Source organism: Mycobacterium sp. 1164985.4 (genome assembly GCF_001668575.1).
GTDB lineage: Bacteria > Actinomycetota > Actinomycetes > Mycobacteriales > Mycobacteriaceae > Mycobacterium.
The window spans coordinates 1-56,430 of sequence record NZ_LZMD01000086.1; the positions used below are offsets into that span (position 1 = coordinate 1).

At 66.1% G+C, this 56,430-nt stretch carries 56 protein-coding genes, 1 tRNA gene and 1 pseudogene (1 of these 58 only partly in view); 27 read left to right on the forward strand and 31 right to left on the reverse strand.

Annotated elements, in window-relative coordinates:
* Positions 1 to 185 (forward strand): annotated as a pseudogene (locus tag A5650_RS19920) (ABC transporter permease); the annotation flags it as partial.
* Here A5650_RS19920 and A5650_RS19925 read toward each other — a convergent pair.
* Together A5650_RS19925 and A5650_RS19930 are read right to left on the reverse strand one after the other, a co-directional pair.
* On the reverse strand, positions 182 to 1,231 hold the full coding sequence (locus A5650_RS19925; RefSeq protein WP_067295527.1) for a phosphotransferase family protein: 1,050 nt from the start codon (positions 1,229 to 1,231) through the stop codon (positions 182 to 184). The pseudogene A5650_RS19920 and the gene A5650_RS19925 sit on opposite strands and share 4 nt — an antisense overlap.
* A gap of 90 nt (positions 1,232 to 1,321) precedes the next feature.
* Positions 1,322 to 1,864, reverse strand: a complete 543-nt coding sequence (locus A5650_RS19930; protein ID WP_067295703.1) for a TetR/AcrR family transcriptional regulator — start codon at positions 1,862 to 1,864, stop codon at positions 1,322 to 1,324.
* 111 nt (positions 1,865 to 1,975) lie between these two features.
* Here A5650_RS19930 and A5650_RS19935 point away from each other — a divergent pair, with 111 nt between their 5' ends.
* The 4 genes from A5650_RS19935 to A5650_RS19950 all read left to right on the forward strand — a co-directional run bounded on the left by A5650_RS19935 (position 1,976) and on the right by A5650_RS19950 (position 5,923).
* Entirely contained in the window at positions 1,976 to 2,890 is a 915-nt protein-coding gene (locus A5650_RS19935; RefSeq protein WP_067295531.1) for a metal-dependent hydrolase, read from the forward strand.
* A 3-nt stretch (positions 2,891 to 2,893) separates the two neighbouring features.
* The gene (locus tag A5650_RS19940) at positions 2,894 to 4,057 is read left to right on the forward strand and encodes an Rv3169 family protein (protein WP_067295535.1); all 1,164 of its coding nucleotides are present in this window, start codon (positions 2,894 to 2,896) and stop codon (positions 4,055 to 4,057) included.
* 63 nt (positions 4,058 to 4,120) lie between these two features.
* Entirely contained in the window at positions 4,121 to 5,149 is a 1,029-nt protein-coding gene (locus tag A5650_RS19945; RefSeq protein WP_067295539.1) for an epoxyqueuosine reductase, read from the forward strand.
* A gap of 57 nt (positions 5,150 to 5,206) precedes the next feature.
* Entirely contained in the window at positions 5,207 to 5,923 is a 717-nt protein-coding gene (locus A5650_RS19950; RefSeq protein ID WP_067295544.1) for a cutinase family protein, read from the forward strand.
* Positions 5,924 to 5,926: 3 nt separating this feature from the next.
* Here A5650_RS19950 and pth read toward each other — a convergent pair whose 3' ends face one another.
* The 8 genes from pth to A5650_RS19990 form a co-directional block, all read right to left on the reverse strand.
* Positions 5,927 to 6,505, reverse strand: coding sequence for an aminoacyl-tRNA hydrolase (pth, locus tag A5650_RS19955; protein WP_067295548.1), 579 nt, complete (start codon positions 6,503 to 6,505; stop codon positions 5,927 to 5,929).
* 6 nt (positions 6,506 to 6,511) lie between these two features.
* Positions 6,512 to 7,183, reverse strand: coding sequence for a 50S ribosomal protein L25/general stress protein Ctc (locus A5650_RS19960; protein WP_067295553.1), 672 nt, complete (start codon positions 7,181 to 7,183; stop codon positions 6,512 to 6,514).
* Between the two features lie 143 nt (positions 7,184 to 7,326).
* Positions 7,327 to 8,199: an oxidoreductase gene (locus A5650_RS19965; RefSeq protein WP_067295707.1), complete on the reverse strand. Its 873-nt coding sequence runs from the start codon at positions 8,197 to 8,199 to the stop codon at positions 7,327 to 7,329.
* A 17-nt stretch (positions 8,200 to 8,216) separates the two neighbouring features.
* Entirely contained in the window at positions 8,217 to 8,897 is a 681-nt protein-coding gene (locus A5650_RS19970) for an LpqN/LpqT family lipoprotein (RefSeq protein WP_067295555.1), read from the reverse strand.
* Positions 8,894 to 9,250 (reverse strand): arsenate reductase (glutaredoxin), encoded by a 357-nt coding sequence (gene arsC, locus A5650_RS19975; RefSeq protein WP_067295559.1) that lies wholly within the window; start codon positions 9,248 to 9,250, stop codon positions 8,894 to 8,896. The genes A5650_RS19970 and arsC overlap by 4 nt, the downstream gene beginning before the upstream one ends.
* A complete protein-coding gene (locus tag A5650_RS19980) occupies positions 9,251 to 10,231 on the reverse strand; it encodes a ribose-phosphate diphosphokinase (protein ID WP_067089459.1) in 981 nt (326 codons plus the stop codon). It abuts the gene before it with no gap.
* Positions 10,232 to 10,331: 100 nt separating this feature from the next.
* Complete coding sequence (glmU, locus tag A5650_RS19985) at positions 10,332 to 11,816, reverse strand: bifunctional UDP-N-acetylglucosamine diphosphorylase/glucosamine-1-phosphate N-acetyltransferase GlmU (RefSeq protein WP_067295562.1); 1,485 nt, start codon at positions 11,814 to 11,816, stop codon at positions 10,332 to 10,334.
* Between the two features lie 67 nt (positions 11,817 to 11,883).
* Positions 11,884 to 11,955, reverse strand: a tRNA-Gln gene (locus A5650_RS19990).
* Between the two features lie 98 nt (positions 11,956 to 12,053).
* On the opposite strand from A5650_RS19990, the gene A5650_RS19995 reads away from it, so the two are divergent.
* The 12 genes from A5650_RS19995 to A5650_RS20050 all read left to right on the forward strand — a co-directional run bounded on the left by A5650_RS19995 (position 12,054) and on the right by A5650_RS20050 (position 25,440).
* Positions 12,054 to 12,659, forward strand: coding sequence for a TetR/AcrR family transcriptional regulator (locus tag A5650_RS19995; protein WP_064401528.1), 606 nt, complete (start codon positions 12,054 to 12,056; stop codon positions 12,657 to 12,659).
* Between the two features lie 76 nt (positions 12,660 to 12,735).
* Positions 12,736 to 16,371 (forward strand): transcription-repair coupling factor, encoded by a 3,636-nt coding sequence (gene mfd / locus A5650_RS20000; protein WP_067295712.1) that lies wholly within the window; start codon positions 12,736 to 12,738, stop codon positions 16,369 to 16,371.
* A 256-nt stretch (positions 16,372 to 16,627) separates the two neighbouring features.
* Positions 16,628 to 17,233: a hypothetical protein gene (locus tag A5650_RS20005; protein WP_067295565.1), complete on the forward strand. Its 606-nt coding sequence runs from the start codon at positions 16,628 to 16,630 to the stop codon at positions 17,231 to 17,233.
* Positions 17,234 to 17,401: 168 nt separating this feature from the next.
* A complete protein-coding gene (locus tag A5650_RS20010; RefSeq protein ID WP_067295568.1) occupies positions 17,402 to 18,472 on the forward strand; it encodes a nucleoside triphosphate pyrophosphohydrolase in 1,071 nt (356 codons plus the stop codon).
* A 103-nt stretch (positions 18,473 to 18,575) separates the two neighbouring features.
* Complete coding sequence (locus tag A5650_RS20015; RefSeq protein ID WP_067295573.1) at positions 18,576 to 19,307, forward strand: lytic transglycosylase domain-containing protein; 732 nt, start codon at positions 18,576 to 18,578, stop codon at positions 19,305 to 19,307.
* An 85-nt stretch (positions 19,308 to 19,392) separates the two neighbouring features.
* Positions 19,393 to 20,682: a phosphopyruvate hydratase gene (gene eno, locus A5650_RS20020; RefSeq protein WP_067295716.1), complete on the forward strand. Its 1,290-nt coding sequence runs from the start codon at positions 19,393 to 19,395 to the stop codon at positions 20,680 to 20,682.
* A gap of 14 nt (positions 20,683 to 20,696) precedes the next feature.
* The gene (locus A5650_RS20025) at positions 20,697 to 21,401 is read left to right on the forward strand and encodes an FtsB family cell division protein (RefSeq protein ID WP_067295577.1); all 705 of its coding nucleotides are present in this window, start codon (positions 20,697 to 20,699) and stop codon (positions 21,399 to 21,401) included.
* Positions 21,394 to 21,891 (forward strand): DUF501 domain-containing protein, encoded by a 498-nt coding sequence (locus tag A5650_RS20030; protein WP_067295580.1) that lies wholly within the window; start codon positions 21,394 to 21,396, stop codon positions 21,889 to 21,891. The genes A5650_RS20025 and A5650_RS20030 overlap by 8 nt, the downstream gene beginning before the upstream one ends.
* Positions 21,884 to 22,825: a Ppx/GppA phosphatase family protein gene (locus tag A5650_RS20035; protein WP_067295584.1), complete on the forward strand. Its 942-nt coding sequence runs from the start codon at positions 21,884 to 21,886 to the stop codon at positions 22,823 to 22,825. The genes A5650_RS20030 and A5650_RS20035 overlap by 8 nt, the downstream gene beginning before the upstream one ends.
* 103 nt (positions 22,826 to 22,928) lie before the next feature.
* Complete coding sequence (locus A5650_RS20040; RefSeq protein WP_067295587.1) at positions 22,929 to 23,954, forward strand: Acg family FMN-binding oxidoreductase; 1,026 nt, start codon at positions 22,929 to 22,931, stop codon at positions 23,952 to 23,954.
* A gap of 32 nt (positions 23,955 to 23,986) precedes the next feature.
* On the forward strand, positions 23,987 to 24,451 hold the full coding sequence (locus tag A5650_RS20045) for a hypothetical protein (protein WP_082950852.1): 465 nt from the start codon (positions 23,987 to 23,989) through the stop codon (positions 24,449 to 24,451).
* A 2-nt stretch (positions 24,452 to 24,453) separates the two neighbouring features.
* Positions 24,454 to 25,440, forward strand: coding sequence for an Acg family FMN-binding oxidoreductase (locus A5650_RS20050; RefSeq protein ID WP_067089435.1), 987 nt, complete (start codon positions 24,454 to 24,456; stop codon positions 25,438 to 25,440).
* 10 nt (positions 25,441 to 25,450) lie between these two features.
* On the opposite strand, the gene A5650_RS20055 is transcribed toward A5650_RS20050, so the two are convergent.
* Positions 25,451 to 26,005: a GNAT family N-acetyltransferase gene (locus A5650_RS20055; RefSeq protein WP_231992680.1), complete on the reverse strand. Its 555-nt coding sequence runs from the start codon at positions 26,003 to 26,005 to the stop codon at positions 25,451 to 25,453.
* 166 nt (positions 26,006 to 26,171) lie between these two features.
* Here A5650_RS20055 and A5650_RS20060 point away from each other — a divergent pair, with 166 nt between their 5' ends.
* Positions 26,172 to 27,062, forward strand: coding sequence for a universal stress protein (locus tag A5650_RS20060; RefSeq protein ID WP_067295593.1), 891 nt, complete (start codon positions 26,172 to 26,174; stop codon positions 27,060 to 27,062).
* A gap of 7 nt (positions 27,063 to 27,069) precedes the next feature.
* On the opposite strand, the gene dosR is transcribed toward A5650_RS20060, so the two are convergent.
* Together dosR and A5650_RS20070 are read right to left on the reverse strand one after the other, a co-directional pair.
* A complete protein-coding gene (gene dosR, locus A5650_RS20065; RefSeq protein WP_067089427.1) occupies positions 27,070 to 27,720 on the reverse strand; it encodes a hypoxia response regulator transcription factor DosR/DevR in 651 nt (216 codons plus the stop codon).
* 60 nt (positions 27,721 to 27,780) lie between these two features.
* Positions 27,781 to 28,794 carry an Acg family FMN-binding oxidoreductase gene (locus A5650_RS20070; RefSeq protein ID WP_067295595.1) on the reverse strand — a complete coding sequence of 338 codons (1,014 nt, stop codon included), beginning with the start codon at positions 28,792 to 28,794 and terminating at the stop codon, positions 27,781 to 27,783.
* A 107-nt stretch (positions 28,795 to 28,901) separates the two neighbouring features.
* Between A5650_RS20070 and A5650_RS20075 the strand changes: the two genes are divergently transcribed.
* From A5650_RS20075 to A5650_RS20095, 5 genes are read left to right on the forward strand one after another with little or no spacing between them, the layout of a single operon-like run.
* A complete protein-coding gene (locus tag A5650_RS20075; RefSeq protein WP_067295598.1) occupies positions 28,902 to 30,404 on the forward strand; it encodes a bifunctional aminoglycoside phosphotransferase/ATP-binding protein in 1,503 nt (500 codons plus the stop codon).
* Positions 30,405 to 30,452: 48 nt separating this feature from the next.
* Complete coding sequence (locus A5650_RS20080; protein WP_067295724.1) at positions 30,453 to 31,811, forward strand: WS/DGAT/MGAT family O-acyltransferase; 1,359 nt, start codon at positions 30,453 to 30,455, stop codon at positions 31,809 to 31,811.
* A gap of 24 nt (positions 31,812 to 31,835) precedes the next feature.
* A complete protein-coding gene (locus A5650_RS20085) occupies positions 31,836 to 32,849 on the forward strand; it encodes an alpha/beta hydrolase (RefSeq protein WP_067295601.1) in 1,014 nt (337 codons plus the stop codon).
* Positions 32,850 to 32,851: 2 nt separating this feature from the next.
* Positions 32,852 to 33,655: a sigma 54 modulation/S30EA ribosomal C-terminal domain-containing protein gene (locus tag A5650_RS20090; protein ID WP_067295604.1), complete on the forward strand. Its 804-nt coding sequence runs from the start codon at positions 32,852 to 32,854 to the stop codon at positions 33,653 to 33,655.
* 47 nt (positions 33,656 to 33,702) lie between these two features.
* A complete protein-coding gene (locus A5650_RS20095) occupies positions 33,703 to 34,593 on the forward strand; it encodes a universal stress protein (RefSeq protein WP_067295607.1) in 891 nt (296 codons plus the stop codon).
* On the opposite strand, the gene A5650_RS20100 is transcribed toward A5650_RS20095, so the two are convergent.
* From A5650_RS20100 to A5650_RS26945, 3 genes are read right to left on the reverse strand one after another with little or no spacing between them, the layout of a single operon-like run.
* Positions 34,522 to 35,493 (reverse strand): universal stress protein, encoded by a 972-nt coding sequence (locus A5650_RS20100; protein WP_067295611.1) that lies wholly within the window; start codon positions 35,491 to 35,493, stop codon positions 34,522 to 34,524. The two genes, A5650_RS20095 and A5650_RS20100, sit on opposite strands and share 72 nt — an antisense overlap.
* Positions 35,490 to 36,368, reverse strand: a complete 879-nt coding sequence (locus tag A5650_RS20105) for a universal stress protein (RefSeq protein ID WP_067295614.1) — start codon at positions 36,366 to 36,368, stop codon at positions 35,490 to 35,492. The genes A5650_RS20100 and A5650_RS20105 overlap by 4 nt, the downstream gene beginning before the upstream one ends.
* A gap of 14 nt (positions 36,369 to 36,382) precedes the next feature.
* On the reverse strand, positions 36,383 to 36,550 hold the full coding sequence (locus A5650_RS26945; RefSeq protein WP_156744208.1) for a hypothetical protein: 168 nt from the start codon (positions 36,548 to 36,550) through the stop codon (positions 36,383 to 36,385).
* A gap of 197 nt (positions 36,551 to 36,747) precedes the next feature.
* Between A5650_RS26945 and A5650_RS20110 the strand changes: the two genes are divergently transcribed.
* Positions 36,748 to 37,257, forward strand: a complete 510-nt coding sequence (locus A5650_RS20110; protein WP_156744210.1) for an Rv1733c family protein — start codon at positions 36,748 to 36,750, stop codon at positions 37,255 to 37,257.
* Positions 37,258 to 37,319: 62 nt separating this feature from the next.
* Here A5650_RS20110 and A5650_RS20115 read toward each other — a convergent pair whose 3' ends face one another.
* From A5650_RS20115 to A5650_RS20140, 6 genes are read right to left on the reverse strand one after another with little or no spacing between them, the layout of a single operon-like run.
* Complete coding sequence (locus tag A5650_RS20115; RefSeq protein WP_067295728.1) at positions 37,320 to 37,568, reverse strand: acyl carrier protein; 249 nt, start codon at positions 37,566 to 37,568, stop codon at positions 37,320 to 37,322.
* 5 nt (positions 37,569 to 37,573) lie between these two features.
* Positions 37,574 to 38,848, reverse strand: a complete 1,275-nt coding sequence (locus tag A5650_RS20120; RefSeq protein ID WP_067295620.1) for a dihydrolipoamide acetyltransferase family protein — start codon at positions 38,846 to 38,848, stop codon at positions 37,574 to 37,576.
* Positions 38,845 to 39,822 (reverse strand): alpha-ketoacid dehydrogenase subunit beta, encoded by a 978-nt coding sequence (locus A5650_RS20125; protein WP_067295623.1) that lies wholly within the window; start codon positions 39,820 to 39,822, stop codon positions 38,845 to 38,847. The genes A5650_RS20120 and A5650_RS20125 overlap by 4 nt, the downstream gene beginning before the upstream one ends.
* Positions 39,819 to 40,793 (reverse strand): pyruvate dehydrogenase (acetyl-transferring) E1 component subunit alpha, encoded by a 975-nt coding sequence (gene pdhA / locus A5650_RS20130; protein WP_067295625.1) that lies wholly within the window; start codon positions 40,791 to 40,793, stop codon positions 39,819 to 39,821. Before pdhA ends, A5650_RS20125 begins: the two co-directional genes overlap by 4 nt.
* Positions 40,790 to 42,577 carry an acetate--CoA ligase gene (gene acsA / locus A5650_RS20135; protein ID WP_067295628.1) on the reverse strand — a complete coding sequence of 596 codons (1,788 nt, stop codon included), beginning with the start codon at positions 42,575 to 42,577 and terminating at the stop codon, positions 40,790 to 40,792. The genes pdhA and acsA overlap by 4 nt, the downstream gene beginning before the upstream one ends.
* Before the next feature lie 6 nt (positions 42,578 to 42,583).
* Positions 42,584 to 42,838, reverse strand: a complete 255-nt coding sequence (locus tag A5650_RS20140; protein WP_353615192.1) for a hypothetical protein — start codon at positions 42,836 to 42,838, stop codon at positions 42,584 to 42,586.
* 185 nt (positions 42,839 to 43,023) lie between these two features.
* On the opposite strand from A5650_RS20140, the gene A5650_RS20145 reads away from it, so the two are divergent.
* On the forward strand, positions 43,024 to 43,428 hold the full coding sequence (locus A5650_RS20145; protein ID WP_067295633.1) for a PNPOx family protein: 405 nt from the start codon (positions 43,024 to 43,026) through the stop codon (positions 43,426 to 43,428).
* Positions 43,429 to 43,744: 316 nt separating this feature from the next.
* Complete coding sequence (locus A5650_RS26950) at positions 43,745 to 44,068, forward strand: hypothetical protein (RefSeq protein ID WP_156744212.1); 324 nt, start codon at positions 43,745 to 43,747, stop codon at positions 44,066 to 44,068.
* Positions 44,069 to 44,089: 21 nt separating this feature from the next.
* On the opposite strand, the gene A5650_RS20155 is transcribed toward A5650_RS26950, so the two are convergent.
* Genes A5650_RS20155 through ppsA form a run of 4 tightly spaced genes read right to left on the reverse strand, consistent with a single transcriptional unit; the run spans position 44,090 to position 48,893 of the window.
* The gene (locus A5650_RS20155; protein ID WP_067295636.1) at positions 44,090 to 45,328 is read right to left on the reverse strand and encodes an NRAMP family divalent metal transporter; all 1,239 of its coding nucleotides are present in this window, start codon (positions 45,326 to 45,328) and stop codon (positions 44,090 to 44,092) included.
* A complete protein-coding gene (locus tag A5650_RS20160; RefSeq protein ID WP_067295639.1) occupies positions 45,325 to 46,158 on the reverse strand; it encodes a magnesium transporter MgtE N-terminal domain-containing protein in 834 nt (277 codons plus the stop codon). The genes A5650_RS20155 and A5650_RS20160 overlap by 4 nt, the downstream gene beginning before the upstream one ends.
* A gap of 36 nt (positions 46,159 to 46,194) precedes the next feature.
* Positions 46,195 to 46,563 carry a SpoIIAA family protein gene (locus A5650_RS20165; RefSeq protein ID WP_067295642.1) on the reverse strand — a complete coding sequence of 123 codons (369 nt, stop codon included), beginning with the start codon at positions 46,561 to 46,563 and terminating at the stop codon, positions 46,195 to 46,197.
* Positions 46,560 to 48,893: a phosphoenolpyruvate synthase gene (gene ppsA / locus A5650_RS20170; protein ID WP_067295645.1), complete on the reverse strand. Its 2,334-nt coding sequence runs from the start codon at positions 48,891 to 48,893 to the stop codon at positions 46,560 to 46,562. Before ppsA ends, A5650_RS20165 begins: the two co-directional genes overlap by 4 nt.
* 159 nt (positions 48,894 to 49,052) lie before the next feature.
* Between ppsA and otsB the strand changes: the two genes are divergently transcribed.
* The gene (gene otsB / locus A5650_RS20175) at positions 49,053 to 52,760 is read left to right on the forward strand and encodes a trehalose-phosphatase (RefSeq protein ID WP_067295649.1); all 3,708 of its coding nucleotides are present in this window, start codon (positions 49,053 to 49,055) and stop codon (positions 52,758 to 52,760) included.
* A 17-nt stretch (positions 52,761 to 52,777) separates the two neighbouring features.
* On the opposite strand, the gene A5650_RS20180 is transcribed toward otsB, so the two are convergent.
* The 5 genes in view from A5650_RS20180 to A5650_RS20200 are tightly spaced (each overlapping or abutting the next) and all read right to left on the reverse strand, a layout consistent with a single transcriptional unit that may run on beyond the window.
* Positions 52,778 to 53,230: a hydrogenase maturation protease gene (locus A5650_RS20180; RefSeq protein WP_067295652.1), complete on the reverse strand. Its 453-nt coding sequence runs from the start codon at positions 53,228 to 53,230 to the stop codon at positions 52,778 to 52,780.
* Positions 53,227 to 54,519, reverse strand: a complete 1,293-nt coding sequence (locus A5650_RS20185; RefSeq protein ID WP_067295655.1) for a Ni/Fe hydrogenase subunit alpha — start codon at positions 54,517 to 54,519, stop codon at positions 53,227 to 53,229. Before A5650_RS20185 ends, A5650_RS20180 begins: the two co-directional genes overlap by 4 nt.
* Positions 54,516 to 55,274 carry an NADH-quinone oxidoreductase subunit B family protein gene (locus A5650_RS20190; protein ID WP_067295658.1) on the reverse strand — a complete coding sequence of 253 codons (759 nt, stop codon included), beginning with the start codon at positions 55,272 to 55,274 and terminating at the stop codon, positions 54,516 to 54,518. Before A5650_RS20190 ends, A5650_RS20185 begins: the two co-directional genes overlap by 4 nt.
* Complete coding sequence (locus A5650_RS20195; RefSeq protein ID WP_067295662.1) at positions 55,275 to 56,129, reverse strand: FAD/NAD(P)-binding protein; 855 nt, start codon at positions 56,127 to 56,129, stop codon at positions 55,275 to 55,277. It lies immediately after the preceding gene.
* A protein-coding gene (locus A5650_RS20200; protein ID WP_067295736.1) for a 4Fe-4S dicluster domain-containing protein crosses the window boundary here: on the reverse strand, positions 56,122 to 56,430 show its 3' end. Its footprint extends 792 nt past the window's final position; only the last 309 of its 1,101 coding nucleotides appear in the window; its start codon lies beyond the right edge, outside the window; its stop codon occupies positions 56,122 to 56,124. Before A5650_RS20200 ends, A5650_RS20195 begins: the two co-directional genes overlap by 8 nt.

Genomic DNA, 56,430 nt, shown 5'->3' on the forward strand with positions numbered 1-56,430 from the left:
GGAATCCGGTGTCGTCGCTCGCTCAGGCGATGCGTCAACTGTGGGGCAACGGCGGGCCCGCGCCGGAAAGCGCGCAGCTTCCGCTGCACCATCCGGTGTTGGCGACCGTCATCTGGTCACTGCTGCTGACCGCCCTGTTTGCACCGTTCGCCCTGCGCGCTTACGCCCGCCGCACGGGAAGCTAGGCGCGGATCGCGGCAGTCGTCCATGCGGGCAGTATCGGTGCCCGGGTGAGGAAGTGGTCCGATTGCCCGGTCGCGCGTAACAACGCCTGCATCCGCAATATGCAGCAGCCCATGCGGGCCATCGCGAAGATCTCGTACCAGTCGAGATCCTGCAGTGGCCGACCCAGCATCTCCTCATAGCGGCCGACCACCGAGGCGCGGCTGTCGAACCCCGCAAGTTCGGGGTCGACGTCCAGCCCATTGACCTCGAGCATCTGCTTGCGGGTCGCCAGCCACCATGCGATGTCGGCTTCAGCGGGGCAGATGCAGGCCTGTTCCCAGTCCAGGGCCCCGACGAGTTCACCGTCGTCGTCGAAAATGGCATTCGACAGTCGTGCATCGCCCCAACAGATACTCAAATCCGTTGTCGGAGAGGGTAGACGGTTCGTCAGCCAGTCGAACGCCTCGATCATCATGTCGGGAAGCTGGTCTTCGGTGCCCCAGCGGGCGTATTCGCGCCACCAGTCCAGCTCGGCGGCAACGCCCACCCCGCCGGGACGCGCCAGCCACGGCGCCGATTCGACCGGAACGCTGTGCAGCCGCACGAGCGTCTCGACGAACGAGTCGTGGGCGCGGCGCTGTACCGCAGGGCCCGCGTCGTGGAGCCAACCACGGGTGGCGTAGGACATGTCTGACGGAGTGTGGCCGACAATGCGTGGCATCACAAGGAACTTCGAGCCGATCCAGGACGGATCAGGTTCGTAGAGCAGCGGTGACGGGGTCGCGACACCGTGGGTGTGCAGCAATTCCTGCGTGCGCGCCTGCGCCTGGAGGTCGTACTCCGGAAAGATCCCGCCACCGGCCGGCGGAATGCGGATCACGTACTCGTTCCACGCGCCGTCGGCGGTGACCGCGAACACCAGCGACTCGCTGGACCATCCCGCGGCCTGGTTGGCCGCGCGCAGCTCCGACACCTCGACGTCACCGGACGACCGCTGCGCGAACCATTCGCGCAATCGAACGCGGGCGGCGGACAGATCGCGCTTGACGAGAGCGATTCCGACCATGCGAACAGGGTTACACGAGCGCGGTGCAATGTAAAGGAACGACGTTTGACATACCGCAGCGCGCGGACAAGGTCGTCGACTGGCTGGACGCTAGCTGACCGCCCGACGCGTGTGGCCGACGTCCAGACCCGCGGCGTGGCGCAGCTCGGCGAGGAAGTCCGCGGGAGTGCCGCCGCCGATCATGTAGTGGCACACCGCGATCCGCACCACCGCTGCGGCCGCGACGTCACTGGCCTCGCCGGGGATGATCCGCGCGATGCGCTCGTGCATGATCGGCAGCACTCGTTTCATTTGAGACAGCACATGTTCAGGTTCCACATCTGCGAGCGAGCCCAGCGAGTAGGTGCTCTGGAACTGCACGATGAACCGCAGCGCCGCATCGAGCCGCTCCGGACCGACCAGTCCGGCCATGGCCGCGGCGATGCCCGCGTCGAAGTTGTCTTGTTCGTAGAGCCCGAACGCCTCGAGCAGGCCCTCCTTCGATCCGAAATGCCGGTAGACGGTCGGACGCGAGACCCTGGCCTCGGCGGCGACGTCGGAGAGTTGAAGCCGGCGTCGGCCGTCACGCGCCAGCACAACGAACGTCGCCGCGAGAATGCGCCGCCGCGTCGACTGCTCGTCCGGATCCGGCATCGCCACCCTTTACACCTAGGCCATCAAATGTCACACTGACGCTACAGCACACGCGTCCACGAACGAGACATCCGTGGGCTCCATGTTAATCCGGTGCGGAGGGCAGCAGCGGTGACCGACCTGGTGATCCGCAAGATCGGCTGGGAGTTCGACGCAGGCGTCCCGTTCAAATGGCAGCCGGCCAATCCCAACTTCGGGTTGTTCTGCAACGCATTCACGTTCATTGCCGTGCCCTTCGAGCGCTACATCGTCAGCGCGGTACGGACGGCGGCCGACCGGTTCGCCGACAACCCCGTGGTCGTCGACGAGGCCGACGCGTTCCTCAAGCAGGAGGCGCAGCACGCCGCCGCCCACCGCAAGCACATGCTCGCGCTCATCGCGCGCTACCCCGAACTCGAGCAGTGTTACACCGACGCATGCGCGGCCTACGACGCGCTCATCGAGAGCCGAACGGTCGAGTTCCACTTGGCGTACATCGCGAACCTCGAGGCGACGTTCACCCCGCTCTTCAAAGTGCTTCTGGACAATCGGGATTCGTTGTTCGGTGGGGGAGACGCACGCGTCGCATCGCTGATGATGTGGCATTTCGTCGAGGAGATCGAACATCGCAGCTCCGGGCTCATCCTGTGTCAGCACGTCGCACCCAATCCTTGGTATCGCGTTCGCCACATCAGGGGCACGTTCCGCCACGTGGGGGGCATCGCCGACGCGATCGCCGGGGAGTTCGACCGCATCGTCCCGTTCGAGGATCGTGGGGCGTCGACACGCGAACTGCTGTCCGGGGCGTTTCTGACCGGCGAACTCAAACAGCGTCTCGGCCGCAGGCACGGTAACGGCGCACCCACGATCTTCCATTCGGTGCCCACGCGCCACTTGCTGACCATGGTATGGCGCCTGGCGCTGTCGCAGACCCCGTATCACGACCCCGCCGATCAGCCCCTGCCCGACTGGGCGGAGGAGTGGATGCGGGCCTATGACCGCGGTGACGACATGACGACATTCTTCGGATCGCCCGCAGAGAGGTGACTCTTGCTGACCACCAACTACGGCGGCCTGGTGCCGGAGGACGAACTGCTGACGCACCAGATCGTCGACACGTTCGCGACCGTGAGTCAGTCCGATCCGTCGTGGACCGAGAAGATCTGGACCATCGCCCATGCCCGGGACAACTCGCTGCAGGTGGTGCTGGGCGTCGGAAAGTACACCAACAGAGGGGTATTCGACGGTGCTGCCGGCGTCTGTCGCGGTACCGAACAGTGGACGGTGCGCGCTGGACGACGACTGTCGTCCGACCCGTCGGCTCTCGAGGTGGGACCGATCCGCTACCGCGTCGAGAAACCGCTGCGCGCTGTGCGGATCAGCCTCGACCCGTCCGAGCACGCCCCGATCGCCTTCGATGTCCAGCTCGAGGGCGCCTTCGACGCGGCGTTGGAAGACCCGTGGCCCGACCGCAGCCCCGATGGCTATCGGGTCACCCACAATGTGCTGCGCTACCACCAGATCGGCGTGGCGTCGGGGTGGGTGGAGGTCGAGGGTGACCGCACCGAGATCGCGCCCACCGACTGGATCTCGATTCGCGACCACTCGTGGGGGCTACGCCCAGGCGTCGGCAAGCCCATCCCGGGCCTACCGCGCGGGGGGCGCAAGATCCGCCAGATGTTCATGACCTGGCTTCCGATGACGATGACACGCCCGGACGGCTCGAGGTACTCGCTGTTCGTCATGTACCAGGAGGAGCGCGGTGACGGCTTCCTCGAAATCCGTTGTCAGGCTGAACAACAGAACGATGACGGCACCGCCCATCGGTTCGTCTCCGTCGAACAGGACATGCACTTCACCGACGACAACCGGCGGTTCACTCACGGCATCGTCACCCTGATCGACGCCGACGGCACGCGCCGACCCCTGACGGTCACCGCCGCCGGGCCCACGGGATTCCACCTTGGCACCGCGGGCTACTACGGCTGGAACGATTGGGTCTACGGCGAGTGGGTAGGCGACCTGAAGGTCGAGGGCAGCCACGTCACCGACTGTGACTCTCCGGAGAACGCACGCAAACTGCACCAACTGCGTGACCTGCTGGTCCGCATCGACGATCCGGTGGGGGGCGGCTCTGGATTCGGCAACGCCGAGACGTTCGCGCTAGGGGAGTTCCCCGAGCGGGGGCTCACCGCGCAGAACTCATTCCTCTGATCGCCGGGCGTCGGCGCTCATCGGCCGCGCGCGTCCATCTGGGTATTGTGTACTATACCTAGCATGGTGCAGAGACCAGGACGCCTGGAAGACCACCCCACGGTGCGCAAGGTGCGCGCTAGGCCGAGGCGGGCGCCCGGCGTCGTCGACGCGGACTGGCTGCGCCGGGTGTGCCTCGAGGCCGGAGCCGACGACGTCGCGTTCGCCAGCGTCGACAACCCGGAGTTGGCGTCGGAGCGTGAGCACGCCGAAGGCGCCCTGCCCGGCGCACGGAGTTACATCTCGCTGGTGGTGCGGATGAACCGTGACAACGTCCGTTCGACGGCCCGCAGCGTGGCCAACCAGGAGTTCCATCGCAGCGGCGAGATCATGAACGAGACGGCCCATCGCATCACCCGCACGCTCCAAGATGCGCGCCATCGGGCGATCAATCCGTCGATGTCGTTTCCGATGGAGATGGACCGCTATCCCGGGCGCATCTGGGTGATCGCGCACAAGCCCGTCGCCGTGGCGGCCGGACTGGGTGTGATGGGCATTCACCGCAACGTCATTCATCCGAAGTTCGGCAACTTCATCCTGCTCGGTACCATTCTGCTTGCCGCACCCATCTCCAGTTACGGTGAGCCGCTGGACTATTCACCGTGCCTGGAATGCAAGCTGTGCGTCGCGGCCTGTCCCGTCGGCGCCATCAAGAAAGATGGCGACTTCGACTTCCTGGCCTGCTCGGTGCACAACTACCGCGAGTTCATGGGTGGTTTCACCGACTGGGTGCAGACCGTCGCCGACAGCGAGGACGGTGCCGACTTCCGCTCCCGGGTGACCGATTCCGAGAACGCCTCGATGTGGCAGAGCCTGTCGTTCAAGGCGAACTACAAGGCCGCCTACTGCCTGGCGGTGTGCCCGGCCGGGGAAGACGTGATCGAGCCGTATCTCGATGACCGCAAGGCCTTCATGGACCTCGTGCTGCGCCCGCTGCAGGACAAGAAGGAGACGCTTTACGTACTACCCAACTCGGCGGCCAAAGAGCACGCCGAACGCCGGTTCCCGCACAAACAGGTGAAGGTCGTCGGCAGCGGGATTCGCGGCGTGTGACCGGGGCCGCGGCCCACCCGCGGAATACATCGTCGTCGAGTCGGCGTTTGGCCATGCATGGAGACGAGACTGCCGCTGCGTCGGCTGATGATCATGGTTGCGGCAGTGCTCATCTCGGGAGCATCGTTGAGCGCCCCCGTCGTCATGGCGACCGCCGCGGCGGCGCCCACAGGCGAGTGTCCCGATGTACAAGTGGTGTTCGCGCGCGGCACCGGGGAACCGGTTGGCATCGGACGCGTCGGGCAGGGTTTCGTCGATGCGTTGCGCCCGCTCGTGGGCGACAAGTCGATCGCCGTCTATGCGGTGAACTATCCCGCGACGCGGGACTTCCTGCGCGCGGCGGAGGGTGCCAACGACGCCAGCCTGTTCGTGCAGAACCTGGCGACCACCTGCCCGGACACCCGAATCGTGCTCGGCGGGTATTCGCAGGGCGCGGCCGTCATCGACGCGATCGCTCTGGCGAACACGCCGACACTCGGGTTCACCCAGCCCATGCCCGCCGCCGTCGCCGACCACGTCGCCGCGATCGCGGTTTTCGGCAACCCGTCCATTCGGCTGCTCGGCGGTCCGCTGACCGCGTTGAGTCCCGGATACGGAGCCAAGACCATCGACCTGTGCAACGGCGCGGATCCGGTGTGCTCCAACGGAAACGACGTGGCGGCGCACAGCCTCTATGTCGAGTCGGGGCTCGCCACGCAGGCGGCGCAGTTCACTGCCGCGCGCCTCGGCGGCGGGGCGCCGATCACCACGCTGTCCGGTCACACCGGAGGCTGACGCTCAGCCCCAGGCGTGCACGATGTTCTGCGCTGGTTCCACGCCCTGGGCGATGAGGATCTCGGTGGCGTCGGCGGCCTGCTCGCAGATCGTCGGGACGTCCTTCCACTCCGCGGAGGTGAAGGTGCTCAGCACGAACTTCGCACCGTCCATGCGCCCGGGCGGTCGCCCGATGCCGATGCGGACGCGCTGAAAATCGTTGCTGCTCAACGCCGAAGCGACCGACCGTAGACCGTTGTGCCCGGCCACGCCCCCGCCGAACTTCAGCCGAATCCGGCCGAAGTCGATGTCGAGCTCGTCATGGATGACCACGACGTCGGCGGGCGGCACCGAGTAGAACTTGGCCAGCGGCCCCACCTGCCGCCCCGACTCGTTCATGTAAGTGCGCGGTTTGGCCAGCACCAGGGCCCGTCCGGCGAGGCGGCCGGTGACCACCTCGGCGCCGGACTTCTTGTGCACCTTGAACCCCGAGCCGATCCGGTCGGCGAGGATGTCGGCGACGAGGAACCCGAGGTTGTGCCGCGTGGTGGCGTACTGCGGTCCCGGGTTGCCCAGGCCGACCACGAGAAGTGGTTCGGCCATGCCGGACTACTCGGAGTCTTCGGCGGGCGCCGCTTCGGCGGAGTCGCCCTCTTCGGCGGCCTCCGCGGTCTCGGCGGCTTCCTCCTCGGCCGTCTCGCCACCGGCCTCGGCCTCGAGCTCCTCAGCCGACGGCGCCTCGACGACGTTGACCACCAGCATCTCCGGATCCGAGATCAGCGTGACGCCTGACGGCAGCTCGATCGAGCCCGCGGTGAACTGCGTGCCGGCCTCGACTCCCTCGACCGAGATCGTCAGCTGCTGAGGAATCGAAAGCGCGTCGGCCTCGACCTCGACCGTGGTGGCGTCCTGGGTGACCAGCGTGCCGGGCACGGCCTCGCCCTCGATGACCACGTTGACCTCGACGACGACCTTCTCGCCGCGGCGCACGACGAGCAGGTCGGCGTGCGTGATGGTGCGGCGGATCGGGTGGATGTCGAGGGCTTTTGTCAGCGCGAGCTGCTCCTTGCCGTCGATGTCGAGCGTCAGCACCGCGTTGGTGCCGGCGCGACGGAGGACGGCCGCGAAGTCATGGCCGTCGAGCTCGAGGTGCTGCGGATCGCTGCCGTGGCCGTAGAGGACGGCGGGCACTTTGCCGTTGCGGCGGGCGCGGCGCGATGCGCCCTTGCCGGTCTCGGTGCGGACCGCAGCGGTCAGGTTGTTGGGGGCGTTCTTCGCCATGAGGTGGGTGCTCCTGTCGTGTGCTCAGCACGGCCAGGGCTCAACCACAAGAGTTTCGCGTCGATAACGGTGACCTCCGCTTGCGCGGCCACCCTCGCCGTGATCACCGGCCAGGGTAGCCGGAAATACCGCTGCCGCCCAAATCAGAGCGGGAACGTGGTGTCTGTGAGCTGCTCGGAGAGCTCCCAGAGCGCGGTCGCCGTCTTGCCGTCGCGGGCCAGCGGGCTGCGTAACTGCGTCGGGCCCGTGGGACCGCGGCTGCCGAACCGCGGGCCGACGAAGGTGTCGCCCGGCAGGTCCTGGGCCACTGCGTAGAGCGTCTGGCGGGCCCCGAACTCGGCGTCGGTGGCGAACACTCGGTTGGCAGCAAGCCAGAAGCGGGTCCCTACCGGGTTGCCGGTCTGGCCCTGCAGATTGGTCGCGGAGTAGCCCGGATGGGCGGCGATCGCCCTGATCGGCGAGTCGGCCTCGGTGAGCCGGCGCTGCAGCTCCTTGGTGAACAGCAGGTTCGCCAGCTTCGACTGGCCGTACGCGGGCCACGCGAGATACGGTCGGGCCTTCCAGTTGAGGTCCTTGAGGTTGATGCGGCCGATCAGATGCATGATCGACGAGACCGTCACGACGCGGTCGCTGATCTTGGGCAGCAGCAGGTTGGTCAGCGCGAAGTGGCCGAGGTGGTTGGTGCCGATCTGGCTCTCGAACCCGTCGACGGTCAGCGCGTACGGCACAGCCATGACGCCGGCGTTGTTCACCAGAATGTCGACCGCGTCGACACCGTCGGCGAACGTGCGCACGGACGCGAGGTCCTGCAGATCGAGCTTGCGGACCTCGACATCGCCGGTGATCGCCGCCGCGGCCTCGTCGCCCTTCGCGGTGTTACGGACGGCCAATACGACCTTGGCGCCGGCGCCGGCCAGTTCGCGCGCCGTGATGAGGCCGAGGCCGCTGTTGGCCCCGGTGACGATGACGGTGCGTCCGGTGAAGGAGGGCAGATCCGCGGCGGTCCAATCGCTCATGGCGACCACCTTATGCGTTACTTCGGCGGGGGCTTGGGGACGGCGACGTTGAAGCCGCCGATGATCTTCTCGATGTCGGGGGCCTCTTCGACCGCCTTGTCCGCATACCCCGTCACCGTGAACTGGATGAGATACCGCTGCTTGGCGGGCGGTGCGCCGGTCGCGATCACGATGCGGTTGTAGCTGTGCATCCGGGCGCCGTTCAGGTCGTAGCTGCCCTCGATCATCGCCGAGGGGAATCCCTTGAAGTCGTCCATGGCGGCGTTGAGGCGCTTGAAGTTTTGTGACATCTCGGCGTCGACGTACCCGTGCTTGATCGCCTCCCGCGGATCGAAGTCACCGGTCAGCTTCATCACCACCAGCATGGCGATCGGGTAGGTCTCGCCCTTGGCGATGACCCTGGTCCCGGGTGCGAAGTTCGTGTTGAAGTAGGGCTGCCATCCGGCGGGTGTGGGATACGAGACCGTCAGATCGGTCAGCTTCTCGGGGAAGACGGGCTGGCCCTTCACGCCGGCCCGTTCCAGGAAAGTCGCTATGGGAACCGGCTTTTGGTCATCGGACGGTTCGGTGGAGGTCGGCGACGATGACGTCGACCACACTGACTGGTAGTTGGGCGGTTCGGTGCCACAGGCGGACACGACGGTCGCGCCGATGACCGCCACCGCACCGGCCAGAAGCACAAAGCCCCGGCGTCTCACAGAATTTCGCGCACCGTGTCGATCGGGCGGGCCAAGCGGGTGCCCTTCGAGGTGACGACGAACGGACGCTCGATCAGGATCGGATTCGCGACCATCGCGTCGAGCAGTTCGTCGTCGGATGCATCCGCCAGCCCGAGCTCGCGGTACAGCGATTCCTTCTTGCGAACGGCGGCCCGCACCTCGATGCCGGCGTCGGCGATCATCTTCTCCAGCTCGGCGCGTGTCGGCGGCGTCTTCAGGTACTGGACGATCTCGGGTTCGATCCCGTTCTCCCGCAACAGATCCAGTGTCTTACGCGAGGTCGAGCACTTGGGGTTGTGGTAGATGACGCCGTCGGTACTTGATTTTCCCATCTACGCTGACCCGTCGAAAAGGCTGGTGACGGAACCGTTGTCGAACACCGCGCGGATCGTGTTCGCCAACAGCGGCGCGATCGACAGCACGGTCAACTGCGGGAAGCGCTTGTCCTCGCCGATCGGCAGCGTGTTGGTGACGATCACCTCGCAGGCCCCCGAATCGGCGAGCCGTTCCCGAGCGGGATCGGAGAGCACGCCGTGCGTCGCCGCGATGATGACATCGCCCGCACCGTCCTGCTTGAGCAATTTGACTGCGCCGGCGATGGTGCCGCCGGTGTCGATCATGTCGTCGGTCAGCACGCAGGTCTTGCCCCGCACGTCGCCGACGACACGGTTGGACACCACCTCGTTGGGCTTGAGCGGGTCGCGGGTCTTATGGATAAAGGCGAGGGGGACGCCTCCTAATGAGTCGGCCCACTTCTCGGCGACGCGGACCCGGCCGGAGTCCGGCGACACGACGACCATGTCGTGATCGGCGTAGTGCTCGGCGATGTACCCCGTGAGCAGCTTCTGCGCGCGCATGTGGTCAACCGGGCCATCGAAGAAGCCCTGGATCTGATCGGTGTGCAGGTCGACGGTGACGATCCGGTCCGCACCCGCCGTCTTGAGAAGGTCGGCGACCAGACGCGCCGAGATCGGTTCACGCCCGCGGTGCTTCTTGTCCTGCCGTGCGTACGGATAGAACGGCAGGATCGCGGTGATCCGCTTGGCGCTGCCGCGCTTGAGCGCGTCGAGCATGATCAGCTGTTCCATCAGGTGCTCGTTCAGCGGCGCCGGATGGCTCTGGAGCACGAACGCGTCGCAGCCGCGAACCGACTCGTCGAACCGGACGAAGATCTCGCCGTTGGCGAAGTCCCGCGCGGTCTGCGCCGTCACGGGTACGTCGAGTTCCTTGGCGACCTGCTCCGCGAGTTCGGGGTGCGCCCGACCCGAGAACAACATCAAGTTTTTGCGATTGTCGGTCCACTCGGTGCCCACAGTGCGCCCTCAAGGTCGGGGATCGATACCGGCTAATCCTACGTAGGGTGACGCGCCGCCCGTGCCCGGGTGGCCAGATTGTGAACGGCCGGGGCCGCCGCTAATCCCCGTCCGCGTCCGCCTCGGGGCGTTCGCCCTCGTCGCGGCCGGTCGCCTGCTCCGCGGCGCGGGCCGATGCCGACCCCGGTCGTTTGCGTGCCACCCAACCTTCGATGTTGCGCTGCGGACCAGCCGAGATCGCGAGCGCGCCGGGCGGCACGTCGTCGCGCACGACCGTCCCCGCGCCGGTGTAGGCCCCGTCGCCGATGGTGACCGGGGCGACGAACATCGTGTCCGACCCGGTGCGGACATGCGAGCCGATCTTGGTGCGGCTCTTGGTCTCGCCGTCGTAGTTGACGAAAACGCTCGATGCCCCGATGTTGCTGTGATCGCCGATGTCGGCGTCTCCGACGTAGGTCAGGTGCGGCACCTTGGTGCCGGTGCCGATCGTCGCGTTCTTCGTCTCGACGAAGGCGCCCAGCTTGCCGTCGGCGCCCAGCACGGTGCCCGGCCGCAAGTAGGTGAACGGTCCGACCGTCGCGCCGTCACCGACCACTGAAGAACTGCCGTGCGTACGGCACACCGTCGCGCCGTCACCGACGGTCACGTCGGCCAGCGTGGTGTCGGGCCCGATCTCACAGCGGCCGCCGATGCGGGTGCCGTCGAGTAGCTGGGTGCCCGGTTTGACGACGGTGTCGCGGCCGATGGTCACGTCGACGTCGATCCAGGTGGTCGCGGGGTCGATGACCGTGACTCCGGCCCGCTGGTGGGCGTTGACGATGCGCCGGTTCAGCTCGGCGCCCAGCTCGGCCAGCTGCACGCGATCGTTGACGCCGGCGACCAGCATCGAATCGTCCACGTGCTGGGACAGCACGACGTGCCCATCGGACCGCACGATCGAAATCACGTCGGTCAGGTACTGCTCCTGCTGGGCGTTGTCGGAGCTCAAACGGCTCAGGGCGGACCGCAGTACGGGTCCATCGAACGCGTACACGCCGGCATTGACCTCGGTGATGGCCCGCTGTTCGGGGGTGGCGTCGGCCTGCTCGACGATGCCGAGCAGCTCGCCGCCGTCGGAGCTCCGCAGTACGCGTCCGTACCCGGTCGGGTCGGGCAGCGCGGTCGTGAGCACGGTCGCCGCGGCAGGCCGGGCGGTGTGCGTGCTGACCAGCTCGGCCAGTGTGTCGGCGTCCAGCAGGGGCACGTCCCCCGAGGTCACCACCACGGTCCCGGCGAAGTCGGCGGGAAGTGCCGTCAGGCCGCACTGAACGGCGTGCCCGGTGCCCAGCTGCTGTTCCTGCGTCGCCGTGTCGATGGGGCGGCCCAGCTCGGCGGCCAGTCGCTCCACCTCGGGGGTCACCTGGTCGCGGTCCTTGCCGACGACCACGACGACGTGCTGGGGCGCGGCCTTGGCGACGGCTCGCAGCGCGTGCGCGAGCATGGTGCGGCCCGCCAGCGTGTGCAGCACTTTCGGGGTGTCGGAGCGCATCCGGGTCCCCGCGCCGGCCGCCAGTACGACCACCGCGGTTTGGGTGGCTGCCGTCATCCGGTCTCCTGCCTATCGGATGTGCAATCTCCTACGCGACTCGCTGGTGGCGCGGTCTCGCACGCTGCTCCGTCGCCAGGACTCGAACCTGAACTATCTGAACCAAAATCAGAGGTGCTGCCGATTACACCACGACGGATTGATCAACTCGTGATGCTAGTCCACCGGTGCTCTTCGCCATCTAACCTGATAACCGTGGCAGCACTCGACAAGGAGGTCAAAGCACCGCGGGCGCGCATGACCGGCGCCGAGCGGCGCCACCAACTGATCGAGGTCGCGCGCAAGCTCTTCGCCGAGCGCGGCTACGAAGGCACCTCGATCGAGGAGATCGCGCAGCGCGCAAACGTCTCCAAACCCGTCGTCTACGAACACTTCGGCGGCAAAGAGGGCCTGTACGCGGTGGTCGTCGACCGCGAGATGTCGGCATTGCTCGACGGCATCACCTCGTCGCTGACCCGGATGACCAACAACCGCTCGAGGCTGCGCATCGAACGCGTCGCGCTCGCCCTGCTGACCTACGTCGACGAGCGCACCGACGGTTTCCGCATCCTGATCCGCGACTCCCCGGCGTCGATCACCTCCGGCAGCACCTATTCGACGCTGCTGAACGAGGCCGTCAACCAGGTGTCCTCGATCCTGGCCGGGGATTTCTCCCGCAGGGGACTGGACCCGGAGATGGCGCCGCTGTACGCGCAGGCGTTGGTCGGCTCGGTGTCGATGACCGCGCAGTGGTGGCTCGACGTGCGTGAGCCGAAAAAGGAGGTCGTCGCCGCGCATCTGGTCAACCTGTGCTGGAACGGGCTGATGCATCTGGAGAACGATCCGCTGTTGCTCGACGAGTGACGCAGATCTCGTCATCGGATCCGGCAAACCCTCGTCGCGGCAAGCTTTTCGGCGCTTGCCTACGATGGAAGGCATCATGACCGCATCGGGGACCCTGTCTGTCCCAACCCCGATCGCTGGGCTTGTCGAACTCGCGCTACGAGATCCCTCCCTGAACGAGATCTCGCGCCGTGCCGCCGACAAGCCCGCCGATCTCGCCATCATCGGCCCGGCCGCCGCCCGGGTCTTCGTCGCGTCTGCGATCGCGCAGGCTTCACCATTGGTCGTCGTCACCGCGACCGGGCGGGAAGCCGACGATCTGACCGCCGAACTGCGCGGCGTGTTCGGCGACGCCGTTGCGATGTTCCCCTCGTGGGAGACGCTGCCGCACGAACGGCTCTCTCCGGGTGTCGACACCGTTGGTGCGCGGCTCATGTTGTTGCGCAGGCTGACCCACCCCGACGACACCCAGCTCGGGCCGCCGCTGCGGGTGGTGGTCACCACCGCGCGGTCGTTGCTGCAACCCATGGCGCCCGACGTGGCCGACGTCTTACCGGTGAGGCTGACAGCCGGTGCGGAGGCTGAGTTCGACTCGCTGATCGAACGGCTCGTCGAGCTCGCCTACACCCGCGTCGACATGGTCGGCAAGCGCGGCGAGTTCGCGGTGCGCGGCGGCATCCTCGACCTGTTCCCGCCGACCTACGAGCATCCGGTCCGCATCGAGTTCTGGGGCGACGAGGTCTCCGAGATGCGGATGTTCTCCGTCGCCGACCAGCGGTCGATCCCGGAGATCGGCGTCGACGCCGTGATCGCCGTGCCCTGCCGCGAGGTGCTGCTGACCGAGGACGTCCGTGCACGGGCCGTCGAACTCGCCCGCGAGCATCCCACGCAGGAGAACACGCTTCCCGGCAGCGTGCCCGACATGCTGGCCAAACTCTCCGAGGGGATCCCCGTCGACGGGATGGAGGCGTTGCTTCCGCTGCTGCGCCCCACCGAGCTGGCGACGCTGTCGGAGTTGCTGCCCGCGGACATGCCGCTGCTGATCTGCGATCCGGAGAAGGTCCGCACCCGCGCCGCCGACCTGATCAAGACGGGCCGCGAGTTCCTGGAGGCGTCCTGGTCGGCTGCAGCGGTCGGTGGTGACGCCCCGATCGACCTCGAGGCGCTGGGTGCATCGGGTTTCGTCGAACTCGACGACGCCCGCGCCGCGGCCCGCGAGGGCGGGCATCCCTGGTGGACACTGAGCCAGCTGTCCGACGAAGCCGGTTTCGAGGTGGACATCCGGCCCGCCCCGTCGGCGCGCGGTTCACAAGCCAACATCGGTGAGATCTTCGCGATGCTGCGCGCCCACGTCGCGACCGGCGGTTGCGCCGCCGTCGTGACGCCCGGCGCCGGTACGGCGCAGCGCGTGGTCGAGCAGCTCGCCGAATCCGACGTTCCCGCAGGACTTTTGGAGTCCGGCGGCTCACTCAAGGATGGCGTCGTCGGCGTGCTCAAGGGCCCACTGCACGACGGTGTCGTGATTCCGGGCGCGAAGCTGGTGGTGATCACCGAGACCGACCTCACCGGCAACCGCGCGACCGCCACCGAAGGGAAACGCCTTGCGGCCAAGCGGCGCAACGTCGTTGACCCGCTGGCGCTCACCGCCGGTGATCTAGTAGTGCACGACCAACACGGCATCGGCCGGTTCGTCGAGATGACCGAACGCGTCGTCGGCGGCGCCCGCCGCGAGTACCTGGTGCTGGAATACGCGTCATCGAAACGCGGCGGCGGCACCGACAAGCTCTACGTGCCGATGGACTCGCTGGACCAGCTCTCCCGCTACGTCGGTGGGGAGTCGCCGACGCTGTCGCGGCTGGGCGGCAGCGACTGGACCAACACAAAGACCAAGGCGCGCCGTGCAGTTCGCGAGATCGCGGCCGAACTGGTGTCGCTGTACGCCAAGCGGCAGGCCTCACCAGGTCATGCGTTCTCACCCGACAGCCCGTGGCAGGCCGAGATGGAGGACGCGTTCGGCTTCACCGAGACCGTCGACCAGCTGACCGCGATCACCGAGGTCAAGGCCGACATGGAAAAGCCCATTCCGATGGACCGGGTGATCTGCGGCGACGTGGGCTACGGCAAGACCGAGATCGCGGTGCGGGCGGCGTTCAAGGCGGTGCAGGACGGAAAGCAGGTCGCGGTCCTGGTGCCGACGACCCTGCTGGCCGACCAGCATCTTCAGACCTTCTCCGAGCGGATGGCGGGGTTCCCCGTCACCGTCAAGGGCCTGTCACGATTCACCGACCCGGCCGAGTCGCGCGCGGTGCTCGAGGGCATGAAGGACGGCAGCGTCGACATCGTGATAGGCACGCACCGCCTGCTGCAGACCGGTGTGACCTGGAAGGACCTCGGCCTGATCGTGGTCGACGAGGAACAGCGTTTCGGTGTCGAGCACAAGGAGCACATCAAGTCCTTGCGCACCCACGTCGACGTGCTGACCATGAGCGCCACCCCGATTCCCCGCACGTTGGAGATGAGCCTCGCAGGCATCCGCGAGATGTCGACCATCCTCACGCCGCCCGAGGAGCGCTATCCGGTGCTGACCTACGTCGGGCCCCACGACGACAAACAGATCGCCGCCGCGCTGCGCCGCGAACTGCTGCGCGACGGGCAGGCGTTCTACATCCACAACCGGGTGCGGTCCATCGACCAAGCGGCCGCACGTGTTTCGGCGTTGGTGCCCGAGGCGCGCGTCGTTGTCGCGCACGGCCAGATGCCCGAGGAACAACTCGAGCGCACGGTCGAGGGGTTCTGGAATCGCGAATACGACATCCTGGTCTGCACGACGATCGTCGAGACCGGCTTGGACATCTCCAACGCCAACACGCTGATCGTCGAGCGCGCCGATACTTTCGGGCTGTCCCAGCTGCATCAGCTCAGGGGCCGGGTCGGCCGCAGCCGCGAACGCGGCTACGCGTATTTCCTGTATCCGCCTGAGGTTCCGCTCACCGAGACCGCCTACGACCGGCTGGCCACCATCGCGCAGAACAACGAACTCGGCGCGGGCATGGCAGTGGCCATGAAGGACTTGGAGATTCGCGGTGCAGGCAACGTGCTCGGTGCCGAACAATCCGGACACGTCGCGGGTGTCGGGTTCGACCTCTATGTGCGTCTGGTGGGTGAAGCCGTCGAGGCCTACCGCGCCGCCGCGGACGGGGAGACCGTTGCCGCACCGGAGGAACCGAAGGACGTCCGGATCGATCTGCCCGTCGACGCGCACCTGCCGCCCGACTACATCGGCAGCGACCGGCTCCGCCTGGAGGGTTATCGAAGGTTGGCGGCGGCCCCGGATCAGGAGGCGGTGAACGCCGTCGTCGAGGAACTCGTCGACCGGTACGGTCCGCTACCCGAACCCGCTCGGCGCCTTGTCGCCGTCGCGCGTCTGCGGTTGCTGTTGAAGGCCTACGGCGTCACCGAGGTCAGCTCGGTGTCGGAGTCGACCGTGCGGCTCTCCCCGCTGCAGCTGATGGATTCGCAGCAGTTGCGGCTCAAGAGGATGTATCCGAGCGCCGGCTACCGGGCGACTACGTCGACGGTGCAGGTGCCGATTCCGCGCGCAGGTAACGGCATCGGCGCCCCGCGCGTCCGCGACCTCGAATTGGTGCAGATGGTCGCCGACCTGGTCCTGGCGTTGGACGGTAAACCGCAGGGCAGCGTCGACTTGATTTCGAGCCCGAATTCCGTCGGCTGATCGCCAGCTCAGGCGTGTTTTCGGACTGTCACACCCGGCCCGGAACCCAGAAGCGCTGTTAACGCCCTGTCACGCCGATCCGACAACACATCGGGGGGTCAAGGTGTTGCTTGCCCATGAACCGAGGGAGTCGTCCAAACCGAGGGCGTCGATCACCTACGACAGGTGGTTTGAGCAATTTCCTAAACCGAACATCACACGATGCCATCGAGGAATCGGTGCGTGTCGCGATGACGCAAGGCGAAGGAGTTTTCGAATGGACTTCAAGAAACTGGCAGTAACCACCACGATGACCGGTGCACTCGGGCTCGGCGCGCTTGGCCTGGGCGCAGGGCTGGTACAGGCGCAACCGCACATCAACATCCCGCAGCCGCCTCCGGTTCCCGTTCCGAGCGTGAACGTTCCTGATGTGAACGTTCCTGCTGTGAATGCTCCCGATGTGAACATTCCTGCTGTCAATGCTCCGAATGTGGACGTGCCGGCTGTGAATGTCCCTGATGTGGATGTCCCGAAGGTGAACGTTCCTGATGTGGATGTCCCGAAGGTGAACGTTCCTGATGTGGATGTTCCGAAGGTGAATGTCCCTGATGTGGATGTTCCGAAGGTGAATGTCCCCGATGTGGACCTGGCCGACGTGCAGTTCCCTGAGGTGGACAACTACTTCAGGCTCCCGAACGGGCACATCCCGCCGGGGCAGCTGAAGAACTCGCCGTTCATCAACGGTGTCGCGAACCCGTTCTACGGAATTCCGCCCGGGCAGCTGAAGAAGCTTCCGGACGTGAAGGGGGTCGTCAACCCGTTCTTCGATGAGAAGCCGGGTCACTGGGTCCTCCCGGACGATCCGTTCGAGCCGGTGTCCTGAGTACCAAGCCACGGACACGATGGCCGTCCTGCCGCCAGGCAGGGCGGCCATCGCCGGTCCGGGGGCGCGTGCAGCGCCTGGCAGGGTTCGCCGACTTCGGCGTCCGACGAGGTGTTGGTATAACCGAGTTCAGCGGATCCATCAAAACGCGTGAGGGGGTGTGACCCGATGACCGTCGTTTTGGTCGACCCCCGGCGCCCGGCCCTGATCCCGATCGACGCGATCGATCTGCTTACCGGCGACGTTCAGTACACCGAGGAAATGCCGATCAAAGTGCCGTGGTCGCTGCCGTCGGCACGGCCGGCATACGACGGTGAGGACGCGCCGGTGCTGCTGTCTTCGGACCCGGAACACCCCGCGGTCAAGGCCCGGCTGGCCGCGGGCGATCGGGTGATCGCCGCACCCGAGGCCGCACCCGGAGAGCGGCTCGTCGATGCCGTCGCGATGATGGACAAACTGCGCACCTCCGGGCCGTGGGAGAGCGAGCAGACGCACGATTCGCTTCGCCGCTACCTGCTCGAGGAAACCTACGAGGTCTTCGACGCCGTGCACAGCGGCGACGCCGACGCGCTGCGCGACGAACTCGGAGACGTGTTGTTGCAGGTGCTCTTTCATGCCCGCATCGCCGAAGATGCGCCCCAGAACTCGTTCGGCATCGACGACGTCGCCGATGCGCTGGTACGCAAGCTGGGCAATCGGGTCCCCGCCGTGCTCGCGGGTGAGCCGATCTCACTGGACGACCAACTCGCCCAGTGGGAGGAGCGCAAGGCGCTCGAGAAGAAGGCGAAGCGGGCCAACTCCGCGATGGACGACGTGCCGACCGCTCAACCCGCTTTGGCGTTGGCGCAGAAGGTGATCGAGCGGGTCAGTGCTGCAGGCCTGCCCGCCGACCTGATACCCGATGCGATCACGTCGGTGACGGTCGCCGCGGGCAGCGACGCCGAAAACGTTTTGCGCTCGGCGGTTCTCGAGTTCATGGACACCGTGCGGCGGGCGGAGCGGGCGATCGCGGTCGACCGCCGCGGCGACGACGTGCCCGAGGAACTCGACGCGACCTCGTTGGGCACCGTGACCGAGGACGAGTGGCGTTCGCACTGGCCCTCCGGCGACACGGCCGAAACGTATGACGACGGCGCCGCGATTGAAACAGAAGAGACCGATGACGACGCAGCTGAGACCAACGAGGCGGAGGTGGCCGATGAGGCTGCCGAGGCCGAAGTCGCCGATTCCGCGTCCTGAGCCGCTGAACATTTTGTCCACCCGAATCGCTCCCAACGCTGAGCCGCGACGTCCCGAACCCGTGGGACCATGGGCAGCGACCGAGGTTGGTTGAGGGAGTTTGGTGTCGCCGGTGCGTTGGCTACGTGCTGTCGCTGTAGTGGGTGCGACGGCGCTGCTTTTGGCTTCTAGCTGCTCGTGGCAGCTGGGGACGCCCATCCCTGAGGGCGTGCCGCCGCCGCTTGGTGACCCGGTTCCCAAGATCGACACCTACGCCAAGGGACGCCCGGCCGATCAACTCCACGAATGGGCCGCCGAGCGCGCCCCCAAGCTGGGTATTCCGGTCGCTGCGCTCGAGGCGTACGCCTATGCCGCCCGGGTCGCGGAGGTCGAGAACCCCGACTGCAAGCTGGCGTGGACGACGCTGGCGGGCATCGGCCAGGTGGAAAGCCACCACGGCACCTACCGCGGCGCCGCAATCGGAGCGAACGGCGACGTGGAACCGCCCATCCGGGGTGTCTGGCTCGACGGCACCAACGGCAACCTCGAGATCTTCGACGACTCCGCGGTCAGCAACGACGGTGATTCCAAACACGCTCGCGCCATGGGCCCGATGCAGTTCATTCCCGAGACTTGGGGGCACTACGGCGTCGACGCCAACAATGACGGCGAGGTGAGCGCCGACAACATGGACGACGCCGCGCTGTCCGCCGCGGGCTATCTGTGCTGGACCGGCAAGGACCTGGCCACGCCGCGCGGCTGGATGAACGCGCTGCGTGCCTACAACCAGTCCGATCAGTACGCGCGGACCGTGCGGGACTGGGCGACCGCTTACGCGAACGGGCACCCCCTCTAGACACGCCGACCCAACTGGGAGGCTCTAGGCTCGTCGGTTGACGCGAATACTCGCCCCCACCACCGAGGACACCAAGGAGACGCCAGTGCCCACAATCGATCAGGTCGGAGCCCGAGAGATCCTCGACTCCCGGGGAAACCCGACGGTCGAGGTTGAGGTCCTGTTGGGAGACGGTTCCTTCGCCCGGGCCGCTGTGCCGTCGGGCGCCTCGACCGGTGAACACGAGGCCGTGGAACTGCGCGACGGCGGCTCGCGCTACGGCGGCAAGGGCGTCGAGAAGGCGGTCGAGGCTGTGCTCGACGAGATCGGTCCCGCCATCATCGGCCTGCAGGCCGATGACCAGCGGCTCGTCGACCAGGCATTGCTCGACCTGGACGGCACGCCCGACAAGTCGCGCCTCGGCGCCAACGCGATCCTGGGCGCCTCGCTGGCCGTGGCCAAGGCCGCCGCCCAGGCGGCCGATCTCGACCTGTTCCGCTACATCGGCGGGCCGAATGCCCACATCCTGCCGGTGCCGATGATGAACATCCTCAACGGTGGCGCGCACGCCGACACCGGCGTCGACGTGCAGGAATTCATGGTCGCGCCGATCGGCGCCGCGTCGTTCAAGGAAGCGCTCCGCTGGGGCGCCGAGGTCTACCACTCCCTCAAATCGGTGCTCAAGGCCCAGGGGCTGGCGACCGGCCTCGGTGACGAAGGAGGATTCGCGCCCGACGTCGCGGGCACCAAGGCGGCGCTCGATCTGATCCTGTCGGCCATCGAGGCCACCGGGTTCAAGGCCGGTTCGGATGTCGCGCTCGCGCTCGACGTGGCCGCGACCGAGTTCTACGCCGACGGGCAGGGCTACAAGTTCGAAAACGAGGTGCGCACCGCCGAGCAGATGGGCCAGTTCTACGCGGGCCTGCTCGATACGTATCCGTTGGTGTCGATCGAGGATCCGCTCTCCGAGGACGACTGGGACGGCTGGGTCGCGCTGACGTCGGCGATCGGGGACCGCGTTCAGCTCGTGGGCGACGACCTCTTCGTCACCAATCCGGAGCGGCTCGAGGACGGCATCCAAAGAGGCGCCGCGAATGCGCTTTTGGTGAAGGTGAACCAGATCGGCACGTTGACCGAGACGCTCGACGCCGTAGCGCTCGCCCACAACAGCGGCTACCGCACGATGATGAGCCATCGCAGCGGCGAAACCGAGGACACCACGATCGCGGACCTCTCGGTTGCGGTGGGCAGCGGCCAGATCAAGACCGGCGCGCCGGCCCGCAGTGAACGCGTCGCCAAGTACAACCAGCTGCTGCGCATCGAGGAGAACCTCGGTGACGCCGCGCGTTACGCCGGCGACCTCGCCTTCCCGAGGTTCGCGATGGAAGCCAAATAGACCGGTAACGGACCGTGCCCGAAGCGAAACGGCCCGACCCGAAGCGTCGGTCACCGACTTCCCGACCGGGGAAGTCGGGTAAGGCCGGTGGCGCAGGGAAGGGCCGTCCGCGCATCGCGGCACGTCGCGAGCCCCGCGCCACCGAATCGCGTCCGGCAACCGAGGCGCCGGCCGACGCGTCCGCCAAATCCGGTGAAGCCGGCGTCGTCATCCGGCGAGCCATCGCCGAATCGGCCGAGCAGCAGTCCGAGCAACGATTCGGATCCGCGGCGCGGCGCGCGGCGATCCTCGCCGCCGTGGTGTGCGTGCTGACTTTGACGATCGCCGGGCCGGTACGCACCTACTTCGCCCAACGCACGGAGATGAAGCAACTCAAGGCCACCGAACAGCAGTTGCGGGCCCAGATCGCCGACCTCGAACAGCAGAAGGTGAAACTGGCCGACCCAGTGTTCATCGCCGCGCAGGCCCGCGAGCGGCTCGGGTTCGTCATGCCGGGCGAGATCCCGTATCAGGTGCAGCTGCCTCCCGGCGCCGCTGTGCCGGGCACACCGGACGACGAGCCCGCGACCGTCTACCGTGACCAACCGTGGTACACCGCGCTGTGGCACACGATCGCCGATGAGCCGCATGGGATCACACCCGGTCCGCTGCCCGGCGTCCCGCCGACCGCTCCCGATGTGCCCCAGCCGCCACCACTCCCGCCCCCGCCCGGTGGTTGATCCCGCAGATCTCGACGCCGTCGAGCGGCAGCTCGGTCGCAGGCCGCGCGGCGTCCTCGAGATCGCTTACCGATGCCCCAACGGCGAACCCGGTGTGGTCAAGACTACACCGAAACTGCCTGACGGAACGCCGTTTCCGACGCTGTACTACCTCACCCATCCCGCGCTGACCGCCGCCGCCAGCAGGCTCGAATCATCGGGCATGATGCGGGAGATGACCGAGCGACTGCGCAACGACCCCGACGTGGCGCGGGCGTACCGCGAGGCGCACGAGTCGTATCTCGCCGAGCGTGACGCGATCGAATCGCTGGATACGACATTCTCCGGCGGAGGCATGCCTGACCGGGTCAAGTGTCTGCACGTGCTGATCGCCCACTCGTTGGCAAAAGGGCCGGGCACCAACCCCTTCGGCGACGAGGCGCTCGCGGCGCTGGCCGACGATCCCGCGATGGACGGCATTCTCGAACCCGAGAGGTGGAGGCATGAGTAGAGTCGGCGCCATCGACTGCGGAACCAACTCGATCCGCCTGCTGATCGCCGATCTCGTCGAGGGCAAGCTGGCCGACGTACATCGCGAGATGCGCATCGTTCGCCTGGGCCAAGGCGTCGACGCCACAGGACAATTCGCGCCCGAGGCCCTGGCGCGCACGGAGGCTGCGCTGATCGACTACGCCGAGCTGATGCGCCACCACGGGGTCGAACACGTGCGGATGGTGGCGACCTCGGCGACCAGGGACGCCGCCAACCGCGACGTCTTCTTTGCGATGACGGCGGAGGTGCTGGGGACCGTGGTGCCCGGCGCCGTCGCCGAGGTGATCACGGGTACCGAGGAGGCGGCGTTGTCGTTCAACGGCGCGGTCGGCGAACTCGACTCGGCCGCAGCGCCTTTTGTGGTCGTCGACTTGGGTGGCGGTTCCACCGAAGTGGTGCTCGGCACCGATGAGCTGACCGCGGGTTATTCGGCCGACATCGGCTGTGTCCGGCTCACCGAACGCTGTCTGCACTCCGATCCGCCGACGGCCGAGGAGATCGCCGCCGCGCGAAATGTGGTGCGGGAAGGACTGCAGGAGGCGTTTCGGGCGGTGCCGGTCGAACAGACACGCACCTGGGTCGGCGTGGCGGGAACCATGACGACGCTTTCGGCGCTGGCGCACAAGATGCCGGTCTACGACTCCGACGCTATTCACCTTTCGCGGGTCCCGTTCGCCGAACTGCTCGGCGTGTGTGAGGGACTGATCGCGATGCCGCGCGCGGAGCGGGCCAAGCTCGGCCCGATGCACGAGGGCCGCGTCGACGTCATCGGCGGCGGCGCGATCATCGTCGAGGAACTGGCCGACGCGTTGCGTGAACGCGCCGGCATCGAGGAGTTGATCGTCAGCGAGCACGACATCCTCGACGGCATCGCGCTGTCGATCGCCGACTAGGCGGCGACCACCTGAAACCGCACCCTTTAGCGGGCCAGGAGTACCTCGATAAGGGGACTTCTTGCCCTGTTTCTCTCCTGGCCGCCGGAGCATCCTTCGTCATGTGACTGTTTCCTCCGGATCCACCGAACCGCCGACACCCGAATTTCCCGATGCAGAGACGCTACGGACGGTGTTGTCGCTGGCGACGCGAGCTCCTTCCGTGCACAACTCGCAGCCCTGGTACTGGAAGGTAGGGAACGAAAGTCTGCATCTCTACGCTGACCGGTCGCGCCACCTGGCGAAGACAGACGCCGACGAACGTGACTTGATGGTCAGCTGCGGGATGGCGCTGCATCACGCCATCGTGGCGCTGGCGGCCGTGGGTTGGCGGGCCAGGGTCCACCGGTTCCCCAACCCCGCCGATCCCGATCACCTGGCCTCGTTTGAACTGAGCCCCGTCGAACCCACCACCGCCGACATCGCCCTGGCTGCCGCCATTCCGCGGCGCCGGACCGACCGCCGCCACTTCGGCCCGTGGCCGGTGTCGATGGCCGACATCGCGAAGATCGGGGCGAGGCTCGCCAGGACGGGGATTCTGATGCGCCGGGTCGAGATGTCTCTGGACATCAGGGCAATCGTGGCGCGGGCGGTGTGGCAGCACACCCATGACGATGCGTATTTGGCCGAACTCGCGGCATGGAGCGGACGGCACGCCGCGACGTCGGGTGTACCGGCGCGCAGCATTCCGGAATCCGACCCCACGGCCCCCCTCCCGGGCCGTCTCTTTCCCGGCGGGACGTTGGCGCAACCGCAGGGCGCGTCTGCCCCCGACGATCACGCGATGCTGTTGGCGCTGGGATCTGTGGCCGACGACGACCTTTCCCGGTTGCGGGCGGGTGAGGCGTCGAGCCTGCTGTTGTTGACCGCCACGTCCATGGGCTTGGCCAGCTGCCCGGTATCGGAGCCTCTCGAGGTTCCTGAGACGCGGCAAGCGCTCAGGTACGAGGTTTTCGACGGCCGTGAGTATCCGCAGATGATGTTCCGGATCGGTTGGGCGCCCGTCGGTGCCGACCCGCTGCCGTCGACGCCGCGGCGTCCTCTCACCGAAGTCGTCGGCACCCTGGACGGTGCCGCTGCGAGCCTGTGATCCTGCGTATTCCGATCAAGTTGGAGGACATGATGAGCATCTCGACCGTCGACCACCGCACGAGAACCGTTGCACGTATCCTGGGCCCGTACCTGACGATCGTCGCGGTGGTCGTCCTGTTTCGCACGCCGGACATGCGGATCCTGCTGACCGAGTTCACCCAGACCGCCGTATGGCCTTGGGTGATGGGAGCTTTCATACTCCTCGGGGGGATCGCGATCGTCGCCACGCACCAGACGTGGCGTGGCCCCGCCGCGGTCATCGTCTCTGTCCTGGGCTGGCTGCTGGTCGCCCGGGGCGTCTTGCTGCTCGCGTTCCCGGAGACCTTCGCCGAGTTGGCGAACCGGACGATCGACGCCGGTGGAGTGTGGCGGAGCGTGGTCGTCGTGCTGGGGCTCATGGGCCTGTATCTGACATACGTAAGTTGGCGCCCGCCGTCGAGGGCGCACGACGTCGCTCATGAGCACCGCAGCACCGACACACCCCGGGCCGCATAGGCATGAACGCACACCATCCCAACGCCGAAACCATCCGTGCCGCACTGATGCTGGCGGCGAAGGCGCCATCGGTGCACAACACCCAACCGTGGCGGTGGCGGGCCGGGGAACGCAGCGTCCACCTGTACGCCGACCGCCGACTGCACCTGCCACACACCGACCCCGATGCTCGGGACCTCATGCTCAGCTGCGGTGCCTCGCTGAACCACTGTCAGATCGGCTTCGCCGCCCTGGGCTGGCGCGCCGAGGTGCACCGGTTCCCGAACCCGGACGACCCGAATCACCTAGCGGCTGTGGAACTTCATCGGCACGACCCGACCGAAGCCGACATCGCGCTCGCCGCGGCCATTCCGCGACGCCGGACCGACCGCCGCCGGTACGGCTCATCGAAGGTCGCACCGGCAGACCTCGCATTGATCGCGACCCGAGCGGCCGCGGCCGGGGCGACGGTGCGCCAGGTCGACGACGTTTCCGCGCTGAGGAGTCTCGTGAGCGAGGCGGCTCGACGACATGCGGCCGACCATGGCTATGCCGCCGAACTCGCCACGTGGAGCGGCAAATACGCGGCGACCGCGGGAGTGCCGGCGCGCAGCACACCGAAAGCCGACGGCAGCGTCTCGGCACGGACGTTTGCGGGCGCGAGTCTGTCGCAACCGGAGGGCTCCGAGGCGGAGACCGACAATGCCGTGGTCCTCGCCCTCGGCACAGACGACGACAGCGACCTGTCGCGACTGCGCGCCGGTGAGGCGTCCAGTGTGGTCCTCCTAACGGCCACCGTGCTCGGACTGTCGAGTTGTCCGATGACGGAGCCCTTGGAGGTGTTAGAGACTCGCGCTGCTGTCCGAGCGGAGGTCTTCGATGGTGACCTGTACCCGCAGATGTTGGTGCGGATCGGTTGGGGACTTCTCGGTGCCGATCCGCTGCCGCCCACCCCGCGACGAGCCGTATCCGACGTCGCCGCGCGACTCGACGGGTCGCCACTGGCGTAAGCGCTCGAACTCAACGGATTTCGGACAGATCGACTCTGAAGGTGCCGACCGTACCGTCTCGCTTCCGCTCAAAGGGCCAGCCGGATTCAGACAGGACTTCCAGCATCGGACTGTTCACGGTCAGCACCTGGGCGACGAGAAACTGCAGACCGTTGGCCTTGGCGATGGCGCCCAACCGGTGGAGAAGTAGCGTCCCCACGCCGCGCATGTGGTGGCCGTGCGCCACGGTGACCGCCATCTCGGCTTCGTTCGATGCCTTCGACACGACGTAGTTCGCGACGCCGAGCAGGCGATCGGATTCGAAACAACCGATGGCGCGCTGCGTATCGGAACAATCGGTCACCGCGCGCGCCCAGGCGGGCAGATCCCTCGGATTCATGGTGAAGAACCGAAGGTAGCGTTCATCGGCGTCCAAGCTCTTGTACAGGCCCATGACCTGTTCGGCGTCCGAAGGCGTCAAATCACGGATCACCACGGCGCTGCCATCGAGCAACTCTGCCTGCCGACACGCACCAGGCATCCGCAACGCAAAGTCCTCGGAGCGCTGTCCCATCTGGACATCCAATCGGGTTGACCTCAGCGTGGATCAGTCGATGGTCCCCGTAGTGGCAGGGCTCGGTCCAGGGACTTTCGACCATTTCACCGGTGACGAACGCCTCCGGAGCAAGCACCGTCTACGGCGATACGTTCATGGAAGTGGATTGACGTCAAGCGGTGAGAGGGAGCGCGAAATGGCCACAACGACATCCGATCACGGCATTCTGGTCGCGGTTGACGGTTCGCCCGCCGCGAGGGTTGCCACCGACTGGGCCGCGCGGGAGGCCGCGTTACACCGGGTGCCGCTGAAGGTCGTGCATGTCGTCGAATCACCTGCCGTGCGGATGTGGCCGGAGGTGGCCATGCCACCCCAAGTCACCGAGAGTCTCAAGCGAAGGGGTCACGAATACCTCTCGGCAGCGGTGGAAACCGCTCAACGGGCCACCCCCGACGAGGACCTGTCGATCACCACCGAGTTGGTGACTGCCGCCGTCCTGCCCACACTCATCGACCTGTCGAAAGAGGGCCGCATGATCGTGGTCGGCTGCCGTGGTCTTGGCGCCTTCGGACGCCGTCTTCTCGGCTCGGTCAGCTGGGGTCTCCTGCACCACGCCAAGTGCCCTGTCGCAGTCATCCATGACGAGGATCCACTGATGTCCGAACCGGTTTCGAAGGCGCCGGTGGTCGTCGGGATCGACGGTTCGCCGGCCTCGGAAGCCGCCACGGCGATCGCTTTCGACGAGGCATCCCGCCGCGGAGTGGATCTCGTCGCTGTCCACGCATGGAGCGACATGAGCTTCTACGAGCTGCCCGGGTGCGAGGTCGACGCCCTACGCCGGGAAGCCGAGGAAACGCTCGGCGAGCGCCTCGCCGGATGGCAGGAGCAGTATCCCGATGTTCAGATCAGACGCGTCCTGGTGATGGATCGGCCCGCACACCAGCTGCTCGAGCAATCGGATCGCGCGCAGCTGACGGTCCTGGGCAGCCATGGGCGCGGTGGCTTCGCCGGAATGCTGCTCGGATCCGTCAGCTCGACGGTCGCCGAGTCGGCGCGTATGCCGGTCCTGGTGGTACGACCGTCGTGACAGGCCCTCACATCTCGGGGTCGCGGTGAGACCTTTCCAATTTGGAGATGTAGACCGCAGCCTGCGTGCGTCGTTCCATCCCGAGCTTGGCCAACAGGCGTGAAACGTAGTTCTTGACCGTCTTCTCGGCGAGGAACATCCTGGCGGCGATCTGTTTGTTGGTCAGGCCTTCCCCGAGCAGATCCAGCAGCACCCGCTCCTGGTCGCTGAGTTTCGCCAAGGGGTCGGAATGTTCAGCTGCACCACGCAATTTGGCCATCAAGGCAGCCGCGGCGCGGTTGTCCAGCAGTGACCGCCCCGCGCCGACATCCTTGATCGCCTGGGCGAGCTCCATCCCCTTGATGTCTTTGACCACATAGCCGCTGGCGCCGGCCAGAATCGCGTCCAGCATCGCCTCGTCGGAGGTGAAGGACGTCAACATCAGGCATCGCAGATCCGGCATGCGGGACAGAAGGTCCCGACACAGTTCGATGCCGTTGCCGTCCGGAAGTCGCACGTCGAGGACCGCGACATCGGGTTGCAGGGCGGGAATGCGCGCCATTGCCTGCGACACGGAGCCCGCCTCGCCGATCACATCCAAATCCGGGTCGGCGCTGAGGAGGTCGATGAGACCGCGCCGCACCACTTCGTGGTCGTCGACCAGAAAGACCTTCACCATCGGTGTCTCACTCCTGAGTTTGAGCCACGGTGTCTCACAATACGGTCTGCGGTGTGCAGATCAAGGCTGAACAGCACCCTTCGCCGGCGGCTGGTGCACTTCGAGCACTTCGGCGATAGGGCGCCGCGGAGTCGCCGCGGGCCGGGCCTCGAGCTCCGGCGCCGTGCCGATGCGGATCAGCACTTGCGGCGTCGTCTCGGCACCGATCAGCGAGGCCACGATGTCGCGGCTCGCCCTCAGTTCGGTGATATGGGTCAGCGTGCACGTGGCCAGGCCGTCCATGGTGGCATCGAGCAGCACCGCCGACAGCATCTCCCCACATCGGAGCACGCTTTCGCGCTCGTTGTCGTAGGTGGACAGCACGACGATCTTCGCTCTGTCCTGGCCGTAGTTGGGGCGCCTGTCTCGTTCGTCGTGAGAAACGGGGAAACTACGTCCGACGCCCACGTGATCGCTCTCCGCCGCCGTGGGGAGAGAACTCGGGTCGATGCCCTCGCTGACCGGGAAAGGAGCTGTCCACCACTGCAACTCCTCGTGGTAGTAGGGGTCGTAGAAGCGCAGGGACTCGGTCAGTCTGGAGGCCTGAACCAGTTCGGCGCGCAGCTCGTCGGCGATCACGTCCAGTCTGACGGCATCCGAGGTGACGGTCCTGCGCAGTTGCGCTTCGACGGTGTCCCACTCCGGCGGGGCTGCGAAAGGAAGCCGGTCGGTGCGCCGCATCAGTATCGCGTCGGCGCGACGACGGTGTCCTTCGGTGACGAATTCCATCGGGGTGAAGTCGACATTCGCCAGGTGCACCGGGCTGTTCGGATTCGGATAGCGCTCGATGTCGGCGTGCCAGCCGGCTGCCGCCATCGCCACCGTGAGGTGGTCGAGTACCGCGCCACAGCTCATCAGGGCTTCCCGCCCGGAACGGTCGGTCGAATACAGGACACGCGTCTTGTCGAGGTACAGCTCCAGCGAGGAACCGTCGGTCGTCCAGCGCCACGGCTGGCTGTTGTGCAACGACGGGGCCCGACACGCCAGGCCTACGGCGTTGGTGATGACGTCGGTGCCGACAAGGGTGTCTCGCATCACTCGATCGTGGGCTCGAAGCACCGCCGGAAACCAGGGCCAATGGTCCCATTCATCGGGGCTTCTGACCCTGTTGGACGGTGCCGGCCAAAGCAGACGATCAAGTCATGAGCGCATCGGTGGTGAAGGCGGACCGCGGCGCCATCGCGCTCCGCAATGCCGGCAATCTGCACGCACAGGCCCATGAGACGCACACCGGTGTCGTGGTGCTGCTCGGCGACAGGGCATACAAGGTGAAAAAGCCCATTCGCACCGATTTCCTGGATTTCCGTACGCCCGAGAACCGGGCGGCGGCCTGCGAACGCGAGGTGGCGCTGAATCGCAGGCTTTCTCCCGAAAGCTATCTCGGTGTCGGCCACTTCGCCGGTCCGGACGGCGGATCAGACGAGCCCGTGGTCGTGATGCGACGTTACGCCGACCCGCTGCGTCTGGCATCGATGATCCGTGACGGCCGGCCGGTGTACGACCAACTGGACGCCATCGCCCGAAGGGTCGCCGAGTTCCACCGGAACGCGATGAGAAGCGAGGTCATCGACGCATGCGGGCGACCCGGCGCCATCGCGGCGCGCTGGCGACAGAACCTCGACCAGCTCGCGCACTACACCGGACGCGGGGTGCTCGGGGAGCGCGTCCGGGAAATCCGGCGGCTCGCTGAACGATTCATGGCAGGCCGTGCGGAGCTGTTCGATCGACGGATAGCCGACCGTCGTGTGGTTGACGGGCACGGAGACCTGCTGGCCGACGACATTTTTTGTCCCGGTGACCATCTCGCCATACTCGACTGTCTAGAGTTCGACGACAGTCTCCGTTTCGTCGACGTGATCGACGATGCGGCGTTCCTCGCGATGGATCTGGAATTCCTCGGCCGCCGGGACCTCGCCGAGCTGTTCCTCGACTCATATCGCAGGCACTCCGGTGACAGTGCGCCGAGCGCCCTGGCGCACTTCTACATCGCCTATCGTGCGGTGGTCCGGGCGAAGGTCGATTGCGTGCGCGTCGGCCAAGGCCATGACGAGGCGCGCGCCGACGCGCGGCGACACCTCGATATCGCTTCGGCGCATCTTCGATTATCGACCGTGCGGCTGATCATCGTCGGCGGCGGTCCGGGCACGGGTAAGAGCACGCTTTCGCGGGGTCTGGCAGAACAACTCGACGCCGAGGTTATCTCCACCGACGACATCAGGAAGCAGATGCAGGGCGCCGGCACGATCACCGGTCTGGTGGGCGAGGTGGACACCGGTCTCTACGCGCCGCGAAATGTCAGCGCTGTTTACCAGGAGGTGCTGCGGCGAGCCGCCGCCACGCTTTCTGCGGGCAGGTCGGTGATCCTCGATGGGACCTGGCGTGATGCCGAGCAGCGCGAGCGAGCACGCCGCATCGCCGATCGCGCGTGTGTGCCGTTGGTGATACTCACGTGCTCGGCTCCGCTGGACGAGGCCGCGCTGAGGATCGAAACTCGAACCGATACAACCTCTGATGCAACCCCCGACATCGCAGCCGCCATTGCGGAAGAACATGGCCTCGACTACGGCGGTCATCTGATCGACACCACGCGTCCATTGGCCGAATCAGTTGCCGAAGCGCAGCAGATATGTTGCACCGCAATCTGATCAGCGATGGCAACCACCCCGATCGCACCGGCGCATAAGGAGGCAACCGTGCAACGCTTGACGACCCTTGACGCGGGGTTCTTGGAGGCAGAGGATTCCGATCGGCACATCAGCCTGGCGGTCGGCGGACTGTCGATCCTCGAAGGACCGATGCCGCAGTCCGACACGATTGCTGCCGGCCTTGCCGCGAGACTGACTGAGCTGCCGCGGTTTCGGGAGGTGTTGCACACGCATCTGTTGGATTTTGCGCCGCCGGAATGGGTCGAGGTCGAAGATCTCGACATCACCCACCACCTTCATCGGGCGGCGCTCCCGCAGCCGGGAGACGATGATGCGCTGCACAGGTTCGTCGCCGACGTCATGGAGCGGCGTCTCGACCGGGATCGGCCGTTGTGGGAGTGCTGGATCGTCGAAGGCCTCGCCGACGGCAGGTGGGCGATCCTGTTGAAGATCCACCACTGCATCGCCGACGGCATCGCCACGATGCACATGTTCTCCTCGCTCGCCGACGGGGGAGAAGGCGAGACGTTCGCCACGGAGATCCGCGCCGCGAAAGCAGACCCGCACCAACCGGTCACATCGCCGAAATCAGTTCTGAACCCGTTGACCTGGCCGGGCGGACTGATCCGGATGGCCGCGAACGCGACCAATGCCGCGGCGCTGGTCGTCGAGGGCGCTGCCGAGCTCGTCGGTGGAATAGTCAGCCCTGCCGCCGAGTCGTCATTGAATGGTCCCGTCACGGCGATGCGCCGCTACAGCGGTGCGCGCGTCAGCCTCGCCGACGTCACCAAAGTGACGGAAGCCTACGGCGTCACGGTCAACGACGTCGCACTGGCCGCTTTGACCGACAGCTACCGCGCCGCACTCGTTCGACGGGGCGAGAAGCCGACACGCACCTCGCTGCGCACGCTGGTTCCGGTGTCGGTTCGGGCGAACGATGCGGTCGGTATCACGGACAACCGGGTCTCGGTCATGCTGCCGTTTTTGCCCGTGGAGAAAGAGGACCCGGTCGAGCAACTGCTGGCGGTGCACCGTCGGCTGACGAAGGTGAAGGCGAGTGGTCAGCGCGAGGCGGGCAGTATCGTGATGTCGGCGATAAACGCTGTGCCGTTCCCGTTGACCGCCTGGTTCATCCGAACGGCGACCCGCCTGCCCCAGCGCGGCGTCGTCGCACTGGCGACCAACGTCCCCGGACCGCGGAAGCGGATGACGATCCTGGGTCGGGAAGTCCTCCACGTGCTGCCGATTCCGCCGATCGCCCTTCAACTGCGAACGGGCGTCGCGATTCTGAGTTACGCAGACGAGCTGGTTTTCGGTGTCACGGCTGACTACGACGCCACGCCCGATGTGGACGAGATCGCACGCGGCGTGACGGTCGCGATCGCCAAGCTCGTGGAGCGGTGTTGACACGCCGGTGATAGGGGAGCACTCGTGACATGCGATGAGAGCGGGGACAAGCCGTACACGATTCAACGGGTGTCGTTCGGCTCAGGCGGAACAGTAATCGCCGGCCGGTTGTACCTGCCGAGAGCGGTTCTCGAGCCGCTTCCGGCTGTCGTTCTGGCGCACGGCTTCTCGGCGACGATGGATTGGATCGTGCCGGCATTCGCCGAAACGTTCGCCGAGGGTGGTCTGGCCGGGCTCATATTCGACTATCGCCATCTGGGCCTCAGTGGAGGAGAGCCGCGGCAACTCATCGACTCACGCCGGCAACGCGAGGACCTGCGCAACGCGTTGGCGTTCATGCGATCACGGCCGGAGGTCGACGACACCCGCGTCGCACTGTGGGGCACATCGCTCGGCGGAGCCCACGTCATCGAGGTCGCGGCGACAGATCCCTCCATTGCCGCCGTGGTCGCCAATGTTCCTGCCATCGACATGTTTCGAGGCCTCCGGGGTCGTCATGTTCCGGGACACTTGCGGGTCGGCGTGGTACGCGTCTGCAAAGCAACGGCGAGCTTGATGTGGGCTGCATCGGTCGACACGGTGAGAGGCGCGCTCCGATTGGAACCGTCTTACATTCCGGTGTACGGCCGCTTGGGCCGCGCAGTGTTCTGGGATCCCTCGCTTGCCCCGCTCTTCACCGACCTCGAATCACATTCGCTCTCATGGCGTAACGAGATCACTCCGAGATTCCTCTTCAAGGCTCCGCGCTATCGTCGAGAGACCTTGCGACGGCTCACCGCACCGCTGCTTGTCACCGTCGCCCGAGATGACGAGGTGATCTCGACGCGCTTCATCGAGAAGGCGGTCGCGGACGCACCCCGGTACGAGGTACACCAATATCCCGTCCGCCATTTCGATATGTACCACGGGGCGATCCGAGAGCGACTCGCGGCGGACCACCTCCGATTCCTGCAGTGCCATCTGACGGAATTGAACTCGGCCCGCCAGCATGGTGACCTTCGACCCTCGAATGTGGGTGGTGCCTCGGCTTCAATGTAATCATGACCAGCAGAGCCGAAATCGACACGACCAGCGATGTCACGGTGTCGGCACCCGGAGAATTTCCAGGTGCGGCCGACTATGCCCGGCAAAAGATCGGCGACTTGGCGCGGCGCACGGGTGAACCCGTGCTGCATGCGCGCGTCAGACTCACCAAATCCCGGAATCCGGCGGTGTCGCGTCCGGTCGTCGCGCAAGCCAACCTCGACGTCAATGGCCGAGCCATCCGTGCGCAGGTGGAAGGCCAAACCGCCGAAGAGGCGATCGATCTGCTCGTCGCGCGGGTGCGGCGCCGGCTCGAACGGGTTGTCGAGCATTGGGAGGCGCGGCGCGGCAGGCAACCGAGCACCGCCCCGCACGAGTGGCGCCATGAGTCCGAGCCGACCCATCGGCCTGCTCATTTTGAGCGACCGGTCGATGAGCGCCAAGTGGTTCGGCGCAAATCGTTCACCGCATCGGTCTGCACGCTCGATGAAGCCGCTTGGGACATGGAGATGTTCGACTACGACTTTCACCTGTTCGTCGAGGAAGGAACGGGATCGGCCAGCGTGTTGTACCGGGATGGCACGAACGGATTCCGCCTCGCCCAGGTCGTCGCCCCGTCGGTGGATCAGCTCGCGCCCTTCACGGTCCCCGTGGCTGTGAGTGCCCAACCCGCTCCGTGCATCACCGTCGAGCAGGCAATCGAACGAATGGAACTGCGCGGCTTACCTTTTCTGTTTTTCATCGATGCCGCACAGGGCCGCGCCGTCGTGCTCTATCACCGGTACGACGGACACTACGGACTCATCGGCCTCGCCGAGTGAGTGACCCGTCGATCACCGCCGAACGGTGATTGCGAGGAAGGTTTCCGATGGCCGAGGACACAAAGCGCCGCGGTATCGTGGTCGGCGCCGACGGCTCTGCTCCGGCGAAGGCCGCCATCAAATGGGCCGCCCGTGAGGCGACCATGCGTAGGATTCCGCTCAGTGTCGTACATGCCAACCCAGTGTCGACGGTCGCTGCGGCCATGGTGGCGTGGCCTGCCGGCGAGATTCCCCAGCAAGTCCTCGAGCAACAGGAGGACGATGCGCGAGCAATACTCGCAGACGCCGTTGCATTGACCCGCGAAAGAGCCGGTGGCGGAACAGGACTGACCGTAACCGACGAAGTGTTCTTCGGTTGGCCCGTCCCGACGCTGATCGACGTCTCCAAGGAGGCGCAGATGGTGGTCGTCGGGTGCCGCGGCCGGACCGGGCTGCGCCGCGCACTGTTGGGATCCGTGAGCTCCGGACTGATACATCACGCTCGCTGTCCAGTCGCGATCATCCACGAAGAGGATGCCCCGTCGACTCGCCTGCCCGTGTTGGTCGGGATCGACGGGTCGCGAGCGTCTGAAGCCGCGACCGCCATAGCCTTCGACGAAGCTTCCTTGCGCGGCGTTGATCTCGTCGCACTCCATGTCTGGAGCGACGCCGATATGCCGGCGTTCAGCATGGATTGGACCGACGTTTTGGTGGCGGCACGCAGGACGCTATCGGAGCGCCTCGCAGGTTGGCAGGAACGTTACCCGGACGTTGAGGTCACCACGCTGGTGGAGTTCGAGGGCCCGGCGCGCCAGCTGTTGAAACTCTCGGAGCGCGCCCAGCTGGTCGTCGTCGGAAGTCACGGCCGCGGCGGCTTTGCGGGGATGCTACTCGGATCGGTGAGCACCGTGGTCGCTGCGGCGGCTCGCGTTCCGGTCATCGTGGCTCGTGGCTGTTGAGTCCCCGGACCCTCCATGACAAACCATCACCGGAATGGGACTGTGGTGTAGCATATTCAAGCTGGTTGATCCCAGCAGTGTTCCCGCGAGTGCATTGCGACGACGTGCGCCGACCACGATCAGCTGGGAGTCTTCGGCGTGACGCAACAGGACATCGGACGTCGCTTCGGGCTCCAAGAAATAGGTGACCTCGACGTCCGGATAGCGCTTCGTCCACGGCTCGAGCACGCTGAGCAGACCTTGCCACTGCAGCGCCTCAAAGCCATCCCAATCCACTAGATACGGATTGATCAGCCCAGGCGCGAACCGTGGCTTGGACCACGCATGAACAGCGCGAAGGCCGACTCCGAGCCGGCTTGCGAAGTCGAACGCCGCATCGAACGCCGCCGCGCTGGTGGCGGGGTCGTCGACACCGAGCACGATCGGTCGACTAGTGAGCGTGTTGAGGCCCCCTCGCCAGGCGATGACCGGGCACGCCGAATGCGCAGCGACGGCGAGCGTCGTGGAGCCGACCAGCATCGCCGCCGTGGGCGAAATCGCTTCAGAGCCCACCACAATGGCCTGAGCCGTTCGGCTGCGGTCCGCCAACAGCTCGGCAGCTGGCACGTTGGAACGAAGAGCGAATACATCGAGGTCCGGAAAGGCCGCTCGCACGTTCTGCTCTGCGGACTCCAGCACCGCGCCGGCAACCTCACGTTGCTGCGCAAGCGCTGCCGCGCGGATGGCGGCCGCAGCATCGGTCAGAAGAGTACCCGCCGTGCTCAGGCCGGAGACCAGTTCCAACGGGGCCTTGAACCTCGTCGCTAGGTCTGCAGTCCACATTGCCGCAGCCATCGCCGATTCCGAACCGTCAACTCCGACGACAAAGGGCAGCGTGTCGTCCGAACCGGGCTTACTCATCGGGATCGAACGACGATCACGGGTGCCGCGGCTGCGTGCGCCACCTTGGCGGCCACGGAGCCGAGTAACAGGCCTGCGAATCCGCCGCGCCCGTGACTGCCGAGGACCACGAGTTGCGCCTGTTGCGATGCATCGATGAGCCAACGTGCGGGCTGGTCGCAGACGATGCGGCGGTGAATGTGCACATCCGGGTACTGCTCCTGCCACCCGGCCAAGCGTTCGGCCAGAATCTCGTGACCTTGGTCTTCGTACCGGTGCCAGTCCATTCCGAGCGCCGGAAAGACTCCGACATCGCTCCAGGCGTGCAGGGCCACGAGACCGACACCGCGCCGAGAAGCCTCATCGAAAGCCAGCGCCGTAGCGGCTTCAGACGCCGGCGATCCGTCGATACCCAACAGAACTGGCAGGCTCCGGTCGGCCAGCCTGCCGTGCTCAGCATTGACCACCACCACCGGGCCGTGACCGTGGTGCAGCAGGCCGCTGCTGACAGAGCCGACGACCGCCCGCCCGATCGCTGAAAGGCCCCGGGTGCCCACGACGGTCATGAGCGCGTCGCGCGAGGCCTCAGCGAGGGCCCACGGTGGACTCGTATTGACCACGCGGGCTTCGATCTTCGGTGTGGAGGACTCGCCGGTAACGCTTTTGACCGTCTTCTGCGCTCTTTCGAGCGCATCTTGTGCGGTGGCCTGTTGAGCCTCGATATAACTCGCGTCGAGGAGCCCCCCGGGCCAGGTCGTGATCAGAGGTGCAATGGCGTGCACCAGGGTGATCGGTTGTTCGCGCATGACCGACTCCTGCGTGGCCCAGAGGATTGCGGCATCCGATTCCGCCGATCCGTCGACGCCGACGACGATCCCGTTCTTCTTCTCGGTCATACCCTGTCTGTTCCTCACATCTTCGAAAAGCGCGCGCTGATATAAGTCGTCGCGATCGCCATCACCGCAACGATGGCTGCGATGAGGACCAAAGCCGTCGGCCACTCCATGGCGAATCTCCTCTGCTCCCGACGAAGGTTCACCTGACGGTAGGCCCGATGCACTCCGGTCACGAGGGTCATTGGTCCTCAGCGACCATGCCACTGGTCCTCCCGCGAATGGCGTTTCGTAAGACATTCGACTCTGGGCGCGTTGGTCTGAAGCAGGGAACATTGTGCGAGGAGTTTTGTCCGGTAGCAAGAGGACCCCGATGAGTCAGGACACGTTGAGCCGCCTCGGAAGCAGCCGGTTCCGAAGCCTCGGGCGCGGTGGAGGCCTGGTGCGTCGAAGCGACCGGTGGGAGGCCATCGTGATGCTGCTCCTGGTAGTGATTGCAGCGGTATTCGTATCGATCGCTGGGGCGGTCGGTACCGCGGTGTACGACGGTCGCAGCAGGGCGTACGCCGATGAAGCGCGGACCCGGCACTTGGTGTCCGCGATCAGCGTCGCGACCACCGGTGCCAATATCGAGCGACCACGGTCGGTGGTCGATGTAGCTGTCGAATGGTCCTTCCAAGGCGAGACGCACTCTGACGTCGTTGAATTGGGCAGACCGGCCGAAATCGGCGAGCACCTGAAAATCTGGGTGGACGACAGCGGCCGCCGTGCGGGCGCTCCACGGCCTATGTGGTTGGCAGTCGTCCATGCCGTGGTCGTTGCGGTCGCGTCATGGCTTGGTGTCGCCGCCGTTCTCGCCGGAGTCGCGTTCTTGAGCCGCGTCGCGCTCGATCATCGGCGCGCCAGGGACTGGGACCGCGAATTGTGGCTCTTGGTCGGGGGATCCGGCTAGGCCCGGCTGGCGCAATCTCCGAGCTGAGATCTCTCATAATTTTCGATGGGTCATGTGTCAATTCAGGCCGTGCGCATCTCAACGTATCGGGCGACATCGTCGAGTGTGCGAAGGCCCTGGTAATCCTTCTCCGGGATGTCGACGTCGAATCGCTTGTGGACGCGCTGCAGGAAGTTCAGCCAGTCCATGCTGTCGAGGTCGACCTGATCTCGCAGCAGCACCGTCGCCTCGATCTCCTCTGGGTCGACCTCCGGCGCGATGGCAGTCAGCTCGGAAAGCACTGCGGCCTGGATGTCTTCGATGGTTGACATGATGATCACTTCTCCAGGAGGTCGGGTTGCTGAAGCGCCTCGTCGATGGCGGCGAGGAACAAGGCTCCACGGTGCCCATCGCTGGCGCGATGGTCGGCGGCCAGCGTCGCCTGCACAGTCGTGGCGATCCGGATTCCACCGCCCACCGCCCGGACGCGTTGCGTCGGCCTGCCGAAGCCGACAAGGGCTACCTGTTGGGGATAGATCACTCCGAACACCGCATCGACGCCCTGGTCGCCAAGGTTCGTCACCGTGATGGTCGGATCGGACATCTCCGAACTACGCAACGAGAACGCGCGGGCGCGTGCGACCAGATCGCTGAGGTTTGCCATCAGATCGTCGATTTTCTTGTCCGTGACGTCGTGGATGGCCGGCGCGACCAAGCCTCCGCCGCGCAGGGAGATCGCCACGCCGACGTGCACCGCCTCGGCCGGTTCGAACGTGTCGTTGCGCCAGAATCCGTTGAACTCGGTGAATCGTCGGGCGGCCAGGGCGACCGCCTTCAATTGTAAGACGGCCGGAAGTAGGCGTTCCGTGACGGAGCGTTGAGCGTTGCGTTCGGACAACCAGTTCAGCGCGTTATCGAAGACGATCTCGTGAGCCAGATAGTAGTGGGGAATCTCCCGCTTGGACCGGCTCATCGCCGCAGCAATCGAGCGGCGCATCTCCGCTCCACGCTTCACAGCCAGCTCTTTCGGCGAAAGCCCCTGTGCCGGCGCGGAAACGGACTTCGCCGGCTCGGCGGCTCTGGTGTCGGCCGCAGCGTGCTCGACGTCGTTGAGCGTGACGGCGCCCTGCGGTCCGGTACCGCTCACCGCCTCGACATCGACGCCCATGGACTGCGCGAGACGACGGGCGGCCGGTGAGACCCAGCGCCGGTGGTGCTCGGGCGTCGTGACGACGGGGGCGACCGGCGCGGGCGGCGGTGCCTCGGGTGACCGGCGCGGGGTCGGCTCCGCGACGGGGGTCACCTCGACCGTCGGGAGTGCCTCCACCGCCGGGGCCGCCTGCACGGTCGGGGCGGGTAGCGGCTCGGCCGCTTCGCCCGGTTCGGCCAAGCGCGCCAACGGCGCTCCCACCTGAACCGTCGTACCGACGGGCACCAGGAGTTCGACGACGGTGCCCTCCTGCCAGCACTCCACCTCGACGGCGGCCTTGGTCGTCTCGACCACTGCCACGATCTGCCCGCGGGTCACCACGTCTCCCGGCTTGACCAACCACTCGTCGAGCGTTCCCTCGTCCATGTCGGCGCCCAGCGCGGGCATCGTGAACTCGATCATCGGCGGTCACCGAACATACTGCGAACCGCTTCGGCGATCTTCTCCGGTTGCGGCAGCGCCGCTTGCTCAAGGTGCTTGGCGTAGGGGATGGGTACTTCTTCTGTGCAGACGCGGGCGATCGGTGCGTCGAGGTCGTAGAACGCGTTCTCCACGATGCGCGCGCTGATCTCGCCGGCCAGGCTGCCGGTACGCCAGCCTTCGTCGACCACCACCGCTCGGTGTGTCTTGAGCACCGACTCGAGAAGCGTCGCGTCGTCGAGGGGCCGCAGCACCCGTAGATCGACGACCTCGCAGTCGATTCCGGACAGCGACAGCTCGTTGGCGGCGTCGAGAGCTTTGTGCAGGCTGCCACCGTAGGTGATCACCGTGACGTCCTTGCCTACGCGCCGCACCGCTGCCCGCTCGATGTCCGTCGGCACCAGCGCGTCGACGTCGGTCGAGGTGTTGTACAACTGCACGTGCTCGAAGATGACGACCGGATCCGGATCGGCCAGCGCGGTGGGCAGCATCCCGTAGGCGTCGGCCACCGTGGCCGGCGCCACCACCTTGATTCCGGGGATATGGGCATACCACCCCTCGAGGCTGTGCGAATGTTGGGCTGCCAGTTGGCGTCCGGCGCCGGTGGCCATGCGGACCACCAGCGGCACCGAGAACTGACCGCCGGACATGTGGCGCAGCGCCGCGGCGGTGTTGACGATCTGGTCGAGCGCCAGCAGGCTGAAGTTGACCGTCATCACCTCGACTATCGGTCGCAAACCGCCTAGCGCAGCGCCGATTCCCACACCGACGAAACCGAGTTCGGAGAGTGGAGTGTCGCGGATGCGGTCCGGCCCGAACTCCTTGAGCAATCCCTTGGACGCGGCGTAGGTGCCGCCGTAAGCGCCGACGTCCTCGCCCATCAGCAAGACGCGTGAGTCGGCGAGCATCGCGTCGCGGATCGAATCGTGCACCGCGGTGCGGTAGGCCGTCTTCATGGCCGACTCCCCGCAGGAGTGAGCACATCGCGGGTCAGGTCGGAGACGTCCTCCCACGTGCCGGCCTCGGCGTAGTCGACCGCTTCGGCCAGTTCGGTTTCGGCGGCGGCACGCATGGATGCGACGTCGTCATCGGTCAAGAGTCCCTCTGCCAGGCATCTTTCGGTGAAGGTGCGGACGGGGTCGCGTTCCTTCCAGTGTTCGACCTCGCTCTTCTCCCGGTACAGTTCGGGGTCGAACATCGAGTGCGGGCGGAACCGGTACGTGAGGAACTCCAGAAAGAACGGCCCCGCGCCACTGCGCACGTGGTAGGCCCCTTCCTGAGCAGCGGCGTGACAGGCCAGCACGTCCATCCCGTCCACCGCGAGTGCCGGTATCCGGTACGACGCCGCCTTCGCGGTCATGTCGGTCTGCGACTGCTCCACCGCGATTGACGTCCCCATCGCGTAGAGGTTGTTCTCGCAACAGAACAGCACCGGTAGCTGCCACAGCTCGGCGAGGTTCAGCGATTCGTGGAAGGCCCCCTCGGCGACGGCGCCCTCGCCGAAATAGCATGCGGTGACCCGATTTCGCCCCAGCTGCTTGTCTGCCAGCGCCAGACCCACGGCCAGCGGCAGACCACCGGCGACGATCGCATTCCCGCCGTAGAACCTCACGCCCGCATCGAACAGATGCATGGAGCCGCCTCGTCCGCGAGAGCAACCCTCCTGCTTGCCGAACATCTCGGCCATGATCTTCGGCATCGGCACGCCGCGCAGCAGTGCGTGAGCGTGGTCGCGATAGGTGGCCACCACGGCGTCCTCGGGTTCGAGCACCCGAAGCGAGCCCGCGGCCACCGCCTCCTCACCGACGTACAAGTGCAAGAAGCCACGAATCTTGGCCGCGCTGTACAGCTCTGCGCACTTCTCCTCCATCAGCCGCACCCGCACCATGTCGCTGAGCAGGGCGCGTGCCAATTCCTGGTCGGTCATGGTAAGGCCTCCTGGTGCTGTGGTGTTTCGACGGTGGAGGTGTCGCCCTCGGGTAATCCGAGTTCGCGCGCCTTGAGCAGTCGGCGCATGATCTTGCCGCTGCGTGTGTGCGGCAGGCTCTCGACGAATTCGATTTCCTTCGGGGCGACCGCGGCGCCGAGTCGTTTGCGGGCCTGACCGGTCAGCTGTGCACGCAGCTCCTCGGTGGGCTCGAAGCCGTCTTTGAGCGTGACGAAGGCTTTCACCAGTTCCCCGACCGTGGGGTCTGGCTTGCCGATCACTGCGGCCTCGGCGACGGCCGGGTGATCGGTCAGCGCGTTCTCCACCTCGAACGGGCCGATCAGGTGGCCCGCGGACTTGATCACGTCGTCGGCGCGGCCGACGAACCAGAAGTATCCGTCGCGGTCACGCTTGACCAGATCGCCCGACATGTACAGGCCGTTGGCAAAGCTCTTGTGATACCGCTCTTCTTGATGGAGGTACTCACGAAACATCGACGGCCATCCGGGTTTCAGGGCGAGCTCACCTTCGATGTCGGGTGTGTCGATGACCGACACCGAGCCGTCGTCGTTGCGGCGCACCACAAACGCATCCACGCCGGGCAGCGGGCGACCCATTGATCCGGGCTTGATGTCGAAGGCCGGGGTGTTGGCGATCATGATCCCGCCGGTCTCCGTCTGCCACCAGTTGTCGTGGATGGGCAGGCCCAACACGCGCTTGCCCCACCAGACCGCCTCGGCGTTGAGCGGTTCACCGACGCTCGCAACGAATCGCAGTCGGGGAAAGTGGTAATGCGCAGCGACCTCCGGCCCCGCCTTGATCAGCATGCGGATGGCCGTCGGCGCGGTGTACCAGACCGTGACGCCTTCGTCCTGAAGGATGCGGTACCAGCGCTCGGCGTCGAATTCGGCCTGGTCGATAATGGAGGTGACGCCGTGCAGCAGCGGTGCGATGATGCCGTAGGACGTGCCGGTGACCCAACCCGGATCTGCTGTGCACCAATAGATGTCATCGGGATGAAGGTCCAGTGCGTAGAGGCCGGTGACGAAATGCATCGTCACCGCCCCGTGCACGTGGCGGGCACCCTTCGGTGTGCCGGTGGTGCCGCTGGTGAAGTGCAGCAGCGAGGTATCCTCCGCGGTGGTGGGTTCGATCGGGGCGTAGTCGGAGGCTTCGTCCATAAGCGGCGCCAGACTGAGCGTGCCGGGCACGGGATCGGTGTCGGACCCATCGACCAGCAGGACGTGCCGTACCGACGACAGCTGATCGCGAATCGAGGCGATCTTGCGTTGGTAGAGCGCCCTCGTCGTCACCAGCACGGCAGCCTCACCGATCGTGACACGGGTGGCGATGGGCTCCGGGCCGAACGCCGAGAACAACGGCGAAACGACGCTGCCGTTGCGCAAGGCCCCCATCATCGCGATGTACAGCTCCGGAATGCGGCCCATGATCAGGAACACGCCGTCGCCCTTACCGACGCCCAGGCCCCGTAGGACACTGGTGAACCGCCGGGCGCGACGGCCGAGTTCGGCGAAGCTGAGGTCATAGGTGACGAGCTCGCCGTCGGCGAGTGTGTCAGTGATGAACCGCAGCGCGGTCCGCGACGCCAGCGGTCCCTCGGCGTGACGGTCGACCGCCGCATAGGCGATATTGCAGCCACCGCCCGGCATTCCCTCGCACGGGTTTACAACGGCAGACCAGCTGAAATCCTCCCGCGTCTCCGCATAATCGGCGTAGTTGGGCGGGACCTTCCAATCCTCGGCGCTCTTGGTGATGGTCGTCATCTGTGCTCACCAATCGGGTAGCGAAAGCACGCCGTTGCGCCTGGCGGGGCCGATGTTCACCATCACCCGCTCCAGCAGCGCGGCGTAAGCCGATCCGTCGACGAGGAAGTCGGCCCCCCCGTGGCGCAGTAGGTAGGCATCCAGGCGGCGGTCGAGCGACCAATCGGAGTAGATCCGGCTAGCGAATTCGGACCGCAGGAACCGCCAGGCCAGGGTGTCGAGTTCCGCGGTCGTCAGATCGGCGCTTTCAGTCGGCGTCATCGGCATCCCCAATCCTCGCGCCCGGTTGTCGCATCCATCATTTGCGCGGCTGACCGACAGAAATAGAGAAGAAAGTCACACAAGATCAGCCCATCGGCCTCCGTCTGCGACTCGTGCCTTTAGACCCTCGGACTTCGGTCCAGACGGCCCTGTGTGGCCGGCGAGTCCGTCGCAACGATCGAGATATGCCTTCAAGCGTGGTTGATCGAGTCAATACAAAGGTGCGTACGTTCAACAAGTACGTGCTGAATCCGCTGATGATGCAGCTGGCGGGCCGCAGGCACTGGTATGCCTCCGTCATCCGGCATACCGGCCGCCGAACCGGCTGGCACTACGCCACTCCTGTTGTGGCCGAGCAGATCGACAATGGATTCATCATTCCGCTGCCATATGGCACGGGCGTCGACTGGCTGCGCAACGTGCAAGCGTCCGGCGAGGCGATCGTGTCGAGCGGCGGACGCAATTACAACGTTGTCGAACCGCGAATCATCGATGCGCAGGCGGCGGGCCGACTTATCTCGACCCGGCGGACACGGATGTTCCAGCGGTTCGGGATTCATCAGTTCCTGATGTTGAGCAGGATCCGATGACGTCGACCAATGACCGAGAAGCGGAATACCCCAGGAGGTCTGGAAGATGGTGACATGTCCCAACGGCCATCACAATCCGCCGGATTTCGAATTGTGTGGAGAGTGTGGGGCGCCGATAGGGGTGAAGGGGCTGGAGGCGACTGCGTGGTATCGGACGAAGTGGGCCGTGATTGGCGCGGGTGCCGTTGTCGCGCTGGCAGTTTCGTTCGTGGCAGTGACCGTCGGGATGGATCGCGACCGAACTGAGCCCGCGGCGGAGACTCCGATTGAACAACAGACCGTGTCACAGTGGTGGGAACATGCGCATACTCCTGTCATGAAGCTGCAGGATTCCATCGCCGATGCCCGGCACTCCATAGAGAGCCTGACCCCGATTGGTCTTGAGCAGGCATGCCAAAGAATGCACGATCTCGCCGGCGTCGATGTGCATACCTACTTGCCGGCGCCTACCCCCGAACTCACCAGCGAATTGGCGGCCGCGGCGGAGGACGCTCATGCGGCCGCACACATGTGCTTATCGGTGGTGGCGGGGTCGAAGAACGCTTACGACGGCGAGTTCAGATCCAGCCTCGAACAGGCCGAGCGTCAATTGGTTCACGCCCAAGAGATCATCAATGTCACCCTGCTCCAGGGGCAGTGAGCGACCTCCACTCCGCGGAGCTCAACCCCAACCCGCGGTGACCGCCAGCGCCACGACGCACACGAGCACGACGGCGGCCGTCGCGCCGTAGGCCACGGTCGCCCTCGAGCCCAACCGGAAATCACCCATCAGATCGGCGTCCCGTGCGATGCCGATGATCGCCAACAGCAGGGGAACGAGCAGAACGGCGTTGAGGACTTGTGTGGCGACGAGGATCGTTACGAGCGGCGCACCAGGAAGCATGACGACAACTGCGCCGAGCACCGTGACGAGACCGAACGTGACATAGAACGTTCTGGCCGCCCGGAACGGATCATTGAGGGCGGCTTCGACTCCGGCATACTCGCACACCGAGTACGCCGTCGACAACGGCAGGATGGACGCGGCTAGGAGCGCGGCGCCGATTAACCCGATCCCGAAGAGAGTCGAGGCCAACTCGCCGGCGAGCGGCTGCAAGGCGAGGGCCGCATCTGCCGCATCGCTGATGGAGCGACCATCGCGGTGTAGGGTCGCCGCGCAGGCCACGACGACGAAAAATCCGATCACACCCGTCAGCACGGCGCCGGTCACCACGTCGATGCGTTCGAAGCGCAGGTCTTCGATCCGCAACTTCTTGTCGACGGCGTAGGACTGGATGAACGACAGTCCCCATGGCGCGAGTGTCGTGCCGACGGTTGCGGTGACGATCGCCAAGGTGTCCCGGTCCGCGGGCATCGTCGGTATCAACAGGCCGTGTGCCGCGGCCCCCCAGTCGGGATGAGCGAGTATCCCCGAAGCGATGTAGGCGAGAAACACCGTCGACAACAGCAGCAGGAAGTGCTCGACGCGGTGGAAGCTTCCGCGCAGCACCAGCGTCGAGACGAGCAGTGCTGCGACGGGGACACTGAGGTCGCGACTGACACCGAAGAGCTCGAAACCCGCTGCGATACCCGCGAACTCGGCGCACGTCGTTCCGACGTTGGCGACGACCAGCGTCACCAGGATCGCGCCGCCGACACGTACGCCGTAGCGCTGGCGCACCAGGCCGATCAATCCCTGCCCAGTGACCACGCCCATGCGGGCGGCCAGGACATGAAACATCACCAAGGCGAGGGTTGACAGCAGCAGAACCCACAACAGTTGATAGCCGTAGTCGGCGCCGAGTACCGAGTAGGTGGTGATACCGGCGGGATCATCGTCCGAGAGGCCGGCGAGCAACCCGGGACCCACGACTGCGACCAGTGCGCCGATCGCCAGCCGGCCCCGCTTCGTCAGCGTCACGATTGCCCGTGTCGTCGACGTGGCCACACCCCGAAGCGACGGAAGTGTCTATTCCTCCACGAGGCCGGGGCGGACAGTCGGTCTCTCCACCGGGTGGCATGGTCGGACGGCATCGCGGCGACGACGTCGGCGGCCTTGCATTCGCTTAGTGCCAGCAGAATCCGTTCGGCGTCAACAGGATGGCTGGCCCGAATGACGTCGGCGGCAACCGCGACGTCCTTGGCGCCGAGAACCTCGGCTGCGGATTCCGTGTCGAGTCGCGCGACGAGTGCCGCCAAACCCCGCGCATCCAGAAGGTGGATCGCCGACCTGGGCATCCCGAGCGCAACGGCATGCCCCCGATCTGACGTCGGGTGCAGGTCCGTCCACGCGACGGCATCACTTCGGAGTCGTTTCGCCAGCCGGCCAAGACCCAATCGGCGCAACACGGCATCGAACCCGACCTCGACGCCGACGACCTCCAGCCGGCCGTCGTGTCGGCGCGCGAGCACCACGTCGGCCACGCGCGTGAGTCGCTGCCCGGTGATGTCCACGATCTGCGTGTCGAGGACGTCGCGCACCAGCATGATCTCGTTGTCCGCCAGAGGGCTGGCCGCGACGAGCGGGAGTTCGTCGTCAGTGTTGAGCCGAATGTGTTGCGGATGAGAAAGATTGACGGATTGCCACGGGACCAGCAACTCTGGCCTCCGGCGTCGGGACAGCACGAGGTGTTCGGCAAGCGGCAGACCCCCACCGCCGTCGGGGCGGGCGGTCACATCGGCGATGCGGCCGATCGTGCCCCCGTTCGGGCCGACGACTTCACGGTGCACGATGTCGCTGAGCAGTAACACGTCAGCGGTGCACCTCGACCGTCATCGAACCCGCGCTCAGCCCGCGGCCCAGGTTTTGGCCTGCTCCAACTCATCGAGACCGAAGAGCGCGATCTCGCCGGGAACCATCCATGCCAGCGCGTGCAGGGTGTGCAACACCCACTTCTCATCGGTGACCACGGCGATCCGCTTGAAGGCCGAATGATGACTGATCAATGCGCCGAAGCCAAGTTTCAGGTCCTCGACGAGCCCACCGGGACCGAAACCCTCATAAGTGGGCGCGATGACCTCGACGATGCGCACCTCGTCGCCCTGCAGCTTCTGTTCCATCGTGGGCTTGAAGTCGCGTAGGTCCTCACCGCTCAACCGGCCGGACACTCGGAAGCCGATCACACCGTCGGGCATATTCGGCAGCACTTCGATCATCGGAAGATCTCCTCTCGGCGAAGTGACCCCACCCGATTCGAGTCACCGTCCCGTGCCGTCAGCATCGATTCCAGCACAAGCCGGCGCTCGGCGGCCGCAACGGTGCGCCGTGCCGCGCCAACAGCGTCCGGGTTGACCGATACCGAGGTGATGCCCATCCGCACCAGATGCTCGGCGAAGGCAGGCTTGGTCGACGGCGCCTGACCGCACAGCGACGAGGTGATACCGAATCTGCGTGCAAGGCCAACAATTTGACCGATGGCGTCCAGGACGGCTGGGTCCGACTCGTCGAACAGTTCTGCGCAGATGTCGGAGTCGCGGTCGACTCCGAGCATCAACTGGGTGAGATCGTTGCTACCGATCGACACCCCGTCGATGCCCATGCCGATGTACTCCGGAAGCCAGTGCACGACCGAGGGCACCTCCGCCATCACCCACCGATGGAATCCCCGTTGGCGACCGAGTGGGCTGGAATCGACGAGGGCGAGGCACTCTTCGAGTTCCCACCGGGTACGCACGAACGGGATCATCAGATGCAGGTTCGGGGATTGTTCGCGGATGCGCGCCAGCGCCCGGAGTTCGAGGGCGAACAGGTCGGGCTCCTTGATGTACCGGTAGCAGCCGCGATAGCCGATCATCGGGTTGTGTTCCACGGGCTCGTACGACTCGCCGCCGACGAGACCGCGGAACTCGTTGCTGCGGAAGTCGGTGGCCCGGTATACGACCGGGCGTGGTGCGAAGGCGGTGGCGATGCGGCCCACCGAAGCCACCATCTTCTCGACGAGGCTGTCCTGTTCCCCGCGCGCGATGAGATCGCGTGGATGACGACCCCCGAGTGCCTCGGTGAGCATGAACTCGGCTCGCAGCAACCCGACACCGTCGACGTTCTGCGCGGCGACGGCCTCTGCGTTGTCGGGCATCGCCATGTTGACGTAGATCTTGGTTCCCGTCACCTCGTCAGCTGCCGCAGACACCACTTGGGGTTGTGCGGTGACGGTGGCCGAAGGTGCTGCGTCGACGCGGCCGGCAAGGACGCGGCCGTGGGTTCCGTCGACGGTGACGGTCGTCCCGTCATGGAGATCCTTTGTCGCGCTGCGTGCCCCGACGATGCACGGCACCCCGAGTTCGCGAGCGACGATGGCGGCGTGACAGGTCATACCGCCGGTGTCGGTGACCAGTGCCGCCGCCCGCCGGATGGTCGGCAGCCAATCGGGATTGGTCATCTGGGCGACGAGGATCTCACCCTCGAGCAACCGGTGCCCCTCCTCGGGGCTGTCGAGCACACGGACCTTCCCGATCGCGGTTCCCGGCGCCGCGGCCAGGCCGCGAGCCAGCACGGCATGCTTCTCCGACGACGGCGCGGAAGTGTGCTTCAAGGTGGTGATCGGCCGCGCCTGCACCAGGTAGGTCTGGCCGTTCTCGATCGCCCACTCGGTGTCCTGCGGGCAGCCGTTGTGTCGCTCGGTGGCGATGGCGAGCTCGGCAATGGCACGCAGTTCGTGGTCATCGAGCACCCGCGCGTCGGCCTGCGCGTCATCCAGGTCGACATGGGTGTCGTTGCCGTCAGGGCCGCGGACGATCTTGAAGGCTTTGTGTCCCAGCCGGACGTCGAGTACTTCGAGGGTGTCCTTGGCGATGATGTAGGTATCGGGCTCGACCATCCCCGACACGACGACCTCACCCAGACCGAAGGCACCCTCGATGACGACTCGGTCCTCGGCGCCGTTACTGGGGTCGGCGGTGAACGCCACCCCAGCCTTGTCCGAGTTGACCATCCGCTGCACGACGACCGCCATCGCCGGGTCGGCCGTGAAGTTGCGACTGGCGCGGTAGGTGACGACTCGTGGGCTGAACAGCGACATCCAGCAGCGCAGAACCGCGCCGACGAGCGCCTCGTCGCCGGTGACGTTGGTGATCGTGGCGTTCATGCCGGCGAACGATGCGTCTCGGCCGTCCTCCCCGGTCGCCGACGAGCGGACGGCCACAACGGCGTCACGCCCGAGGCGGTGATAGAACGCGAGGATCCGATCGCGCACGCCGTCGGCGACGCCGGCCTTGTTCACCAGACCCTGCATCCGTTCACACGTCTCGGACAGCCGGGCGGTGTCGGCGGCGTTGGCCATCGCTTCCCGGTGGAGCGCTGCCAGTTCGGTGTCGACACCGGCGGCTCGCATCGAGTCCCGATAGCAATCGCGCAGGAGGACGAAGCCGGGCGGAACAGGCAACTTCGCCGCCACGAGTTCCCCCATGTTCGCGCCTTTACCGCCGGCTTCCTCGGCGTCGGCGATTCGCAGCGTCGAGATGTCGCGGACGTAGTCGTCACTGGTCATGGAGACAGCGTCGCGCCACGGGATTTCCCGGCGTAGCGTCCGAGGGCCGTATCCGGTGGGCTGAGGGTCCTCGACTCGTAGGGCCGAAAGTCCCTGGGGGCTCTCCGGAACAGTCTCGATGACTTCATGCCCTACCGGGGCGCTGTGTCGAGCAGTCAGATGGGTGACGTGAAGACACCGGTGACCATTGACCCGCGCCTGTACGATGCCGCTCTGTTCGGCCTCGACAGCCTCGTCAGCGGAGCCGCGTCGACGGTCACGCTGGCCAAGAAGCTGAATGACGCGGGGATCGGGACGGCCCTCTACTCCACGAGTCGAAGCCGCGACCACGCCACGCCCTTCGGGGATCTGGAGGATCTGTTCACCGTCCGCGTCGACGGCGTCGTCGCAGAGGCGCTCGGCTCACCCGAGCAGCCCCATCCCGCAGTCCTGCTGGAAGCCAGCGCCGGCCTCGGCGTGGCACCTGAGCGCTCGGTGGTCTTCGAAGGCAGCGAACTCGGCGTGCGGGTCGCGCGGCAAGGCGGCTTCGCACTGGTCGTGGGTGTCGCGCCGACCGGGTCCCATGAGGTCCTGTTGTCCAGTGGCGCCGACGTCGTGGTGTCGGACGTGGACGAGGTTTCCGTGCGCTCCGGGGACAGGCGCATCTCGGACCTGCCGAATGCCCTCGACACCTATGGTCAGCTGATCACTGCCATCGACGGCAGGCGGCCGGTCGTGTGCCTCGACTTCGACGGCACCCTGTCGGAGATCGTCTCCGATCCCGACGCCGCCGTCCCGGTCGAGGGTGCCGCCGAGGCGTTGGCGGCGCTGGCACAGCAGTGTCCGGTGGCCATACTCAGTGGGCGCGATCTCGCCGATATCCGTGTGCGCGTCGGTGTTCCGGGCGTTTGGTACGCCGGCTCACACGGATTCGAGATGGTGGGGCCCGACGGCACGGACTATCGCAACCACGACGCCGCGGCGGCGGTCCCCGCCCTGCAACAGGCCGCCGAGGGGCTATCCGACCGATTGGGTTCGATTCCCGGTGTGTACGTCGAGCGCAAGCGCTATGCCATCGCGGTGCACTACCGCAACGCTTCTGAGGACTGCGTGGCCGAGATCGTCGCCACCACCCACGAGTACGGCACCCGCTTGGGCCTCCGCGTGACGACGGGGCGCAAGGTGGTCGAACTGCGCCCCGACATCGATTGGGACAAGGGTTCGGCGCTGAAGTGGATACAAGACCAACTGTCGCCGGACAGCCGTTTGATCCCGATCTACATCGGCGACGACCTGACCGACGAGGACGCCTTCGACGCGCTTCGGTCGGGTGGGGTGGGTATCGCAGTGCGGCACGATGAGGACCGGGATCGGCCGAGCGCGGCCAGCTTCTCGCTCGACAACCCGCTTCAGGTCCGAGATTTCCTGCGCCGCGGGGGACGATGGCTGGCACGCCAGCACGCCACCTCGACGGTGGCGTGGACCTACACCTTCGAGGGGTACGACCCGCCGACCGAGAAGTTGCGCGAGGCGTTGTGCACCGTGGGCAACGGATACTTCGCGACCCGCGGCGCCGCGCCTGAGTCGAAGGCCGGTCAAGTCCACTATCCGGGGACGTACGCCGCCGGGGTGTACAACCGCCTCGACGACATCCTCTCCGGGAAGAAACTCGAGCACGAGAGCCTGGTGAACCTACCCAATTGGCTTCCACTGACGTTCCGTATCGACGGCGGACCCTGGTTCGACGTGGACGCTGTGACGTTGCTGTCCTACCGCCAGACTCTCGATCTTCGAGGTGGCGTGCTGACCCGTGCCATGCGCTTCAGCGACGACGCCGGGCGGGTAAGCTCACTGACTCAAAATCGGTTGGTCTCGATGAAGCAGACGCACATCGCCGCACTGGAAACCACGGTCGTGGCCGAGAATTGGTCGGGTTCAATCGAATTCCGGTCGACGCTGGACGCCGATGTCTGCAACGGCGGAGTGGAACGCTACCAGGGCCTGGCCAGTGATCATCTCGAGTCCCTGAAGATGGGCGAGATCGTGAACAACGCGGTGCTGATGTCGGTGCGGACCACGCAGTCTCAAATACCGATCGCGCTGGCGGCACGGACCACGGTCTGGCACGACGATGACGCCGCGGCCGCGGAATATCGTCTGGTCGAGCATGAATTCGAGATCGGGCACGACATTGTCGTCGACATCGCGGAGGGCCGGTCAGTGACAGTCGAGAAGGTCGTGGCGGTGGTGACGGGTCGCGATGTCGCCACATCCGAGCCCGCGGCGGGCGCGGAGCGCAGACTGACACGGCAGGGCCGATTCCGCGAGATCCGCCAGGAGCACACGCTGGCCTGGGCGCACATCTGGGAGCGACTGTCCATCGAATTCGACGGCCACCCAGACGAATTGAGGATCCTGCGGCTGCATCTGCTCCATCTGCTGCAGACCGTGTCATACCACAGCGAGGACCTGGATATCGGCGTCCCCGCTCGGGGTCTTCACGGCGAGGCGTATCGCGGCCACGTGTTCTGGGATGAACTGTTCATCTTCCCGGTTTTGAACCTGAGGTACCCGACCATCACGCGGGCGCTGCTGCGGTACCGCTACCGTCGACTCCTCGAGGCTCGGCGGGCCGCCAAGCTCGCCGGCTATGCGGGGGCGATGTTTCCGTGGCAGTCGGGCAGCGACGGCCGCGAGGAAAGCCCCTCACTACATCTCAACCCCCGATCCGGCCGGTGGAATCCGGATGCGAGTCACCTCGCACACCACATCGGTATCGCGGTCGCCTACAACGTGTGGCAGTTCTATCAAGTCACCGGCGACCTGGCCTACCTCATCGACTACGGTGCCGAGATGCTGATCGAGATCGCGCGATTCTGGGTCAGCAGAACCACATACGACGATGCCGCCGATCGGTACGGGATTCTCGGCGTGATCGGGCCCGACGAGTTCCATTCCGGCTACCCCGATCGGCCGTTCACCGGCGTCGACAACAACTCCTACACCAACGTGATGGCGGTTTGGGTGATCCTGCGTGCCATCGACGCCCTGCAGGAGATTCCGCTGCCCAACCGCCTCGACCTTCGGGAGAAGCTCGGGCTGCCCGACGAGGAACTCGAACAGTGGGACCGGGTGAGCCGCCGCATGTTCGTGCCCTTCCACGACGGGTTGGTGAGCCAGTTCGAGGGCTATGACCGCCTGGCGGAACTCGATTGGGACGGGTACCGGGCCCGCTACGGCAATATCCAGCGTCTCGACAGGATCCTCGAGGCAGAAGACGACGACGTCAACCGCTACCGAGCCTCCAAGCAGGCCGATGTGCTGATGTTGCTTTACCTGCTGTCGTCGGATGAGTTGCGCGAACTGCTCAATCGGCTCGGCTACCAGCTCGCACCGGAGATGATTCCTGCGATGGTCGACTACTACATCGCCCGCACCTCACACGGTTCCACGCTCAGCGCCGTCGTGCACTCATGGGTGCTGGCCCGAGCGAATCGTGACCACGCCGTCGACTTCTTTCGCGATGTGCTGAAGTCCGACGTCGACGACATCCAGGGCGGCACGACATCCGAGGGTGTGCACCTCGCCGCTATGGCGGGCAGTGTGGACTTGATGCAGCGGTGCTTCACGGGCCTGGAATTGCGTGGTAACCGTCTCGTATTGTCGCCGCAGTGGCCGGAGTCGCTGGGGGCGTTGGGCTTTCCCATCCACTATCGCGGCCATCACCTACATGTGCGCGTCAGCGGCCGGGGAGCCGAAGTCAGTGTCGGGCCCCAGGATGTACCGCCCGTGACGGTCGAGTGCCGTGGACGCGTACAACAACTCAAACCCGGGAGCGTCATCAGGTTCCTCAGCGAACCCGACGTATCCGCGAGCGGCCGGTCCTAGGCGCAGCAGGGTTCCGATCACATGGGGTGATCGAGTTCGGCGAGCACCGCGTCAACCACGCCGGGGATGGCGGCGGCGACATCTGCCGTCATACCGACACCGTGGCCCGCGTCGACAATGTCCACGCTGAACCCGACCAGGCGATCGGGCAACTGCCCCAATGCTTCTCCCAATGCGAATGCTTCCGGTAGGCCGATCGCGTGTGAACTGACGACCCGCGGTGGTCTGTTCTCGTCCGGAGTCCATCGCCGAATCCGACCGGGACTGGCCCCATCGCCCATCGCGGCGTCGACGACGATCGCGAGGGCGGCGCCGTTCCATGCGTCGAGGAGGGCGCCGGGCTCACCCGTGGCAAGCAGCACCCGCACACCTGGGAGAGCACGCCTGGCGATCTCCTCGGCGACGGCAGGGCCGACTCCGTCATCGCGGCGGAAGCTGTTGCCGACCCCGATCACCACATCGCCGCTCACAACCGGTCGAGCGTGAGCGTCAGGAAGTGAGCCGAGCACGAGATGCAGGGGTCGTGGTTACGGATCGCCCTCTCGCACAACGCGGTGAGCGCGTCGTCGGCCAACGTGAGGTTCGCTCCGACGAGTTCGGCCATCTCGTGCTCGATGGCCGCCTGGTTCTGAGCGGTGGGCGGAACGATGACGGCCGCCCGCAGGAGACCGTCCGCGCCGACGTCATACCGGTGATACAGCAGCCCGCGGGGCGCCTCGCTGACACCGTGGCCGGTCCCGTCCCGGGCGGGGACGTCGACGAAGGGGCGGTCGGGCGTCCGGTACGCGGCGATGATGCGCAATGCTTCGTCGATCGCATAGACGATCTCGACAGCGCGGACGAGGATGCTCCGAAACGGATTCCGGCATACCTCACCCAGCCCCGCGCGGGCGGCCGCCTCGCGGGCGACGGGGGAGAGGGTCTTGGAGTTCAGCGAGTACCGGGCGAGCGGACCGGTCAGGTAGCGGGCGCCGTCCAGTGTGGCGTGCAGCGCCGTGGACCGCTGCACCTGCGCCTCGACGACGTGGTCGCTGAATTCGCTGACCGCAAACGGGTGCCCCCCGCTTCTTCGGATGGTGCCGTTCTCGATCGGATAGCGGTCGGGCGCCGTCAGCGCCAGGAACTCGTGGTCGAATTCGGCTTCCGGGAAGTCGAATTCACTCACTCTGCCCAGCAACCACAGCGCGTCGTCCATGGCGCTACGGAGTTGCTCGGCCAGCGGGTCGAGCTCGCGCGGCTGTGGGACCGAATAGAACCCGCCCAGCCGAACGTTGATCGGGTGGATCGCGCGACCACCGATCTTCTCCATCAGCCGGTTGCCGACCTTCTTCAACGCCAGTCCGCGCTCGATGAACTCGGGGTGGTCCCGAGCGAGGCTGATCCCGTCGGGATAGCCGAGGAAGTCTGGTGCGTGCAGCAGCACGATGTGCAGCGCGTGGCTGTGAATCCACTCCCCGCAGTAAAGAAGTCGTCGCAACGCCACCAGTTCCGGATCGACCGTCACCCCGCACGCGTCCTCGATGGCATTGCACGCGCTCACCTGATAGGCGACGGGGCAGATGCCGCACACCCTGGCGGTGATGTCGGGTGGTTCGGTGTAGGCGCGGCCGCGCAGGAAGGCCTCGAAGAAGCGGGGTGGTTCGTAGATGTTCAACTCGACGGTGTCCACGCTACCGTCACGCAGGGTGACGTGCAGGGCGCCTTCTCCCTCCACCCGCGTCAGCGCCCCGACGCTCAACGTTCGGATCTCTTCGCTCACCGGTCGTTCCGTTCGTGGTCGAAGTTGACCGCGTTGAACGTGGCGAAGACGCGCTCGACACCCGCGGCTGACATCCCGTCCCGACGCAAAAACGGAATGAGCGCGGCGGTGTTGGGGGTGGCGGCGGGGCCAAAGCATCCGTAGCAGCCGCGCCGATAGGTGGGACACAGCGCGCCGCACCCGGCGTGGGTCACCGGTCCCAGGCACGGGGTCCCGTCGGCAACCAGGACGCACGTGACGCCGCGGTTCTTGCATTCTGTACAAACCGTTTTGGCCGGCAACCGTGGTTTGCGCCCCACCAGAAGTGCCGCCAGGGTTTCGAGCAGTTGCCCGCGGTCAATCGGGCAGCCCTGGATCTGGTAGTCGACGGCGACGTGTGCCGAGGCCGGCGTCGAGGTCGCCAGGGTATCGATGTATTCCGGTTTGGCGTAGACGACCGAGGCGAATTCGGAGACATCGGCGAAGTTCCGCAGGGCCTGCACCCCACCGGCGGTGGCACACGCGCCGATCGTGACGAGCACTCCCGATTGCTCCCGGATCTCTCTGATACGACGCTCATCGGCCGCCGTCGTGATCGAGCCCTCCACCAGCGATACGTCGTACGGGCCGGCGACGGTGGCGCTCGACGCCTCCAGGAACGTGGCGATCTGCACCTGCTCGGCCAGCGTCAACAGTTCGTCCTCACAGTCCAACAGGGTCAGTTGGCAGCCATCGCAGGACGCGAACTTCCACACGGCTAGTTTCGGTGTACCCACCTACAGCTCCTTCACGCTGAGCAGGGCCTCGGCGACGTCGTATCCGACGACCGGTCCGTCCCGGCACAACAGCAGGGGGCCGAGCTGGCAGTGTCCGCACCATCCGACTCCGCATTGCATATTTCGTTCCAGCGATACCTGGATCTTGTCTGGCGGCAGGCCTTTCCGGAGCAGCTCGATGGCACTGTTGTGCATCATGGCCTCGGGGCCGCACAGAAACGCGGTGGTGCGATCGGGTCGCACCGGTGTCCGGCGCAGGGGTTCGGTGACGAAGCCGACTTCACCGGGCCACCCCTGGATCGGTACGTCGACGGTCAGGTGCACCTCAATGGCTCCGCTGTTCGACCAGTCGGCGAGCTCGGGGGCGAAGAGAAAGTCGTCGCGGGAGCGAGCGCCCGCGATGAGGGTCACCCGACCGTATGAGTTGCGATTTGTCAGGGCGGCCAGGACGACGGGGCGAAGCGGTGCCAGGCCGACGCCCCCCGCGACGATCACCACGTCGTCCCCGGTCCTGGCCGGCAGCATCCATCCGGTGCCGAACGGCCCCCGCATGCCGATCACGCTGCCGGGGGCGGCGCCGTGAAGTGCGCGACTCACCGCGCCGACCGACCGAATGGTGTGAAGAATGTCGTCGCCGCCGGAGTCCGGTACGCCGCTGACGGAGATCGCGATCTCGCCGATGCCGAAGGCGTACATCATCATGAACTCGCCGGGCCAGGGTGTCGGTAGCGGTTCGTGCACGGGTTGCAGGCACAGCGTCGCCGAGTCACGATTTTCATCGGTTCGGCGGTGCACCCGGTACGGCACCGGGGTCATCGCCGACGACGGCGCCTGTGGCGCCTCGGTTTCAGTCATCACTGGCTTCGGACTGCCGGGCGGCCAGGCTGTGCATCTCCTCGGTGATGTCGATCCCGGTGGGGCACCAGGCGATGCATCGCCCGCAACCGACGCAGCCAGAACTGCCGAACTGGTCGTGCCAGGTGCCGAGCTTGTGGGTGATCCAATGGCGGTATCGGGAGGCGCCCGATTGCCGAACGCTCCCCTCGTGAATGAACGTGAAGTCGAACTCGAAGCACGACGCCCACTGCATCCATCGCTCGGCGTGCTGCCCCGTGAGATCGGTGGTGTCCTCGACAGTGGTGCAGAAACACGTGGG

What these genes read in the sequence shown, in the direction of transcription:
- A5650_RS19925 (WP_067295527.1), bottom strand. Translation starts at nt 1,231, where the DNA reads ATGGTCGGAATCGCTCTCGTCAAGCGCGATCTGTCCGCCGCCCGCGTT.
- A5650_RS19930 (WP_067295703.1), bottom strand. Translation starts at nt 1,864, where the DNA reads ATGCCGGATCCGGACGAGCAGTCGACGCGGCGGCGCATTCTCGCGGCG.
- A5650_RS19945 (WP_067295539.1), top strand. Translation starts at nt 4,121, where the DNA reads ATGGTGCAGAGACCAGGACGCCTGGAAGACCACCCCACGGTGCGCAAG.
- A5650_RS19950 (WP_067295544.1), top strand. Translation starts at nt 5,207, where the DNA reads ATGGAGACGAGACTGCCGCTGCGTCGGCTGATGATCATGGTTGCGGCA.
- pth (WP_067295548.1), bottom strand. Translation starts at nt 6,505, where the DNA reads ATGGCCGAACCACTTCTCGTGGTCGGCCTGGGCAACCCGGGACCGCAG.
- A5650_RS19960 (WP_067295553.1), bottom strand. Translation starts at nt 7,183, where the DNA reads ATGGCGAAGAACGCCCCCAACAACCTGACCGCTGCGGTCCGCACCGAG.
- A5650_RS19965 (WP_067295707.1), bottom strand. Translation starts at nt 8,199, where the DNA reads ATGAGCGATTGGACCGCCGCGGATCTGCCCTCCTTCACCGGACGCACC.
- arsC (WP_067295559.1), bottom strand. Translation starts at nt 9,250, where the DNA reads ATGGGAAAATCAAGTACCGACGGCGTCATCTACCACAACCCCAAGTGC.
- glmU (WP_067295562.1), bottom strand. Translation starts at nt 11,816, where the DNA reads ATGACGGCAGCCACCCAAACCGCGGTGGTCGTACTGGCGGCCGGCGCG.
- A5650_RS19995 (WP_064401528.1), top strand. Translation starts at nt 12,054, where the DNA reads ATGACCGGCGCCGAGCGGCGCCACCAACTGATCGAGGTCGCGCGCAAG.
- mfd (WP_067295712.1), top strand. Translation starts at nt 12,736, where the DNA reads ATGACCGCATCGGGGACCCTGTCTGTCCCAACCCCGATCGCTGGGCTT.
- A5650_RS20005 (WP_067295565.1), top strand. Translation starts at nt 16,628, where the DNA reads ATGGACTTCAAGAAACTGGCAGTAACCACCACGATGACCGGTGCACTC.
- A5650_RS20010 (WP_067295568.1), top strand. Translation starts at nt 17,402, where the DNA reads ATGACCGTCGTTTTGGTCGACCCCCGGCGCCCGGCCCTGATCCCGATC.
- A5650_RS20035 (WP_067295584.1), top strand. Translation starts at nt 21,884, where the DNA reads ATGAGTAGAGTCGGCGCCATCGACTGCGGAACCAACTCGATCCGCCTG.
- A5650_RS20045 (WP_082950852.1), top strand. Translation starts at nt 23,987, where the DNA reads ATGAGCATCTCGACCGTCGACCACCGCACGAGAACCGTTGCACGTATC.
- A5650_RS20050 (WP_067089435.1), top strand. Translation starts at nt 24,454, where the DNA reads ATGAACGCACACCATCCCAACGCCGAAACCATCCGTGCCGCACTGATG.
- A5650_RS20060 (WP_067295593.1), top strand. Translation starts at nt 26,172, where the DNA reads ATGGCCACAACGACATCCGATCACGGCATTCTGGTCGCGGTTGACGGT.
- dosR (WP_067089427.1), bottom strand. Translation starts at nt 27,720, where the DNA reads ATGGTGAAGGTCTTTCTGGTCGACGACCACGAAGTGGTGCGGCGCGGT.
- A5650_RS20070 (WP_067295595.1), bottom strand. Translation starts at nt 28,794, where the DNA reads ATGCGAGACACCCTTGTCGGCACCGACGTCATCACCAACGCCGTAGGC.
- A5650_RS20075 (WP_067295598.1), top strand. Translation starts at nt 28,902, where the DNA reads ATGAGCGCATCGGTGGTGAAGGCGGACCGCGGCGCCATCGCGCTCCGC.
- A5650_RS20090 (WP_067295604.1), top strand. Translation starts at nt 32,852, where the DNA reads ATGACCAGCAGAGCCGAAATCGACACGACCAGCGATGTCACGGTGTCG.
- A5650_RS20095 (WP_067295607.1), top strand. Translation starts at nt 33,703, where the DNA reads ATGGCCGAGGACACAAAGCGCCGCGGTATCGTGGTCGGCGCCGACGGC.
- A5650_RS20100 (WP_067295611.1), bottom strand. Translation starts at nt 35,493, where the DNA reads ATGAGTAAGCCCGGTTCGGACGACACGCTGCCCTTTGTCGTCGGAGTT.
- A5650_RS20105 (WP_067295614.1), bottom strand. Translation starts at nt 36,368, where the DNA reads ATGACCGAGAAGAAGAACGGGATCGTCGTCGGCGTCGACGGATCGGCG.
- A5650_RS26945 (WP_156744208.1), bottom strand. Translation starts at nt 36,550, where the DNA reads ATGACCCTCGTGACCGGAGTGCATCGGGCCTACCGTCAGGTGAACCTT.
- A5650_RS20115 (WP_067295728.1), bottom strand. Translation starts at nt 37,568, where the DNA reads ATGTCAACCATCGAAGACATCCAGGCCGCAGTGCTTTCCGAGCTGACT.
- A5650_RS20120 (WP_067295620.1), bottom strand. Translation starts at nt 38,848, where the DNA reads ATGATCGAGTTCACGATGCCCGCGCTGGGCGCCGACATGGACGAGGGA.
- A5650_RS20125 (WP_067295623.1), bottom strand. Translation starts at nt 39,822, where the DNA reads ATGAAGACGGCCTACCGCACCGCGGTGCACGATTCGATCCGCGACGCG.
- pdhA (WP_067295625.1), bottom strand. Translation starts at nt 40,793, where the DNA reads ATGACCGACCAGGAATTGGCACGCGCCCTGCTCAGCGACATGGTGCGG.
- acsA (WP_067295628.1), bottom strand. Translation starts at nt 42,577, where the DNA reads ATGACGACCATCACCAAGAGCGCCGAGGATTGGAAGGTCCCGCCCAAC.
- A5650_RS20140 (WP_353615192.1), bottom strand. Translation starts at nt 42,838, where the DNA reads ATGACGCCGACTGAAAGCGCCGATCTGACGACCGCGGAACTCGACACC.
- A5650_RS20145 (WP_067295633.1), top strand. Translation starts at nt 43,024, where the DNA reads ATGCCTTCAAGCGTGGTTGATCGAGTCAATACAAAGGTGCGTACGTTC.
- A5650_RS26950 (WP_156744212.1), top strand. Translation starts at nt 43,745, where the DNA reads ATGAAGCTGCAGGATTCCATCGCCGATGCCCGGCACTCCATAGAGAGC.
- A5650_RS20165 (WP_067295642.1), bottom strand. Translation starts at nt 46,563, where the DNA reads ATGATCGAAGTGCTGCCGAATATGCCCGACGGTGTGATCGGCTTCCGA.
- ppsA (WP_067295645.1), bottom strand. Translation starts at nt 48,893, where the DNA reads ATGACCAGTGACGACTACGTCCGCGACATCTCGACGCTGCGAATCGCC.
- otsB (WP_067295649.1), top strand. Translation starts at nt 49,053, where the DNA reads ATGGGTGACGTGAAGACACCGGTGACCATTGACCCGCGCCTGTACGAT.
- A5650_RS20195 (WP_067295662.1), bottom strand. Translation starts at nt 56,129, where the DNA reads ATGACTGAAACCGAGGCGCCACAGGCGCCGTCGTCGGCGATGACCCCG.